We start from the raw sequence: 57171 nt of genomic DNA, 5'->3' as shown, positions 1-57171 counted from the left end.
CATCGTGTTCTCCGGGCGAGAGCGATACGTCACCGGGATCGGCCACCACCAGGAAACTGAACTTGCGGACCCGTGGTTTGCTGCGCGTGGCATAGTCGATTTCGCCGAGAAATCTTTCGATGCGGCGCACGCGCAGACCGGTCTCCTCGAACAACTCGCGCACCACGCATTCGGTGAGTGTTTCCCCGGATTCCACCCCGCCGCCGGGTAATTCGTACATTCCTCCGAAATAATCGTCCGGCACCCGGCGGATTACCAGCAAACGGTCGTCGCGGAATACCGCGATACCGACGACGAAATCGGTGATCCCCGCCGCACGGGCCCGTTCGCACAACTGTTCCTCGACCTGCGCGAGTGCATCCGGTCGCATCTCGTCACCTCCGCCTCGCCCCTTGGTGGCCCAGGGTTTTTCCCCACCCCGGCGTCCGGCACTCACTCGCCTGACGTTCTTCGGCCCGCCGCTCGCGTAATATGCCCGATGCGGAACAATTTACTAGGAATACGAGTCATCGCACGCTCGAGCATGCCTCGATGCCGGAACCGAGCCGTGCGCGCTGGGAGAGGAGGGCCGGGTGTCCACACTCGCGACGCCGCACATCGATGTCCATCGAGGTGGCGACCGCATGAAAACCCGGGTGTCCTGGCTCGATTCCAAGCATTCGTTCTCCTTCGGCCAACATTATGATCCGGACAACACCCACCACGGGCTGCTGCTGGTCAACAACGACGACATCGTGTTGCCCGGCCAGGGGTTCGACACCCACCCGCATCGCGATATGGAAATCGTCACCTGGGTGCTCGAGGGCAGCCTGGTGCATCAGGACTCGCTCGGCCACAGCGGTGTCATCTATCCGGGTCTGGCCCAGCGTATGAGTGCGGGCACCGGGATCCTGCATTCGGAGAAGAACGATTCCTGGCGGCTGGACAACAGTTCCGCCCACGACCAGCCGGTGCACTTCGTACAGATGTGGGTGATGCCGGACGAGCCGGGCGTCGAGCCCGGGTATCAGCAACTCGAGATCGACGAGGAATTGGCGTCCGGTGGACTGGTGACGCTGGCCTCGGGCCTGCCGCGCTATCGCGATCGCACGGCCATCGCGATCAACAGCAGTCATGCCGCGCTGCACGTGGCCGGCCTGCCGGGCGCCGACGCCACCGGCACGCCCGCTCAGGTGCGGCTGCCCGAGGCGCCCTACCTGCATCTGTTCGTCACGCGGGGGCAGGTCGAGATGGAGGGCGTCGGTCCGCTCTACGCGGGCGACGCGGTTCGTACCGGGCACAGCGGCGGGCAACGGATAACGGCGCACGAGCCCGCGGAGATCCTGGTGTGGGAGATGCACGCCCGCATCGGCGGTCGGTGAGGGGCCGTTCGGACGGCCCCGGCCACCGGATTCGCCTGTCGGCGCGTGCACCCTCGCGCTGCTCATCGGGTCGTCGGAGCACCCGGTTCGTACGATTGGTCCGACTACCATCGGATATCGGACAGCGCGATCGAGGCGGGTGAGCTCGTGCGAACGCGCCCGACCGACTGAGAGGTAGGCCCATGTCGCAATATCCTCCCCCGGGTCGATACCCCCCGCCGGGTCAGTATCCCCCGCCGCCGGGTCAGTATCCCCCGCCCGGGCAGGAACCGGGCGCGAGCGGCGGCTACTGGCAGGAATCGCCCAAGCGCACCGGGCTGGCGCTCACCACCCTCGTGCTCGGCATTCTGGCGCTGGTCAGTTTCTGGACCGTGGTCGGCGGCTACCTGCTCGGCGTGCTCGGCATCGTCTTCGGCATCGTCGCCGCGGTCAAGGCCCGCAACGGTTCCGCCGGCGGCATGGGGATGACGATCACCGGCCTGGTACTCAGCGTGCTCGCGCTGATCGGCGCGACCCTGTTCGTGATCGTCGGCTGGAGCTTGTTCGTCGACGTGGGCGGCAAGGACCTGGTGGACTGCCTGAACAAGGCGGGCAACGACCAGGCCGCGATCGACGAATGTGAACGTCGGTGGACCGAGAACATCGAGGACCGGTTCAGCATCACGCTCACCCCGGCCCCGGTTCCGACGCCCTGACGTGCGCTTTCAGTTCGCGCCACAGCGTGGCGCGGCCGCGGCCGTCCGCGTCACGGCGGTGACCTCGGCCAGGTTCGGCCGGTAGTCCTCGTCCGGCGCGCTGACCCACGAACGGTAGCCGGTGCGTTCGTCGGCCGGCGAGGGCAGCACGATCCGGCTGCCGGGCAGCGCAATCGAGGCGCATACCCGGAAGAGGTCGGCGAACAGGCCCATGTCCAGGTAGGAGTTGTCTGTCGGGCCGGTGAGGAACGTCCACCGGTCCGACCGCGGGTGGGCGATGATCGGGCAACGGCGCGGCCCGGACAGCGCTTCGGCGACTTTCGCACCGAGCGCGGCGGGCATGACCACCGCGCCGACCGCGCCGACTTCGAGCATGATCCGCCCGAGAGCCGGATCGACGTCGGCGAACAGACGATGGTCGGTGCGATAGCGGCGGCAGCGGTGGAAAGCGTCCTCTTTGGCCGCCGAGCGGCGCCCGCCGCGGCGGACGGGCAACACCTGAGTGGTGCCGAGTGTGCGGTGATCGCCATATCCAGAGCCGGACGTGCTCATGAAGAACCTCGTCTCGATGCGGAGGTGGATGTTTCGGGTAAACCAGCCGCTAACGAGTGACAGTAGCCCTGGGCAACTGCTGTGACAATAGTCACCGACGGCTGGTCGATCACGAAGTAGCATCGACTCGTATGGCACCCGTCTCGCCGACCGTCGCCCGCTGGGAATTGGTGCTTCGCCTGCGTGAGCTGCGTGAACAGCACGGATTCGACTCGGCGAGCTTCGCCAGACAGGTCGGTTTCACCCCGGCCAACTGGTCGCACGTGGAGAACGGCAGGCGCGTGCTCACCGGCCGGACCATCGTCCCGGTCCTGGATCTGCTCGAGGTCGAGGGCGAGGAACGCGCGGAATTGCTCGACCTGCTACAAGCTGGCAAACAGCGTGGGTGGTGGAGCAAGTCCTCCGCGCTGATCGGCCCGGAGCTACAGCGGCTCTACGGCATGGAGCACGGCGCGCAGAGCATCCGCAGCTACGACAGCTTGATCGTGCCTGGTCTGCTGCAGACCGAGGCGTACGCGCGAGCGCTCATCAGCGCCGACGTGATGATCCGGCCGGTGCAGGTCGACCAGCTGGTCGCCATCCGGATGCGCAGGCAGCAGCGGTTGCGAGGCCCGGATCGGGTGGAGCTGACCGCCGTGATCGGGGAGGCGACCCTGCTCCAGCAGACCGGTGGTCGGCAGACCCTGCGGGGTCAGCTCGAGCACCTGGTCGCGCTGATCGACGAGCTCGACACCCTCGACGTACGGGTCATCCCGTTCAGCGCGCCCGACGGGGCGATCCTCGGCGGATCCAGCTTCCACCTGATCGACTTCGCAAGTGAACAGCTACCGACGTTCGGCTGGGCGGAGAGTGCGGTGTTCGGCGGCCCGGTGGAAGATCCGGAGCTGGTGCGCGATCTGGGCTTCGCGTACCTGCGGGCTCTCGAGCAGGCCCTGTCACGAACCGATTCCGAAGCCCTGATCAGGGATTACGCACGGGGGTAGACTCTGCGGCATGGCCACCAACGCCGGGGGCCGGCCGATTCGCACAGGCTGGTTCACCTCGTCCCGGTCCAACAACGGCAACCAGTGCGTCGAAGTGAAGTTCGGCGCGGACGCCGTGTGGATACGGGACAGCAAATATCGCTGCGGGGCCGCCGGCGAGCACGCGGCTCAGCCCGTCCTCTCGGTGACCGCGTCCGAATGGGACGACCTGGTGGCGCGGCTGCGGTCCGGTGGCCCGGCCCCCGAGTTGATCACCGAGAACGCCGGGGGCGGTGTGGAGTTGCGCCGTGACGGCACGGTGCTGACCTTCACCCGCGCCGAATGGGACGCCTTCCTCGGCGGGGTCGCCGACGGCGAATTCGACCGGGTTCCGCAGCCGGGCTGAGCCCGCTCCCGCGGGCGCTCGCGCCCGGCGACCCGGGCCGTACGGACACGGCGATCGGCATACTGGACTGCGTGACCTCCGAGCTGATCAGTCCTTCCGGTATCGATCTATCCCACCTGGACCAGGCCGTCCGGGTCCAGGACGACCTGTTCGCGCACGTCAACGGCAAGTGGCTGGCCGAGCACGAGATTCCCGCCGACCGCGCCGTCGACGGCGCTTTCCGCGACCTGTACGACCAGGCCGAACTCGACGTGCAGGCCATCATCGCGCGGTGTGCCGACGGTGCGTACACCACGTCCGGCAGCACCGCCGGTGGGAACGGCGGTGCGGCGAACGGTACCGCCGACGCCCGTCGGATCGGCGACCTCTACCGATCCTTCATGGACACCGAGACGGTGGCGGCCGCGGGCTTGTCGCCGATCGCCGGGGAACTGGCCGCCCTACGCGAGCTGGCCGACCGCTCGGCCTTCGCGGCGCTGTTGGGGCGATGGCATCGCACCGGCGTGTCCGGCGCGGTCGGCTTCTACATCGATTCCGACGCCAAGAACTCCAGCCGGTACCTGATCCAGATGTACCAGTCCGGCCTCGGCCTGCCCGACGAGTCCTATTACCGCCAGGACGAATACGCCGAGATCAGAACGGCGTACATCGCCCACATCGAGCGCATGTTCGCCCTCGCGGCCGCCGACCCGCGCGTGGGCGCCCTGCTGCCGCCGGACCTCGGCACCGTCGGGCAGCGGATCTTCGGCATCGAACGCGCACTCGCCGCGGGCCACTGGGACGTGGTGCGCCGCCGCGATGCCGAGCTGAGTTACAACCTCACCACTTTCGAGGCACTGCGTACCGAGCATCCCGAATTCGACTGGGCCGCGTGGACATCGGCGCTGGCCGAAGGAGTCGACCGAACCGGCCCGGAATTGTTCGCCGAAGTGGTTGTGCGCCAGCCCGATTACCTGGGCGTCTTCGCCCGTCTGTGGGCCGAGACCGATCTCGCCGACTGGCAGGCGTGGGCCGCCTGGCGACTGCTGCACGCCCGCGCGCCGTATCTCACCGACGACATCGTGGCCGAGAACTTCGACTTCTACGGGCGCACCCTCACCGGCGCCACCGAGAACCGCGAACGCTGGAAGCGCGGGGTCTCGCTGGTGCAGGAGCTGCTGGGTGAAGCGGTCGGCAAACTGTATGTGGCCGAGCACTTCCCGCCCGAGGCCAAGGCGAAGATGCAGGAGATGGTCGCCAACCTCACCGAGGCCTACCGGCGCAACATCACCGAGCTCGCCTGGATGAGCCCGCAGACCAGGCAGGCCGCGCTGGCCAAACTGGAGAAGTTCACCCCCAAGATCGGTTACCCGGACCGCTGGCGCGACTATTCCGGGCTGCGCATCGACCCGATGGACCTGCTCGGCAACTACCGCAACGGCTGCGCCTTCGAGCACGACCGGGAACTGCGCAAACTCGGTGGGCCGGTCGACCGGGACGAGTGGTTCATGACACCGCAGACGGTCAACGCCTACTACAACCCGGGCATGAACGAGATCGTCTTCCCGGCCGCGATCCTGCAACCGCCGTTCTTCGACATGAACGCCGACGACGCCGCCAACTACGGCGGCATCGGCGCGGTGATCGGCCATGAGATCGGCCACGGCTTCGACGACCAGGGCGCCAAGTACGACGGCGACGGCAACATGATCGACTGGTGGACCGACGCCGACCGGGCCGAGTTCGGCAAGCGCACCAGGGCCCTGATCGAGCAGTACGACGTGCTCTCGCCCAAGGACCTGGGCGAGGAACATACGGTCAACGGTGAGTTCACCATCGGCGAGAACATCGGCGATCTGGGCGGGCTGTCCATCGCCCTGCAGGCTTACGAGATCGCCCTCGCCGCCGAGCAGGCCCCGGTGATCGACGGTCTCACCGGCTTGCAGCGGGTCTTCTTCGGCTGGGCGCAGGTGTGGCGCACCAAGGCGCGCGAGGAGGAGGCGATCCGCCGGCTGGCCGTCGACCCGCATTCGCCGCCGGAGTTCCGGTGCAACGCGGTGGTGCGCAATATCGACGTCTTCCACGAGGCCTTCGGCGTCGAACCGGGTGACGCGCTCTACCTCGACCCGGCCGAGCGCGTCCGCATCTGGTGAACGAAGAGCAGACGCCGGTCGCGCGGATGGCGCGGCCGGCGTCTGGTTCGAAGGGGTCGGTCGATCAGTTCCAGTCGCCCAGACCGTCGCGGGCGTTCAGGGTGCCGCCCGCGGTGTTCTGCACGATGACCGGGTCGCCCTTCTGGGCGTTCTCGAAGAACCAGCGGGCGTCCTCGGTACTGACGTTCAGGCAGCCGTGGCTGACGTTGGATACGCCCTGCTGAGCCACCGACCACGGCGCGGCGTGCACGAAGATGCCGCTGTTGGAGATGCGGGTCGCGTACTCCACGTCGAGCTTGTAACCCTCGGGCGCGTCGACCGGCACACCGTAGGTGGAGGAGTCCATGACCATCTCGCGATGGCGTTCGCCGACGATGTAGGTGCCGTTGGGGGTCTCGTGGCCGGGCTTGCCCATCGAGGTCGGCATGGTCTTGATCACCTCGCCGTTGCGGGTGATGGTGATGGTCTTGGTGGTGTCGTCGGCGGTGGCGATCAGGGCGTCGCCGATACGGAACGCGCTGGTCGTGCCGCCTGCCTTGACGAAGACATCGGTGTTGGCCGGCCAGAACTCGTTCGGCTTCCAGCGGACCTGCCTGTCGCTCCACCAGTAGAAGTGGCCGGGCGCCTCGTTCGAGGAGGTGATCTCGATGGCCTTCTCCGCGACGGCGCGATCGGCGATCGGCTCCTTGAAGGTGATGATGATCGGCTGCGCCACGCCCACCGTCTCGCCGTCGGCGATGTTGATGTTCGGCGGCGCGAAGTTGGGCTGCGGCTCGGGTTCGCTCACCAGCGGTGCGGTCGACCCGAGGTCGACACCGGGGATCAGCGGCTCGGCGTGGGCCGGAGCGATGATCAGCGCGCCCGCGGCGGCGATCGACGCGGACAAGAGGACGCCCTGGCGAAGCCGGTAGGACAGCCGGTCTCGCGTCGGCAGCGACCTGTTGTTCGAAGCGGCATGCATTGGTAAATCGTCCATTCCATCCGCCCGCGCGGAGGCGCGGGAGATTTCCTCGGTGTGGCGCCTCGACGATCCCCTGAGGCGGAGAGCTCCCGAGTGGATCTCCCCAGGGGGTCGATCACGTGCGGGTTTCGCGAAGCAGGTCCACGGGTATTGATGCGGGACCGGGATCTGTCACCGGGCCCGCGGGTATGACGGCCCGACCGCGTCCATTCCTACCCTCCGCGCCCGCCCCGGGGCCACTCGTCGCCGATGGTCATGCGTCACAGTGGCGATGAGTGATCGCTGTCACAGAAGTTGTTGTCCGGCAGGGATTTCGGTGAAAATCGCCGGTCACACCCTCGCCCGGTGGTCGCGCGGACCGTATGCCGTACGTTCGGTTTGCGGGCAGACGGGACGGCGTTGTGAGGCATATCACCACCCCTTGTCCGGTCGCCCCCGGCGCATCGAGTCGAGCGCGAGGGCATCAGGAGGCGGGTGGGGTGGGCGTCCAGTTCCCGAAGGGCGTCGCCAGGCAGCTCGCGCCGCTGGTGGTGTTCCAGGCGAAGGCGCCCGCGCCGAGGCAGACCACCGTGCCGTCGGCGGTTCCACCGACCTCCGCGCGGGAACCTTCGAAGGCGATCGCCACCGCCACCTGCTGACCGTCGTACGGCACGGGATCGGCGACCGAACTCAGCGCCATCGCGTCGGGGCCGAAGCCCAGGGCGATCGGGATGCCGCCGAATCCCTCGCTGGCGCCGACGCCGCCCGCCGCGCCGAGACCGAACGCCGTCGCGCCCATCGCGGCGTAGGCGTATCCCACCCCGTCCGAGCCCGTCGCCAGCGCGAGCCCTCGCTCGTCCGTGGCAGCCCGGCACCCGGTGCCGCCCTCGATGCGGGTGAGGTCCGCGCCGCGCTCCGCGGTGCAATGCAGAGGGGTTGCTGAGGCTGTCGCCGGTGCCGTGACCGCGGTGCCCAATGCGGCGGCCGAGCAGATGACCGCCCTGATCAGGTTCATGAATGGCCCCTTTCGCGCCGTGGTCACCACCATACCCAGACAGATTGCTGGAGGTGTGTCGGCGCGGGTGAGGGGGTCCGGGCCTACCGGTGACTCGACGGTGACGGCGCGGGTGGTGTATGCATGGCGTGGTATTTCCGCTCAGCTCGTCATCTGCGGGTCAACAGGCCGGGTGTGAGTTCGGAGCGTTACAGCTCGGGAGGACTGTACGTGTCTCGTCAATTGTTATCCGGTCTCGCGCTCGCGGTGGGCATCACCGTCGCGGCGTTCACACTGTCGGCCTGTGGGTCGACCATCGACGGCCGCGCCCAGCCCGCCGTCGGCGGCACCATAGATGCCGTCACCACCAGCCCGCCGCCCAAGTCCGGCCCGCCGAAGTCGAGCCCGCCGCGTACGACGACGGAGGAGGCCGGGGACACCGACTTCCAGGCCGAGATCGGTGACTGCGTGACCCTGGGCGGCACGACCACCGATGCCACCATCGCCAGGGCGTCCTGTGGCAGCCGCGCCTCCAACTACAAGGTCATCGACAAGACCACCCTCAGCGCGCTGTGCCCGGCCGATCGCGACAACTACTACGCCGAGACCCTCAACGGCCTGGAACAGGGCGCGTTCTGCCTGGACATCGACTGGGTGATCGGCGGCTGCATGGACATCGGCGGCGAGGACCCGCAGCGCATCGACTGCAGCGAGTCCGGTCTGCAGCCGGTGCGGGTCGACGAGATCGTCCAGGGTGTCGGCGATGTGAGCGCCTGCGACACCGGCTTCGGGTTCGAATACACCGAGCGCCGGTTCGTGGTCTGCGTCGAGGAGTTGTAGGGCCCGGTCCGGGGGGAAGCGGGTCGACGACAAAGGAGCGGACCGAAAGGTCCGCTCCTTTGTCGTATCAGCTGGTGACCGGCCGGATCAGATGGGCCGGAAGCCCGCGCCGATGTCGCCGCGGCGGTTGAGATCGTCCATGATCGTGGTCATGTTGGTGCCGACCTCGGGGCCGAAGCACGCGATGGCCAGGTAGGCGTTCACCATGCCGACCAGCGTCGATCCGACGACCACCGGCGCGCCGGAATCGCCTTCCACCACGCACATCTGTGCCCAGGTCTCCATATTGCTGCCGAAGATATCGCCGTAGGCCAGACCGCAGGTGTTACCGGTGGTGCGGCCTTCCTTGCAGACGATCATCGGGAACTGGGCGGGCGCGCCGATCCCGGTGATGGTCACATTGCCGATCCGGTTGACGGGGGTGATCGAGCCGGGCTGGAACTGGATCACCGCGTAGTCGAGGGTGGGGTCGGAGTAGACGAAACGGCCGACCACGCCGGCGCCCGGATCGGTCTCCGAGTACACCTGCGCGCCCGCCTCGCCGCAGTGGCCCGCCGTCAGGCCGACCAGCCTGCCCGCGTTGTCGTAGCCGACCGTGGTGACGGTGCACTCGTACATGTTGTCGACGATGATTCCCGAACCGCCACCGATCACCGGCGCGCCCGGGTCCGCCACCGCGGTCCCTGCGCCCGTCCCGAGCAGCGCCGCGCCCAAGGCCACGGCGAGGACGGCGTTGGCCGCCTTGGCGAGTTTGCTGAACATGTCCCTCCAGATGTCGGAAGCCCGCACGATATCAATCTGTCGCATTCATCGTGTCAGTATTCGGTCTCGGTCGCGTCTCGCCGGAGGTCACGGCTTGTACCCCGCTCACCCGGCGTGTCATAGCGTATCCGTATCAAAACGGTGGATCCGGCGCGTGTCATCGATATTCCACGCCGGTTGTGCGGTATGTCCACAGCATTCGGATACGGCAATAGATTTTAGATGACTATTTTCCATGCAATTCCGCCGACTCAATTGCTCGAGCCCATATCGCCGGGCTGGAGCTGCCATGTGTGCCCAAAAATTCTCGGTTTTCGGTTGCTTCGCCGTGGGCGCCACTGTGGCGTCTCCCAGTCTTTTAGGGCGAGTGATCGCAATCTATGACTGCGATCACATGTCAGTGGTGTGTTGAGAACTACTCCGTAGTAAGGTGCCTCAAGCAAACAAGTCGTCGGGGTTGTCCAACCGGCGTCGAGAGGGGTTAGCCAGTGCAGTCGACCAAGAGTCCTCCCGGAGGAGGATCCCGCATAAGTGAAGCGGTCGATTGGACGAGGGCCTATTGGGAAGACCACCCGAAACGGTCGCTGGAGACCTTCGGTCGCCAGATCACCATGGGTATCTCGGCGGTCGCCGAGTTGTTCGTCGCTATCTTCCGTGGGCGGTTCCCCTTCGGAGAGTTCGTCCGCCAGTGCGCGTTCATGGCGAATGTGGCCGCCGCTCCCACCCTGCTGGTCGCCATCCCGATCGGCGTCATCGTCTCCATCCAGGTCGGCGCGGTCGCCGGCCAGGTCGGCGCCACCTCGTTCATCGGCGCGGCCAACGGCCTGGGCATCGTCCAGCAAGGCGCGCCGCTGGTCACCTCGATCATGATCGCGGGCGCGGTCGGCTCGGCCATCTGCGCCGACCTGGGCTCGCGCACCATCCGGGAAGAGATCGACGCCATGAAGGTGATGGGCGTCGATCCCATGCGCAGGCTGGTCGCCCCCCGGCTCGGCGCGGCGATGCTGGTCAGCGTGCTGCTGTGCGGCTTCGTCGTCTTCGTGGGATTCCTGACCGGCTATGTGTTCAACATCTTCGCCCAGGGTGGCACCCCCGGCTCCTACATCGGCACCTTCTCCTCGTTCGCCGTCACCAGGGACCTCTTCGTCGCACTGGTCAAGTCGATGATCTTCGGTCTGCTGGCCGCGATCATCGCCTGCGACACCGGTCTGAACACCCGCGGCGGCCCCGGCGGCGTCGCGAACTCCGTCAACTCCGCTGTGGTGAGCTCGGCCATCATGCTCTTCGGCGTGAACCTCGGGATCACGCAGATCTACAGCGCCCTCTTCCCCCCACAGGTGGTCTGAGCCGGTGTCGTCGACTTATGTGCCGCCGCTGCTGCGGCCGCTATATCAACTCAAGAAGACCGCGCAGGCTCCGGTCGACCTGCTCGCCCGCATCGGCCACCAGGTGTTCTTCTTCCTGCGGTCGGTGGGCTCGATCCCCCTGGCGCTCAAGCACTACCCCAAGGAAGTGTGGCGCCTGCTCACCGATGTCACCTGGGGCAACGGCAACCTGGTCGTCGGCGGCGGCACCATCGGGGTCGTCATCATCCTCAGCGCCTTCGGCGGAATGACCGTCGGCATCCAGGGACACACCTCGCTGAACCTGCTCGGCCTGAGCCCCATCACCGGCGCGATCTCGGCCTTCGCGACGACCCGCGAACTCGGCCCGCTGCTGGCCTCGCTGGCCTTCGCCGCCCAGGCGGGCTGCCGATTCACCGCCCAGCTGGGCGCCATGCGCATCTCCGAGGAGATCGACGCGCTCGAGTCGGTGGCGATCCGGCCGCTGCCCTACCTGGTCAGCACGCGCATGTTCGCCGCCATCGTGGCCATCGTGCCGCTGTACTGCCTGGGCCTGGCGGTCGCCTACATCTCCTGCTCGCTGACCGTGCAGATGATCGGCGGCACCGCCCCGGGCACCTACTCGCACTACTTCTACCAATTCCTGATCCCGACCGACGTGCTCTACTCGCTGCTCAAAGCGATCGTGTTCGTCGCGATCACGACATTCATCCAGTGCTACTACGGGTTCTTCGCCTCCGGCGGCCCGGAGGGCGTCGGCGTGGCGGCCGGCCGGGCGATCAAGATGTGCATCATCCTGGTCGTGTTCGCCGATCTGTTCATGACCTTGGCTATCTGGGGCGTCGACCCCGGAATCCGGATCTCGGGGTAAGGGCGAGATGATCATCGATCCCAGTGGGCGCGGGCCCACCATGCGGCAATTGCTGATCGCCGGCGCGTGCGGACTAGTGGTCTTCGCGGTGGTGCTCGGCCTGCTGATGGCCCGCTACCAGGGCTATTTCGTGCCCAAGGTCAATGTGACGGCCAATCTGACCACCACCGGTGACGGTCTGCCCTCCGAGGCGGACGTGAAGTTCCGCGGTGTGCTCGTCGGCGCCGTCGACGAGGTCGAGGTGGCGGCCAAGGGCGAACTGCAGAAGGTGCAGATCGAGCTGAAGCCGGAGTACGCCGACAGCATCCCGGCCAATGTGACCGCTCGTGTGGTGCCCAGCAACCTGTTCGCGGTCACCTCCGTCGAGTTGGTCTTCAACGGGCCCTCCGACACCTACCTCGAGGAAGGGTCGGTCATCGAGGAGGACCGCAGCAAGGGCACGATCGCGCTGCAGGACACGCTCACCACGGTGCGCGACATCCTGGAGAAGATCGACCCGGTGCAGTTCGGCCGTGTGCTCGGCACGCTGTCCCAGGCGCTCGACGGCAGCGGACGGATGCCCGGCTCGACCGTCGAGCGGCTCGACCGCTGGGTCACCGCGGTCGACGAGTCCATTCCGGACCTCGGCGTGCTGCTCACCGACTTCTCCAATTCTTTCGCCGCGCTCAACGAGTCGGCTCCGGAACTGGTCGACGTGTTCGGCGATTCGGTGCTCACCGCGCGCACCATCGCCGACCGGCGCACCGAGCTGATGGCGCTGATCACCGGCACCAGCGGCACCATCGACTCGGTGAACACCCTGTTCGCGCGCAACCCCGACGCGGGCAAGCAGATCACTGCCGGCACCGCCGACCTGTTCGGCTCGCTGGCCGCGGATCCGTCCGCGATCACCCGCTCGCTGCTGAACCTCAGCGAGTCGCTACGCAAGCTGGACGCCGTCTTCCACTGGGGTCCGGCGAATCAGATGGTGTGGGACGCCGGCATCACCCTGACGCCGTACAAGCCCTACACGGTCGAGGACTGCCCGCGCTACGACGAGATGGCGGGCCCGAGTTGCGCCACCGCCCCCGCGGTCGCCGAGCTGCCGCCGTTGCCGGAGAAGCTGCGCCCGCGCGCGTTGGATTCGGCCCGGGGGCTACCGCCCGCGGTCCCGGTGCCCGGCCTGCCGCTGATCCCCGGCATGACGGGGTTGGAGTCCCAGGTCGTCGCGCCGAACGGTCAGGGAGCTCCCGTCCCGTTCGCGGGCACGCCGCTGGAAGGCATCATTCCCGGCCTGCCCGCACTGCCCGGCCTGCCCGCCCTGCCCGGGCTGACCGCGCCGCAGCCTCCGGCCGAACCCGCGGGTGATCCGGCGACCGAACCGGCCACCGACCCCGAGGCGGTGACGCCGCAGCAGGCGGGCGCGATCTCCTTCCGCGGTGACGACGCCATCGCGGTGCTGCTCGGCCGCCAGCCGACCGCCGCGGAGTACCTGCTGCTCAGCCCGATCCTGAAGGGCGGAACCATGACCGTGTCCGAGAGCGGGGAGCGCTGATGAGCATCCGTAAACCGCTGATCGGCTTCAGCATCTTCGCGCTGGTCTCGATTCTGGTGACCGTGGTCGTCTGGAACACCCTGGCCCGCACCGTCGCGGGTGGCACGAACACCTACACGGCGATCTTCACCGATGTGCTCGGCCTGCGCGAGGGCGACGACGTCCGGATGGCGGGCGTGCGCGTCGGCAAGGTCGAAGGCATCGAACTCGTCCGTGACGACGACAACGCCTCGGTCGCCGAGGTGACCTTCGTCGTGCAGCGTGACCAGACGATCTACGAGGACACCAAGGCGCTGGTCCGCTACCAGAACCTGATCGGCCAGCGCTACGTCGCGTTGGAGCCCGGCGAGGAGACCTCGCCCGCGCCGCTGGCGAACAAGGGCACCATCCCGGTGGACCGCACCGAGCCCTCCTTCGACATCTCCGGTCTGCTCAACGGGTTCCAGCCGCTGTTCCAGGTGCTACAGCCCGAGCAGGTCAACCGCCTGTCGGAGACGTTCATCCTCGCGCTGCAGGGCGACGGCGTCTCGCTGAGCTCGTTCATCGTCCAGGCGGCCCAGCTGGCGACCGATTTCCAGCGCCGCGACGCGATCCTGTCCGATGTCATCGCGAACCTGTCCGGGGTGATGTCGGGCCTGGCCAACCGGGGCGAAGAGCTCGAGACGCTGGTGACCCAGACCAGGGCCCTCATCGGCGGACTCTACGACCAGGGGCAGTCCCTGCTCGCCTCCACCGAGACCGTCGCGGCCGCGACCACCGACCTGGTCGCCATGGTCGATCGCATCCAGCCCGGCCTGGAGCTGGCGCAGAACTCGACCACCGCGGCGCTGAACATGCTGCTCTACAACGGCGCCAAGCTCGACCAGGCGGCGGTCGACGTGCCCAACCTGCTCGCGGCGGCCGGTCGGCACACCTCCGAAGGCGCCTACGCCAACGCCTACCTGTGCGGCCTGGACGTCTCCCTCTACGGCGTGCTCTTCCCCCGCGGTCTGTTCTCACAGATCGGCGGCAACTCCCATTCGGCGGTGTGTGGACCATGATCGCGAAGATGAAGCGCCGCTTCGACGGCAACCGGCATTTCTGGCTCGGCATCATCGGTGCCGTGGTGGTGGTGGCCCTGCTCGCGGTGGCCAGCGTGTTCCGCCTGCTCGGCGTCGGCCAGCAGGAGATCGAGGCCGAGTTCGTCCAGGCCGCGGGCATCAAGGTCGGCGACCGGGTGAACGCGGCGGGCGTCGCGGTGGGCACCGTGGCCGGCGCGGAGATCGAAGGCGATCACGTGCTGCTCACGTTGAACATCGACAAGAGCGTGGAACTCGGCCCCGACGCCGGCGCCTCGATCAAGATGGCGACACTGCTCGGCGCCCGCTACGTCGATCTCGAGCCCGGCGACGGCTCGGGTCTGCCCGGCGGGCGGATCCCGGTCTCCAACACCAGCGTTCCCTACGATCTGGCCGACGTGGTGCAGATCGGCACGCCGAAGTTCGAGGCACTCGACACCGAGCAGCTGGCCGAGTCGCTGAACGTGATCAACCAGGAACTCGGGGACACCCCGGCGCTGACCGCCCAGGCGCTCGACAGCGTCGGCGCGCTGGCCAAGACCATCGACACCCGGCGCGAGCAGGTCGACCAGCTGCTGAAGGACTTGGACCGGGTCACCGAGATCCTAGCCGACAACCGCAACAGCCTGCTGCTGGTGATCACCCAGGGCGAGGCCATCGCCAACCGGGTGATGGAACGCCAGGATCTGCTGCGGCAGCTGCTCGACAACGTCGCCGCGCTGACGCGCCAGCTCGAGGAGATCGGCGCGGCCAACGACGACCAGCTCGGCCCGACCCTCGCCCAGCTCAACACCATGGCCGAGGGCCTGCAGAAGAACAAGGACAACCTGGACCGGATGCTGTCGATCATGCCGCCGTCGGTGCGCTACCTGGCCAACTCGTGGGGTGGCAGCGGCCCGTACGGCGTGGTCGCGGTGCCGTGGCTGTTCCCGGACAACTGGTTGTGCTTCGCCCAAGTCATCGAGGGGTGCCAGTGATGAAGACCGCCACGACGGCGAAACTCCGGCACGCGGCCAAGGTCGCGGTGATCGGCGTCGCCGCGCTCGCCCTGGGCAGCTGCTCGCTGCTACCGGACGCGGTGAATCCGTCGGCCGACACCCGCATCACCGCCGACTTCCAGAACATCGCGGGCATCTTCGTGGGCAATCCGGTGACGGTGCTCGGCCTGCAGGTGGGCACGGTCGAGAAGATCGTGCCCAAGGGCACTCTCGTCGAGGTGCATCTGTCGATCGACTCCGATGTGAAGATCCCCGAAGACGCCGAGGCCGCGATCATCTCGCCCTCGATCGTCACCGACCGCCACATCGAACTCACCCCGGTCTACACCGGCGGCGAGGAACTGGCCGACGGCTCACATCTGCCGCTGGCGCGGACTCGTACCCCCGTCGAGCTGGACACCCTGATCAAGACCATCGACGAGTTCGCCGCCGCGCTCGCCCCGCAGCCGGGTTCGGAAGGGATCGGTCCGCTCTCGGGCCGGGTGCTCTACCCGATGCTCGACGGCAACGGCGCGAAGATCCGCGACACCCTCAACGCGCTCTCCGGCGCGCTGAAGGTCGGCATCGACAACAAGGACGCCATCTCCAACATCATCGTGCGGCTCAACGAGCTGACCACGATGCTGGCCGAGAACGACCAATCGGTGCGCGATTTCAGCAACCGGGTCACCCAGATGACCGGCCTGCTCGCCGACCAGGCCCCCGGCCTGCAGGCGACGCTGGATCAGCTCAACGCCTTCCTGGCCAACACCTCCACCACCCTGGGCGACTACCAGGGCGAACTGCAGGGCACCTTGACCGGCCTGACCAACGTGACCCAGCAACTGCGCGACAACGCCTACGAAGTCACCGAGGTCGTGGACGTGGCGCCGCTGGCGTTGCAGAACATCGACCGGATCGTGAGCCGCGAGCACCAGTGGGTGCGCCTGAACGCGGCCATCGGCACCTTCCTCAGCGGTGAGATCGTCAGCCTGTTCTGCGAGCGGCTGCAAATGCGCGAAGACGGTTGCCGCACAGGCAATGTGCAGGACATGGGCCCGGACTACGGTCTCACCGCCGCACTGCTCGGACTGACGAAATGACGAACCGAATGAGCAACAAGGCACGCCGGGCGCTGATCGCCCTGGCCGCGGTCGCCGGAGTCGGCATCACCTCCGGGTGCAGTCTCACGGTGGAGGATCTGCCGCTGCCCAAGCCAGGGCAGTCCGGGGACACCTACACCCTGCACGCGGTGTTCGAGAACGCGCTGAACCTGCCTGATCAGGCGAAGGTGAAGATCGGCGGTTCCGATGTCGGTGTGGTCTCCAACATCAGGACCAAGAACTTCCAGGCCGTCGTCGATCTGACCATCGACAGCGATATCGAACTGCCCGAGGGCAGTACCGCCGAACTGCGCCAGGCGACCCCGCTCGGCGACGTATTCGTCGCGGTCTCGAAACCGGTCGCCGAACCGGGCACGCCGATGCTCTCCGACGGCGACACCCTGACTTTGGAACAGACCTCCGCGGGCGCCACCGTGGAGCAGTTGCTGATCTCGGTGTCGCTGTTGTTCAACGGCGGCGGCGTGGCGGCGCTGTCCAAGATCGGCGCGGAACTCGATTCGATCGTCGGCGGTCGCGGTGAGCAGCTCGGCCATCTGATCTCCGAGCTGACCGGTGTGATCGGCAGCCTGAACGAGAACTCCGCCCGGGTGGACGCCACCCTCGATCAGTTCCACACACTGGCGGGCACGCTGGAGAGCAGGCGGGCCGAGCTCGGCGAGGTCGCCGACACGCTGCCGCAGATGATCGGCGCCATCGCCGAGAACAACCAGGCGATCGGCGAACTGCTGACCAAGTTGTCGACGGCGAGTGCGGCGATCGGCGACTACTCGGTCACCTCCGGCGAGCAGCTGGCGAGCCTGCTGGAGAACACTCACCAACTGATGAACGCGCTGGCGGCGACCGGCAGTGAGTTCGAGGTCATGCTCGATCGCATGCACGAGATCCGCCCGAAGGTGGACGCCACCTTCCGCGGACGCAGCTTCTCGGTCTTCGCCACCGCGACGAATCTGGACGTGAGCGCGCTGACCGACCCGGCCAACGCCGGTCTGTGGGACCTCAACGATGTCGCCGACTTCACCGGAAGCATGCTCCAGGTGCTGCAGCTGGTGCAGAACCGGGTCGAAGGGGGACAGCGATGAAGCTGTCGCGCACGCAATGGCTCTCGGCCCTTGGTCTGCTGCTGATACTGGTGGTCGGCGCCAGCTACCTCGCGGTGGCGGTCATGCGGTTCAACCCGCTGCGCTCGGAGTACTCGGTCACGGTGAAGCTGGACCGCTCCGGTGGCCTGCAGCCGGGCAACGACGTGACGCTGCGCGGTTTCCGCGTCGGCAAGGTCGATTCGATCGAATTGATCGACCGCGGTCAGGCCATCGCGGCCGTCGCCAGGATCGACAGTGACTACGAGATCCCGGTCGACACCATGGTGTCGGTGCAGGCGCTCTCCGGCGCCGGTGAGCAGTACATCGATTTCCGGCCCGACACCGAGGACGGTCCCTACCTCGGCGACGGTGATGTCATCGAGTTCGACGCCGAGCGGGTCAAGACCCCCACGCCGATCTGGTCGGTGCTGGACAACTCGAGTGCGCTGATCTCCCAGATCGACCCGGACAAGTTCAGCGTGATCCTCGACGAGCTCGACATCGCGCTCAGCGGCGGCCCCGATCAGCTGCGCGGCCTGGTCAACGGGATCTCGCTGGCCACCGCGGGCCTGGACTCGCTGCTGCCGCAGACGACCAACCTGATCACCAATCTGCGCACGATCGCCGCCACCACCTCGCAGGCGCAGCCGGACCTGGCGACGCTCACCGCCAACTCCGGCATGTTGTTCGAACAGTTCAACAACGCCAACGCCGAGGTGCAGCGGGTGCTCGACCAGGCGCCCGACCAGCTCGCCCGGCTCGGGGCGGTGCTCGACACGACCACCGATCCGATGACCGGCCTGGTCACCAACTTCGTCGCCATCACCAGGGCGGCGCAGTTGCGGCTACCCGCGCTGCGCGCGCTGTTCCCCTCGCTCGCGGCGGGCGTCGAGGCGCTCGGCGTGCCCGCGGTCAACGGTGAGTTCCGCGCCATGATCGACATCTGGCCGCGTCCCTTCTGCACCTACGACACCGAGGTGTACCGCAACGAAGTGGTGCAGGACGGCGCGATCCCGAAGTGGAACTACTGCGTGAATCCGCCGCCCGGACAGCAGATCCGCGGCGCGGCCAACGCGCCTCGCCCTGATGTGCCGAACAACGGCGCGCAGATGCCGCCGGGGGTGGATCCGCACGAACGGACCCTCCCGCCGGTGCGGTGAGCCGACCCGGACCGTGGGTGTTCACCTCGGCCCGGCATACTCGCCGCCAGAACGGGCACGGTCGCACTCCGAGCGCGGCCGGCCACCCGATCGGCGCTTTCACGCGCCGGGAAAGTGCAGGTATCTATCGATGGCCACCGACAACGCCGACAACACCGACAACGACGCCAACGGCACCACGGGAAGCGATGACCAGACCGTCGTGTCGAAGAAGGAAACGTCCGCCGATCCGAATGCGGAGACGGTCGTGGTGAAGAAGGCCGCGTCGGCCGAGGCCGCCGAGAAGACCGAGAAGGTCTCGATCGCGAAGGCCGCTCCTGCCGAGACCACGAGCGAGAAGGCGGGCGAGGACACCGCGTCGGCCTCCAGCGGCGACGCCAAGGGCGGCATGACGCCGATCATCGCCGCCTTCGTGGCGGGCATTCTGCTGGTCGCCGCGATCACCGCCGTGGTGGTGTTCTATCTACAGGCCGATCGCCGTGGCGCGGAACTGGCCGCCGTCGACGATGCCACCCGCGCGGCCTGCGACTTCGGCCGCACCGTCTCGGAGTACGACTACGCCAACGACCTCGAGGGCTACTTCGCCAAGGTGAAGGACAACGCCACCGGCGATTTCCGCGAGGAATTCGAACAGGCGGGCAAGGCGCTGTCGGACGCGATGGTGCAGGCGCAGGTGAAGTCCTGGGTCGACGACGTGCAGTGCGGCTTCCAGCAGGGCGACACCGAGCAGGCCACCGTGCTGGTCACCATGACCCAATTCCGCACCAACTTCACCCAGCCGACCCCGGATCGCCAGTTCATCGTGGTGATCGCCGACCTGCGCAACGAGGACGGCAAGTGGAAGGTCGCCAAGCTGGACTCCCCGATGCTGAAGGACCCAGGCTCAGGCGCCGGTCTGCCCGGCGGCACACCCGCTCCCGCCGAAGGCGGCGTCCCCGCCGAAGGCGAGCCCACCGAGGGAGCACCCGCACCGGCACCGGGCAACTGACCGGCTCACACAACCGAACACCGAAGACGCCTCCGGCGGTGGGACCTGGGTCTCCACCGCCGGAGGTCTTTCTCCGTGGACTTCGCGCGCCGCGTGCGGGTCAGAACAGGGTGAGCGCCTGTGAACCCGCCGTCGTGGCCTTTCCCGTGACGACCTTCCCCGTGACCGGCGGTGGCGCCGGTGTCGACACGATGGGCGCGACCTCGTCGCGCGTAGCCTCCCCCGGAGCCGCCGCCGCTCGCCTGGCCGCCTCACCGGCCAGCGCGTCGGCGCGTTCGTTGAAGTAGTTGCCGACATGGCCCCGCACCCAGCGGAAGCGCACCGGCCCCGGCCGTCCGGCGATGGCCCGGTCGATCGCGGCGATCAGCTCGGCGTTCTTGACCGTGTTCCCGTTGGAGGTGCGCCAGCCGTTGTTGCGCCAGCCGTGGATCCACTCCGAGGCGCACTTGATGGCGTAGAGCGAATCGCTCTCGATCAGCAGGTGTTCCTCGCCGGGGTGGGCGAGGATCGCCTCGAGGACGGCGCGCAGCTCGGCGACCTGATTGGTGCCGGTGGGTGCTCCGCCGCTGGCGCTGGCGCCGCCCTGATGATCGACCCACGCCCAGCCGATGGCGCCACCGGGGTTGCGCAGGCACGAGCCGTCGGTGCTCACGATGATCATGGCGGGCACTCTATGCGATCCGCCCGACAAGATCGGTCCCGTGGAACTCTTCGATCTCTCTTCGTAACTGGGCTTCGGTTCGCCGCAGCGCGCGGCGCACCGCGGCCTCGACCAGGCCGGAGCACATCCGGCCGACCGGTCCGCTCGGTTTCTCGTAGCGGGCTTCGGAGGTCAGCACCGAGCGGCCGTAGCCGAGCGGGTCGAAACGCAACGTCAGGGTTCCGCGCAGCCGCCGTCCACGTAGCGTGTAGGAGAGCACGGCATTGCGTCGGTGCTCGGTGATCTCGCAGCCGATCGGCCGCGGCCACAGGCGCGAGGTGATCGCGAAAACCGCTCCGACACCCTGGTCGATGTCTCCGGCCGGCTCGAAGGCACGCACACCGAACATCCAGTCCGGTACGGACAGGTGGTTATCGGTGTAGGTGAAGGCGACCTCGGCGGGTGCGCCGACGTCGCTGGCGTATTTGATGTGGCCCATAGGCCCTCCCTGATCCACAGCTGCGACAAAAGTACTACAGCAGTCCTCTTTATTCGAGAGGTGACACGGAATCACTCGGTGGCCGCGAGCGATCCGAAACCTCTGGAGGCGGTTCAGAGTTGGTCGACGATGTGGCCCGCGATCGGTACGGCCGAGGTCGCCGCGGGCGACGGCGCGTTGAGCACGTGGATCGAGCGCGGGGTGCGTTCGATCAGGAAGTCGTGTGCCAGCGTGCCATCCGGCAAGACCGCTTGCGCCCGGATACCGGCGGTACGTGGCCGCAGATCGTGCAGGGTCAGCTCCGGGCAGTACTTGCGACACTCCGCGAGATAGCCACGTTTGAACAACGAGTTGCGCAATTCTCTTGCGCCGGTGCGCAGATGGGTCCTGGCCACCCGCCGCATGCCGGGGAAAGTGAGGATGTCGAGCAGGTCGCGTCCGTTCACGCTGCCCTTGCGGTACCCCTCCCGCGACAGACCGAGCACCGCGTTCGGGCCGACGGTCAGCGCGCCGTCGACCGTAGGACTCAGGTGCACGCCGAGGAACGGCAGGCTCGGGTCGGGGATCGGGTAGATCAGCGTGTTCACCAGATCGGCTCGCTCCGGCGGCAATTGGTAGTACTCGCCGCGGAACGGAACGATGCGGAGGCCGATGTCCAGCCCCGCGAGCCGGGCCATCCGGTCGGCCTGTAGGCCCGCGCACACCACCAGCGTGCGCGCCGTCCACCGGCGTGCCCGATCCGCCGTGCTCGCGGTGCCGGCTGTGCTCGCTGTGTCCGCCGTACTCGCCGTGTTCGCCCAGTCGGCGGTGCCTGCCGTGCTTGCTGTGCTTGCTGTGCTCTCTACAGTGACGTGCTCGTCGGTCTCGGTGATCGCGGTGACCGTCGCGCCGAGCACCACCGTGCCGCCCATCGCCCGCACCTGCCCGGCCAGTGCCTCGGTGATCGCGCGATAGTCGACGATGCCGGTGCCGGGCACGAACAACGCGCCGACACCGGCGACATGCGGCTCGCGCCTGCGCAATTCGGTCGCGTCGAGCAGTTCGACCGGTACGCCGTTGGTGATCGACCGCTCGTGCAGCGCCAGCATCCGCTCGTACTCGGCGGCATCGGTGGCCACCAGCAGCTTGCCGCAGATCCGGTGGTCGATCCCGTGCTCGCGGGCGAACTCGGTGGTCCACCGTGCGCCCGCACGGCACAGTCGCGCCTTGAGGCTGTCCGGCTCGTAATAGATGCCGGAATGGATCACGCCGCTGTTGTGCCCGGTCTGGTGGGCGCCGAGCCGCTCGGCCTTCTCCACCAGCACCACGCTCGCGCCGGGATTCCTGCTCAGCAGCTCGTGAGCCGTCGCGACGCCGACGATGCCGCCGCCGATCACACAGAAGTCGTACACGTCGGCACACAGTACTTCGCCCGCTCGGGGCGGCCTCGGCGCGTCGCTCCGCGGGCACGCGAGGTCGGCCGGACGCGCGGCGCGGCGCGGCCGGTGAGGTTCGCTAGACGGGCGTGGGCCCGGCGGGGCGCGCGGCCGGCCTGGTGCCAGGCACCTCCACGCTCCGCTCGCCGAGCAACGGGTCGGAGAAGCCGAGGGCCACCCCACCGCGCCCGCGGTCGATGTCGGTGCTGAGCGTGGTGGGACCGCTGGGATCCGTGGGGGATTCGGTGAGCAAGCCGTGCAGCGCCGCGGTGACCTCGGGGTCGACCGTCAGGGTGACCGTCGTGTGCTGTTCGTCGCGGTGGGTGTTCAGCTCGGCCACGCCGAGATCGAGCGAGCTTCCCGACTCGGTGCGCCGTGCGGGTGCGGGCTGGGGCACGGTCTGCGCGGCGGGAAGATCGACGGCCGGGGGATCGGTGACGGGCGCGAACACCCGGCCTCCCGTTCCGCCGACACCGAACGAGGCCGGGGCCGGGGCCGAGCCGCCGGGCGCGGCGGCGGTGAAAGCCCGCGCGATCCGCGGCTGTACCTCGATGACGGAGCGGTCCGGCCGGTCAAGGGTCGTTGCCGGCGTGGTGGTCGACGCGCTCGGCGATATCTGGCTCATCACGTAGGCACCGGCTGCCACGGTCAGGGTGAGGCTGGCCGCGCTCGCGGACACGATCGCCGTGTACCGAGCGGCTTGATTCGTGCGTTGTGCGGTCACGATGCGTTCCTCTCCTCGGTGTCGCGAAACTCCTGAGGTGTCCGGAAGTCCGGCCCGCATCGTCGAAAGCCGGACGCCAGGCCAGCGTACGACAGCGGCCGGACGGTGCGCTCCGGTGCGTCCAGGATCACATCCGCGCGTTTCGGCGGAGTTTCCGTCGAGCGGTAATGGGTATCCCTGGGGTGAGCGAGCGAGCGCCATACTCGACTGCCAGCGATACTTCCGGCCAACGGCGTCCGGCCCGTCGACACGAACGGCGCACCCAAGTGCGGCGCTCGCTTGCTCCCCCGGGGCCGTGCACACGCCGGCTCGCGCGGGTTCCCGGATACCGATTCGTGGGCCTGACCGGGGGTCAGTCGAACTGGCCCGCCGTCCGCCCCGACCCACTGGGACCCGCGAAGGCTTGGGCGATGTCCAGCCATTCGGCGGCCTCGGTCCCCTGCGCGCGCAAGGCCAGATCGCCCGGATGCCGTCGCTGAGTCACCAGCAGGCAGAAATCGAGTGCGGGTCCGCTCACTCGTTGGGCCGCCGCCTCCGGTCCCCAGGTCCACAGGCTGCCGTCCGGTGCGGTGAGTTCGATCCGGAACTCCTCGGCGGGCGGCGTCTTGCCGCGCACCGCATACGCGAAGTCGCGGGTACGCACGCCGATGTGCGCCACCGCGCGCAGCCGCGCCGTGGGTTGCCTGCGCACGCCGAGCGCGTCGGCCACGTCCTGCCCGTGCGCCCAGGTCTCCATCAGCCGGGCGGTGGTCATCGAGGCGGCGCTCATGGGCGGGCCGAACCACGGCAGTTTCGTCCCCGCGGGCACCGCGCGCAGCGCGTCGATCAGGCCGTCGCGTCCGGCTCGCCAGCGGCGCAGCAGATCGGCGGGCGCCATCTCGGCGGCCTCGGCGGCGACATCGTCGACCATGGTGAGCACACCCGCCCCGGCCTCGGTGACCCGCCGGGTGAACTCGGCGGGATCGGTGGCGGCGACGGTGGCGATCTCGTCGGTCCAGGCCAGATGCCCGATCTGGTGGGCGATGCTCCAGCCGGGCGCGGGCGTCTCGGTACGCCACTGCGCATCGCTCAGCGGTGCCACCAACTCTTCGAGATCCGCGCATTCCGCGGCGAAATCGCCGAGCAGAGCTTCCAGGTCAGCCATCACTACCCCTTGCCGGTCGGGGCACACGATCGTTGTGTGCCGACTGCCGACCAGCATCGCAGCGCCTACCGGGCAAACACAAGCATGCGTGCTGGTTTTTTTTCGGAGATAGGTCGCTCCCCGGCGGTCCTACCAGCCGAACAGCAGCAGGTGCACCGCGCCGACGCCGAGGCCGAGCACGGCGCCGTGCAGGTAGAGCAGCCAGGCGTCCTGTTCGACCGAGGCGTAGAACATCTCCATGAATTCGCCGGGCGAGAGCATTCGCAGTTTCCGGGTGGCGAACTCGTCGATCTTCGAGGCTTGTTCGCGGGCGAACTCCTCGTCCTCGGCCAGGCTCGGCGCCAGCCCGACCGCCGCGCCCGCGGCGCCGACGGTCAGGTTGTCGAACTGGCGTGCGCCGAACGCCGCGCGCACCACCGAATGGGTCGGCCCGAGCTGGCGGTGGATCTCGTCGGAAATCAGCCGTTCGATGAGCTGACGGGTTTTGTCGCCGTTGGGCCCCTCGAGCAGTTCTTCCGACAGATTCGGCAGGGTGAGCACCTGGTAGGCGAGGATATGCGCGAGATCGGTCGCCGCCTGCGGCTGTCGCTTGGCCAGCAGCGCCTGGCGCCACAAGTATTTGTAGCGCGGTTGCGGATCGCCGGGTTCGAACACCATCTTCACCGCGATCACATTGACGATCACGCCGATGGCCGCCGAGGCGAGCAGCACGATCAGCCAGGCGGGCAGCCAGCCGATCACCGGAATGCTCTCGTGCACGTGCAGATACAGGGCCAGCAGCAAACCGAACGGCGCGCCGAGCAGGCCGATCCGGATCATGAATTTCAGTTCCGGCTCGGCGATCGTCGTGGTCAGATCCTTCAGGATCTCCGGATTCTGACGCAGGTAGCGGATGACGAAGGTCTTGATATCGATGAGCTGGTCGATATTGTCGCCGAGGGATTCGAACGACCGCCTGCACAATTTCGGCAACTGTGCTTCGACGCGCTGATAGATCACCTGCCTGACCTGGCGCGGCACCGCTTTCCACAGATCGGGGTTCTCCCGGTACATCACCTCGTCGACGATCTCGGGAGTCCGCGACCCGGCGATCTCGGCGATATAGTCCGCGACCCCGTCCAGATCGAGTTCGTGGATGAAATCCTTCGGACTGCCGATCCGCATGAGCGCCTTGTCGACGCAGATGCTGGCCATCTTCTCCGCACGCGCCGGAATGAAACCCTGGAAACCCAGCCGTCTGCCGTCACCGGAGAATGTCGGCAGCACCTGCACCCGCCTCGGCAGGTACGGATAGAGCACGTGCAGTCCGGGAATGCGCACGCCGCGGAATTCCACCGGCCAGAACAGCATGAGCACGCCGGTCCAGTTGGTGAGCAGGCCCGCGATCGCGGCGAAGATCGGAAAACTGATCAGTTCGACGACGAACGTGGATTGCCCGGTCAGATCCTCCCAGTCGATGAACACCCCTGTCGCGAGTGTCGACATCCTGGAGGTCCCCCTTCAACCGATCTTGTGAACTAGCTCGAAGCCTCACATTCTCATTGCCCTGATCGGGTGTCAACGCGCGCCGTCCCGGTGCCGCCGATCGTCCGGGTGCCGGGTGGCGGTCGGTGAACTGGACCAGGCGCCCCGGTGGTGAGCGCCTGGTCCACGGTGTCGGGCACTGCTCGGCTTTCCGAGGTCAGCCTCGTACCGTCCGAGCGGTGCTCGGTCAGCGGGTCACGGAGACACTGACACCGGGAGGGCTTGCGACCGGTTGATCGATCACCACCACCAGCGCGGAGCCGGGCGTTCGGGCTGCCTGGGCGGCGAGCCGGGAGATGTTGTCGCCGAGTAGCTGTTTGGCGTACGGAGTGAAGTTGGGCGGCAGGGCACCCAGGACCGGGCCCAGGTTCAGTGCGGTGATGGCTGCGGCTTCGGCCTGAGTCAGCTGCACGGTGACCGTGCTGTCGGAGGGGGTTACCGATACTGCCGCCGCAGGCGCGCTCGTCATCAGGAGCGCGCTGAGCGGGGCGGTGAGGACGGTCAGTGAGGCGAACAGTTTCACAGTATTCCTTTGCTGTTGTGATCGAACACGATGGATTCGGGGTTGAGCCGACCGGGACGTGCAGAGGCGGCTCATTCGAGAGACGAAGTCGGCGTCGGCGGATCAGCCGGTGCGATGGCGGGGTCTGCGGCGCAGAGATCTCGGCGCGCCGACCACCGAGCCGATCGGTCAGACCCGAGCGTGCTCCGGCTGGGGGTGTTGCGCGGGCCGGGACCGGTCGAGGCGATGCAGTGCCAGTGCGGAGACGACGCCGAGTGCGGTGAGGCCGAGCCAGACGAGGATTTCGGCACCTGCTTCCCGCGCGGCGCCGAGGACGGCTCCAGTGGCGAGGTTCCCGAGCAGGATGCCGACACCGACGATGGTGTTGTAGAAGCCGTAGTGGGTTGCTACGAGCCGGTTTCCGGCCAGCGAGACCACGCTGTCCATTTCGAACGGGAACACCGTGGCCGTGCCGATGGCCAGCAACGCCGCCGAGATCAGCAGCGCGGCGTAGGCGGCGACGGTGCCGAAGGTGCCGACGCCCGGGACGATCGCCAGTGGGAGGAACGCGAAGGCGAGGACACACATGCCGATCACCAAGGAGCGCCCGTTACCGAAGCGGTCGGCGAAGAACGCGGTGATGCGCAACTGTCCGGCGATCGCCACGATCGCGGACACGACGAACATGGCGGAGACCAGAGCCTGTGCGTGGTCGCCGGCCATGACCTCGGCCTGCAGCGGCAGCGCCAGGTAGGTCTGGAACGACAACACATAGGACCCGATCATGGCGATGGAGAACCAGACGAATCGGCGATTGCCAGCGACGGTCCGCCAGTCGTGGAGTACCGAGTTCTTCTGCGGAGCCTCGAGGGTGTGCCGGTTGGGTAGTGCATACAGTTGCGCCACCGTCAGCGTGGCGAAGACCACCGCCGCGGCCCCGGCGGTGGCGCGGAAGTCCAGGGCCATCAGCGCCAGGCCCACCAGCGGTCCGGCCAGGATTCCGGCCTGGTAGAACACGTTGAACACGGCGAAAGCCTCGACGCGGCGTTCCCCGGTATCGGCGGCCAGGTAGGCCCGGACCGCCGGATTGAACAGTGCGCCCGCGAAACCGGTCGCGGCCGAGGCAAGCAGTAGTGCCGGTAGTGATTCCGCGAAGACGAGCAGCGCGAAGCCGCCGGTGCGCAGCAGGCATCCGGCGACGATGAGCGGTTTGTAGCCGAGCCGGTCGGCGAGGGTCCCGCCGATGAGGAACATGCCCTGTTGGGAGAAGTTGCGTACTCCCAATACCAAGCCCACGGCCCAGGCTGCGAGGCCGAGGGGTCCGGCGAGGTACCCGGCAAGATAGGGCATGAGCATGTAGAAGCCGAGGTTGATGCCGAACTGGTTGATCATCAGCAGGCGTGCGGGCAGGTCGAAGCTGCGGAATTTTCCGAGCAGGGTCATGGCGCCACCTCGGAGGAGGCAGGGCGGGGGCGCGGGTCGACCACGGTTGTGCACCGGGTCCAGTTCTGCACTACCCGCTGCCCGGGGTGGTCGATGATCTCGGGGCCGAGCGGGGGTTCGGCGTAGAGAAGTCCGTGCTCGGCGCAGTAGGCGTCGTTGTAGACGGTGTCGAAATAGCGGTGCGGCCCGTCGGGGAACACTGCGGCGATCCGGGTGTCGGCGTCGTGGGTTCGTGCCACCCATCCGGCCACCAGTGCCGCTGCGCCCACGCTCCAGCCGCCGCTGGCGTAGTGGGTCGACGCCAGCGCGCGGCAGGCCCATACCGCGTCGGCGGGGCCGACCCAGTGCACTTCGTCGAAGGCGCCGTAGTCGACGTTGGCCGGGTAGATGCTCGAACCCAGACCACGCATCAGGCGAGGTTGTGCCGGTTGGCCGAAGATGGTGGAGCCGACGGTGTCCACACCGATGAGCTTCATCTCCGGCTGGAACCGTCGTAGCACCCGGGCCACTCCGGCGGAGTGGCCGCCCGTGCCGACTGCGCAGACCAGCACGTCGACGCCACCGACCTGGTTCATCAACTCCAGTGCCAGCGATTCGTAACCGGCGACATTGTCGGGGTTGGTGTACTGGTCCGGGCACCACGACCCGGGTTCGGCCGCCAGCAATTCCTCGACCCGTTCCCGGCGCGCCTGCTGCCAGCCGCCGACCCGGTGGGGTTCGGTCACCAGCTCGACCTCGGCCCCATAGGCGGCCAGCATTCTGGAGACGATCGGTTCCAATCCGGGATCGGTCACTACTGTGGTCGGATGCCCGGTGACAATCCCCGCGAGGGCCAGGCCGAGGCCCAGGGTTCCGCTGGTGGATTCGATGATCCGCGCTCCGGGCGCCAGATCGCCGCGTATCTCGGCTTGCCGGACCATATGGAGGGCAGGTCGGTCCTTCATTCCGCCCGGGTTCGCGCCCTCGAGCTTCGCCCAGAAGCCCCGGTTCGGAGGTGCCAATGGGGCCCCTATCCACTGCACCGGGGTGTTACCGATCAATTCGTGGGGAGAACGGGCACGAAGTAGCGCCTCGCCCCAGGGTTCGGTGAGGTCCGTGAGGGTCCCGGACATGACGACATCGTCCATGGGTGTCGCTTTCTGTATGTGCGCGCGATGCGGCGCAGACGATTTCGAGCAGCAGACACCGGCCGCGCGGCCCTGTGGGCCGTCGGCCTGGCGCTGGCCTGTCAGCGTCTGGAGATACAGAAATGGGTCAAGATGTCGCGGCCACCGAGAGAGGTCAGTGGGACGGTGGAGAGGGAAAAGGTGGCCGGGGTAGGTGCGCCCTCGACAGCCACGTGTCCGCCCTGATCGGAAGCGACGCGAGCTTTCGCGGTATCGGATCCGGCGACAGCGAAGTCGTTGGAGGCCAGGTGGCGGGCGTGTGGTTGTTCGTCGGGCCCGCCGGGCGCGGAGCAGAACTCTGCTTCGGCAGCGCTGAAAGCCGCGGCGCCGGAGGAGGAGGTGGTCGTCTGGTGAAGATAGTCGCGTTCGCCATCGCAGCCGGCCAGCGAGAACACCAGCATCAGGATCGCGGTCACCCAGGTCACGACGATGCGGCGGTGCAACCGAGGCCGACCATCCGCCGGAGTTTTCGACTGACGCCGCATCGCTACCGGGTGCAGAGCTGTTCTCTCCGCAGCTGTATTGCCGCGGCCGACCTGCCCGTTCGACGTGTCGCCATTCGTGCGGGAAAAGAATTGCGCTCGGGTCACCGCGCTGGGTCCCATTCCGCGAGGTGCTGCCGCAGGCAGTCCTCGAGTACCTCGTTCACCGCGCGGCAGGTCGTGAAGGAACGGCCGAAGCGGGCCTTCGATATCGCCGGGGTCGGGAGCACACACAGTGTGCCGGGTGAACCGGAGCGGGTGGCGGACACGGGAGAACCATAGATGCCCACGCGCCCGCCTTGTGTGTCCGTGATCACCTTCCCTGATCATTCTCAGTAACTTCTCAGTCACCCTCCCATAACACGATTCGTGTAACGGCGAGGTGATCGTGACAAAGCCGAATCGAATTGCGCGAGGGGTATTTCGGCGTTGCGATCAGACGCTGGCCCGTCCATTCGGAAGCCCGGCGGGTGGCCGGTTCGGAAGCGTCGCTCGGCATCGGGGCGGCGCACGAACGCCGACAACCCGGCCGCCCCAGTCCGAATGAGGGATCGATATGGCGGATGAGAATCTCCGGATTCGCTGTCGGTGAACACCGCCACCAGAAGGAACAATGCGAAATCCCGGTGGGTTGAGTAGGTATCGCTCAACTCTTTGGAGGGATCGAAGACGTGACTACACCCCGTGATCTGCCGGTGCTGTTCCTGACCGATCCGATCGTGCTGCCCGGCATGGTCGTGCCCATCGAACTCGACGAATCCGCGCAGGCCGCGATCGACGCCGCGCGCGCCGCGCAGACCGACGCCGTGCTGCTCGCACCCCGCCTGCCCGAGGGCTACGCCGCCTACGGCGTGATCGCGACCATCGAACAGGTCGGCCGGATGCGCGGTGGCACGCCCGCTGCCGTGCTCAAGGCCGAACGCCGCGCCAGGATCGGCCACGGCGTCACCGGGCCCGGCGCGGCGCTGTGGGTCGAGGCCGAGCCGGTCGAAACTCCGCCCGCCGACGGCCGGACGAAGGAACTGGCCGCCGAATACAAGAAGCTGGTGATCTCGGTGCTTCAGCGCCGGGAGGCCTGGCAGCTCATCGACGCGGTCGACCAGTTGACCGACCCCTCCGCGATCGCCGATACCGCGGGCTACGCCTCCTACCTGTCCGCCGAGCAGAAGCGCGAATTGCTCGAAACCCCGGAGCCCGCGCAGCGGCTGACCTCGCTGATCGAATGGACCAAGGCGCACATCGCCGAGTCCGAACTCACCGAGAAGATCGGTGAGGAGGTCCGCGAGAACATGGAGAAGACCCAGCGCGAATTCCTGCTGCGCCAGCAGCTCAACGCCATTCGCAAGGAACTCGGCGAGGACGAACCCGACGGCGCCGAGGACTACCGCACCCGCGTGGAGCAGGCCGACCTGCCCGGCGCCGTGCGCGAGGCCGCCGTGCGCGAGGTCGGCAGGCTGGAGCGGACCAGCGACCAGAGTCCCGAATCCGGCTGGATCAGGACCTGGCTCGACACCGTGCTCGAACTGCCGTGGCAGGACAAGACCACCGACAGCACCGATGTCGCCGCCGCTCGGGCGGTGCTCGACGCCGACCACCACGGGCTCGACGAGGTCAAGGACCGGATGGTCGAGTACCTGGCGGTGCGGGCCCGGCGAGCGCGCCGGGGGCTGGAGGTCGTCGGCGGCCGCGGCTCCGGCGCGGTGCTGGTACTCGTCGGCCCTCCCGGTGTCGGCAAGACCTCGCTGGGTGAATCGGTGGCGCGGGCGCTGGGCCGGAAGTTCGTGCGCGTCGCCCTGGGCGGTGTGCGCGACGAGGCCGAGATCCGCGGTCACCGGCGCACCTACGTCGGCGCGATGCCGGGCCGGATCGTGCGCGCGATGAAAGAGGCCGGGTCGATGAACCCGGTGGTCCTGCTCGACGAGATCGACAAGGTGGGCTCGGATTTCCGCGGCGACCCCGCGGCGGCACTGCTGGAGGTGCTCGATCCGGCGCAGAACCACACCTTCCGCGACCACTACCTCGATCTGGATCTGGATCTGTCCGACGTGCTGTTCATCGCGACCGCCAACGTCATGGACACCATTCCCGGTCCGCTGCTGGACCGCATGGAGCTGATCACGGTCGACGGCTACACCGAGGACGACAAGGTGGCCATCGCCCGAGACTTCCTGGTGCCCAGGCAGCTGGAGCGCAACGCGCTGACCGCCGAGGAGGTCGGCGTCACCGAGGCGGCGCTGCGCGAGATCGCCGCGAACTACACCCGGGAAGCCGGGGTGCGGCAGATGGAACGGCTGATCGCGAAGGCGCTGCGCAAGGCGGCCACTCGCCTCTCCGAGTCGGAGTCCGGCGTGGCGGCAGGCAGTTCCGAGTCCACCGATCCGGATGCCGTCGCCCCCGCGATCGAGGCCGGATACCGCCCCGAACTCGGCGACGACGACGTGATCGTGGGTGAGAACGCCGGTCCGGCAACAGTTCCCGGCTCACTGACCATCGATGTCGGCGACCTGGTGGACTACCTGGGCAGGCCGCGGTTCACCCCGGATTCGGTGGAACGCACCGCTGTGCCCGGCGTGGCGACGGGTCTCGCGGTCACCGGTGCGGGCGGCGACGTCCTCTACATCGAGGCCAACGCCGCCGAGGGCGAGCGCTCGCTCACCCTGACCGGGCAGTTGGGCGAGGTCATGAAGGAGTCGGCGCAGATCGCGCTGACCTACGTGCGCTCGCACCTGGAAGAGATCGGCATCGAGCCCTCGGTGCTGGACCGCAATATCCACATCCACTTCCCGGCGGGCGCGGTGCCCAAGGACGGCCCGTCCGCGGGCGTCACCATGGTGACCGCGCTGGTGTCGCTGGCCCTGGGCCGTCAGGTCCGCGCCGACGTCGGCATGACCGGCGAGGTCACGCTGAACGGCCGGGTGCTGCCCATCGGCGGGGTGAAGCAGAAGTTGCTCGCCGCCCAGCGAGCGGGTCTGACGACCGTCTTCATTCCCGCCCGCAACGAGCCGGACCTGGACGAGGTGCCCGCCGAGGTGCTCGACGCGCTGGACGTGCGCCCGGTCGCCGACGTGGCCGACATCCTCGCCTACGCGATCGAGCCGGTCGCCGAACCGGCGGTCGAGGGTGCGACGCTGGCGGCAACAGCCTGATCGATCGCCACCCTGTGGCAGACCGGATATGTCGTCAGATGGCCGCGGACCCGGTGTGTTCCGCGGCCATCTCCGCCAACACGTCGTCGACGGGGGTGGGGGCGACATCCAGCGCCTTCATGGTGAACGACGCGTCGAGGATGTTCGGCCGGTCGTACAGGTACAGCATCTCCGGGATCTCCGCCATGACCGAGTCGGACCGTCCGATCTCCTCGAGCTCGGCCCTCGTCATCGCATTCAGCCGCGGGTCGGGGACACCGGCCGCGGCGGCCAGTCGTGCTGCGAGTTCGCGCACCGGCGCCTCGGATGTCGAGGGCACATGCCAGGCACGTCCCCAGGACTGCTCGTGGCGTGCCGCGGCCACGAGAGTGCGCGCCGCATCGCCTGTGTAGGTCCAGCTGTGTCGCGCATCGAGGTCACCGGGATAAGCGGCAGGCGATCCGGCCAGCACATGCGCGCCGACCATGAGTGTGAACGGCGAGTAGGCGCCTGCGCCGAGGAAGTCGCTCGCTCGGACCTCGGTGACGCGCAACCGCCCCGCGTCGTAGGCGGCGCGGGCGTCGTTCCACATCTGCGCCCGCACACGGCCTTTGACACTGGTCGCCGCCATCGGAAGGTTCTCTGTCAGCGGTGTGTCGGTATGACCGTAGCCGTAGGTGTTGCCGAGCATGATGTAGTCGGCGCCGGTGCGTTCGGCCGCTGCCAGCGCAGCGGCGGCCAGCGGGGGAAAATCGGTCGGCCAGCGGTCGTAGGCCGGCATGGCGCAGTTGAACACAGCGACCGCGCCGCGCGTCAGCTCGGTGAGCCGCGCGATGTCGGTGGCGTCGGCGGCGACTCGCTCGATGCGCTCGTGCACCGGCCCACTGCCGCGTCGGGTGACGAGTCGGACCTGCTCCCCGGTGTCTGCCAGCAGGCGGGCAGTGGCCGATCCGGTGGCTCCGGCTCCGATGACGACATGCATGGACATCCGCGTTCTCCCTGGTCACACAGTTGTGGGTGGCGCCGGACGCGATAGCGCCACGACGTGTTCCCAAGCCTCGGCCCTGAGCGACCCATACGATAGTGGCCCAGATGCCAACAATGCGGAGGTTCAGGCCAGTGCGGGTACAGGGGACGCATCGGGTGGCGGTTGTCGCCGTCCCCCCGGTCACCACCTTCGATCTGTCCATCCCCGAGTTGGTGCTCGGCGAAGCGATGGTCGACGGCGCCCCCGGCTACCGTGTGCGTGTCTGTACCGCGCGGCCCGGGCCTGTCGCCACCAACAGCAGCCTCGAGATCACCGTCCGCCACGGCCTGCAAGCCGCTGCTGACGCCGACACGGTCATCGTCACCGGAACCGGCGCGCGTGACGACATCGACCCGCGCGTTCTCGCGATGTTGCGCCGTTGCGCGATCGCGGGTAAACGAATCGCCTCGATCTGCACCGGAGCCTTCGTGCTCGCCCAGGCGGGATTGCTCGACGGCCGTCGAGCCACCACGTACTGGGCCAAGTCCGACGAGTTCGCGGGCCGCTACCCCGAAGTGGAGCTTCGCCCCGATGTGCTGTACGTCGAGGACGGCAACATCGTGACCTCCGCCGGTCTGTCCGCCGGCATCGACCTGTGCCTGCATCTGGTGCGTACCGACTACGGGGCCGCGACGGCCAACGCGGTTGCCCGTCTCATGGTGGCTTCGCCGGTGCGACCGGGTGGACAAGCCCAGTTCATCAGGACACCGCTACCGCCGGAGACCGGCACCTCCCTGACGGAAACCCGCAGCTGGGCACTTGACCGACTGCATGAGCCACTCACCCGCGCCGCTCTGGCGAATCATGCCCGTACCAGCATCCGCACCCTGACCCGCAGGTTTCATGCCGAGACCGGCCTCAGTCCGCTCCAGTGGCTGCTCCATCAGCGCATCATTCGGGCCCAGGAGTTGCTGGAAACCACCGACTTGCCGATGGACCGAGTTGCCCACCTCAGTGGTCTGGCGACTACCGATTCCTTGCGTAAGCATCTGTCGCGCAGGACCGGGCTGACCCCCAGCGCATACCGTGCCGCGTTCACCCAGCACCCGGATCGGTCGCGCGGCGGCCTGTCCGGAGCGTGAACGAACAGTCCGCCGGAGAGATCGTGGATCCGCTACCTCCCCGTCGGCATCGGCCACGTGTCCTTTTCGGAGGCGATCAACTGAGGGCGCGCTCCACGGCGCGTGTGGTGCCTTGCGCGAGTGCGCACAGCATCGGCTCGGTGCCCTCGGTCTCGGCGAAGATCTCGCAGTTCACCACGGCCTGTCGTCGGGTCGCGCCGGTGACCTTCGCCTCGGCGCGCAGCGTCTCCCCGGAGGCGGGCCGCAGATAGGTGATGCTGAATCCGCCGGTGAGCACATTGCCGCCCAGCACCGTGCCCGCGGCGAAGGTGAGCGCGTTGTCGGCGAGGTAGGAGAGCACGCCGCCGTGGACGTAGCCGAACTGCTGGCGCAATTGCGGCCGGATCGGCACCAGCAGGGTGGCGGCGCCGTCGCCGAAGGCGGCCAGTCGGGTGCCGACCAGATCGGCGAACGGCTGAGCCGACAGCACTTGCGTGGCGAGGTCGAAATCAAGGGCGGTGGAGTCGGTCATGGAAGCCTCCTGAGTGGCTGTGGGCTGTGGCGCGGTCGGGTGGTGGCTGTCTGCGGGGTCACGGTGGCCTGGAGTCGGTTGTGGCGGAAAGAGATCGGCTATGTGGACCGAGGCGCCTCGGGTCCGGCCGCCAGCACCAGCCAGGCCGCGCGGGCCAGTTCGCCCGCGACCTCCGTCGGCGGCGCCGTGACCGCGCCGCCGAGCCATTGGCGCGAATACTCCTGTGCCGGGCCGAGCCAGAGCGCGTAGAGCACGTCGAAGTCCAGCGCGCGGACCGCGCCGTAGCCCGCGTGCGTCCGCCACCACCTGGCGACATCGGTCAGGAAGGATCGGTTGTTCTCGCTGTCGTGGACGCCGGGGGGGCGCGCGGACATGAGGATCGTCGCCCGGTGCCGGTTCTCGGTGACCCAGCGCAGATGTTCGTGGACACCGCCGATCACTCCAGAGCGCGCGTCGGCGCTGTCACCGACGACGGCCCAGAAGTGCTGCTGGTAGTCGCGCAGCGCGTACGCCCACACCTGCCGGTACAGCTCCGCCTTGTCCGGGAAGTGGTGGTAAAGCGCTCCGACGCTCGCTCCCGCGCTCGCCCTGATGCTCGCCAGGGTGGCGTCCACGGTCCCCTGTTCGGCGAACTCGTGCTCGGCTGCCAGCAGCAACCGATCTCGAATCTTCACAGACAGAATTTAGTTCTGTTTTTCCGGCGTGGCAAGCCGTGACCAGAGCTGTACCGGGATGGGGTATGACGGAGAGGTGGCCAGATGGCTGTTGCACGTCGATCTCGACCAGTTCCAGGCGGCGGTGGAATTCCGGCGCCATCCGGAACTGCGCGGCAGGCCGGTCATCGTCGGCGGCAACGGTGATCCCGAGGAGCCGCGCAAGGTCGTGACCTGCGCTTCCTATCCGGCCCGTGCCTACGGAGTGCGGGCGGGGATGCCGTTGCGGTCGGCGGCGCGCCGCTGCCCGGAGGGTGTCTTCCTGCCGCTGGACATGGCCGCCTACGAGGAGGCCTCCGACGAGGTCATGGCGTTGCTGCGCACCTTCCCCGGCCGGGTGGAGGTGTGGGGCTGGGACGAGGCGTTCCTGGCCGCCGACACCGAAGACCCCGAGTCGCTGGCCCGCGAGATCCGCTCAGCAGTAGCGGAATTGGACCTCGGCTGCGCGATCGGCATCGGCGACAACAAACTCACCGCGAAGCTGGCGACCGGGTTCGCGAAATCGGCGGGCAAGTCCTCGGCGGCCCCCGCGGACGACCCGGGCGCGGCGACCGGCACTTTCCGGCTCACCGCCGCCAACTGGACCGAGGTCATGGGCCATCGCCCGACGAACGCGCTGTGGGGCATCGGCAACCGGATCGCCGCCCGCCTGGCCGACCTCGGCATCGCGACCGTGGCCGACCTGATGGCGGCCGACCGGCACCGCCTCGCCGCCGAATTCGGTCCGAGCACCGGCCCCTATCTGTGGGTGCTCGGCCACGGCAAGGGCGACACCGAGGTGAGCACCGAGCCCCGGATTCCGGTGGGCCGCAGCAGATCCGAGACCTTTCCCGCCGATATCACCGACCCGGCCGAGATACGCGCTCAGGTGGCGCGGTTGGCGACCGAGGTGGCCGAGGAGATGGCCGAGGCCGGCCGGATCACCGTGCGGGTCTCGATCACCGTACGCACCAACACCTTCTTCACCCGCAGCAAGCAGGCCAAGCTGTCGGAACCGACCGCCGACGTGGCCACAATCGTCGAAGCGGCGCTGCGCGTCGTCGACCGGTTCGAGCTGGACCGCCCGGTCCGGCTGCTCGGCGTGCGCCTGGAATTCGCGCCCGCGTCGTAGGCCGCTTCGACTTGGGGGCCGACTTCGCGGCGGCTGTCGAATCGCCGGAAACAGGCCCTGTCGAACGGGGCGGGCGCGCGTCAGCGGCGCTGCAGCCAGACCCCCGCCAGCGGGTACGGCAGGATCACCGGCGTGGCAGCGACATTCACCGTTCCGCTCCACATCCCCTGGCGCGGATCGATGTCGTGCAGGTCGAGGCCGAGCGGAAGGCCGTCGAGGACGACGTAGGTCTGGTCCGGTCCCACGGGGATCTGCCGCCCGTCGCGGCCGAATGCCGGACAGGTGAGTCGCACGCTGACCGTATCACCGGAGACGTGCAGGTCACAGCCCGCGAGCGGCGTCCCGACGACATTGCCCGGCCCGGTGCCGATCTGGTAGACGCCCACCGGGATGATGCCGTTGCGCGGGAATTCCGGGTCGTCGGCATGGGCCGCGGCGGGAACGAAGGCGAGCGCGCCGCCGACGAGCGCGAGGCTCGCGGCGAGGGAGCGAAGTTTCATAGGTCGTAACCCTCTCGGACGTTGCTGATTTCTCGACCGTAAGCGGTGTGGCTCGCCGAAGTCGGGACCCCGCGTGGGCGTGGCCGCCGGGGACTGGGTTATCCGAACTCGCCGGCTCGTGCGCCGGCGAGGAAGGCGGTCCACTCGGCCGAGGTGAACACCAGGGCCGGACCGGTACGGTTCTTCGAGTCGCGCACCGCGACCGATCCGCCGTCGAGAAAGGCGACCTCGACGCATTCCTGCGCCGCCTGGCTATAGCTGCTTTTGAACCACCTTACGGGGGATAGCTGCTCGTTCACGGTTGGTGCTCCTTCGCGATCTTTCGTATCAATGCTCTGCTGCCGACATCATCGAGCGCTGCCTTGCGCAGACCGGCCGAAATCTCCCGGTAGCGGTCGACGTCGACGGTCCTCTCCAGGTAGATGTTGGCCGTCAGAACGCTTTCGATGAACACGACGGTCGGCTCGATCGGCCTGCCCTTGCCGTCACGTTCGAATTCGAGAATGACGAAGCCGCCCGGCAGCACGCCCATGGGAACCCCGGCGGTGAACGGCAGAATCCGCACGTTCACATTTGGCTGGGTACTCGTGTCGGCCAGATGTCGGAGTTGATCGGCCATGACGCGCGGCCCGCCGACCAGGCGGCGTAGTGCCGACTCGTGTATCACGACATCGAGCGATACGGGAAAAGTTCTGCGACGGATAACGATCTGCCGCTTCACCCGACGCTCGACCATCCGCTCGACGTCGGCCTGGCTCTGTTCCGCGAGGAATCCACGGATGATCGCCCGGGCGTAGCCGCTCGTCTGTAACAGCCCCGGAATCAGTTCCTGATACGAAATCAGGCGACGTGCGACCGATTCCAGTGCGACGTAGTTGTCGAATCCGCTGTTGGCGAACTCGCCGTAGTCAGCGAACCAGCTCTTCGCCGGGTCTTGTTGTGCGAGGTGCCGCATAGCCGCGGTCTCCTCCGGTGAGCGTTCGTAGATCTCGCACAGTTGTTGGACAACCGGCACCCGGACCTTGTTCGACTGCCCCCGCTCGAGCCGGTGCAGGCTGGTCGTGCCGATGTCCGCCAGTTGCGCGACCTGGGCCAGCGTCAAGCCGACCTCGTCGCGATACCGGCGCATCAATCGCCCCAACTGACGCCGGGGCAGGGTGCTGTCTTCGTCGGCCATCTCTCGAATCCCCTCGGTGGGCGGAACGGTGGACAGCAGGGAGCGGAAGACAGTGTGGCACAACGCCGAAACTCTGCCTGGGGAAATGGTCGATCTCGCGCGGAAACTCCGTGTCGCCGGGTGGCGGGCCGAGCCGAGTGGTGTCGTAGTGGCGGCCGGTGTCCGGTGTGCAGGGAGCGCGCTCGCCGTTCGCGTCGATGTGATGCGGGACGCGGCGGCGAGTGGATCGCCGGATACCGAGCCCTCGAACTCACTCCGACCTGATCGGCGCCGCCGCAGCGTGAGCGCTCTCCGGCGAGTGGTGAGTCGGCCTGGCGCCGGTCCGGCCCACCACTCGGATGTCGTGTTGTCGACGACGGGCGATTACGGGGTGGCGGGTGCGCCGCCGCCATTGCTCGATCCGAGCGCCAACCCCTCGTACAGCGCTATCCACAGCTCCATCAACGGACCGCACTGGAGATTGCAGCCGACTTCGGACGACCCCGCCACCTGACTCGCCTGCGCGGGCACGGTGGTCGACGGCCCGGCGACGGCCGAACCCGCGGCCACGAGCTGGCCCGGGAAAAGTAGCGCGCCTGCCAAGGCCAGTCCGGTGATCGAACGCTTCATGTGATCCTCTTCATGTCGTTTGTCCCCCGACGTGCGCCTTTCGCACCAATCGAAAATTACCGGCTGGAAATTGCATTGCGTAGCCCCGGATTCCAGGGTGTAACAGCGGAGCACGCACGCCCGATCGCTTGCCGCTGTCGGGCGTGCGAACCACACCTGCGAGTCGCGTTCGACCGTGTTGCAGCGCTTTGCTTCCACTTCGACCGCTGACCCGCTCAGGCTGTGTGTGTTTCGCCTGAGCGGGGCGGTCTGCGTGGTGACGCTGCGCTTCCACCCCGCCCGCTGACCCGCTCAGGCTGTGTGTGTTCCGCCTGAGCGGGGCGGTCTGCGTGGTGACGCTGCGCTTCCACTCCGCCCGCTAACCCGCTCAGGCGGCGACCTCGGCGGGTTCGGCGAACTGCGTGCGGTACAGCTCGCTGTATCGGCCTTCGGCCGCGAGGAGTTCGGTGTGGGTGCCCTGCTCGATGATCCGGCCGTGCTCCAGCACGACAATCAGGTCGGCGGCGCGGATGGTGGACAGCCGGTGGGCGATCACCAGCGCGGTCCGGCCTTCCAGTGCCTCGGTGAGGGCTTCTTGCACCGCGGCCTCGGAGGTCGAGTCCAGGGAGGCGGTGGCCTCGTCCAGGATCACCAGGCGCGGTTGCTTGAGCAGCAGGCGCGCGATGGTGAGGCGCTGGCGTTCGCCGCCGGAGAGGCGATAGCCGCGTTCGCCGACCACGGTGTCCAGACCGTCGGGCAGCGATTCGACGAGGTCGCCGAGGCGGGCGCGGCGCAGTGCGTCCCACAGTTGCGCCTCGTCGGCTTCGGGGCGGGCCAGCAGCAGGTTGGCGCGGATGGTCTCGTGGAAGAGGTGCCCGTCCTGGGTGACCAGGCCGACGGCGGCGCGCAGCGAGCGGGCGCTGATACCGCGCACGTCGACCCCGTTCAACCGCACCGCACCGGAATCCACGTCGTAGAGTCGCGAAACCAGCTGCGCGATGGTGGATTTGCCCGCACCGGAGGACCCGACCAGCGCCACCAGCTGTCCCGGCTCGGCCCGCAGCGTGATGTCGTGCAGCACGTCCACGCCGCCGCGTGTGTCCAGCGTCGCGACCTCCTCCAACGAGGCGAGCGACACCTTGTCCGCCGAGGGGTAGCCGAAGTGCACGCCGTCGAGCTCCAGCCGCACCGGGCCGTCCGGCACCGGCACGGCGTCCGGCGCGTCCTCGATGAGCGGCTTCAGATCGAGCACCTCGAAGACCCGCTCGAAACTGACCAGCGCCGCCATGATCTCCATGCGCGCGCTGGCCAACGCCGTCAGCGGCGCGTAGAGCCTGGTCAGCAGCAGCGAGAGCGCGACGACCGCGCCCGCGTCCAGTCTGCCGGTCAGGGCGTACCACCCGCCGAGGCCGTAGACCAGGGCGACGGCCAGCGCCGACACCAGGGTCAGCGAGGTGACGAACACCGTCTGCAGCATCGCGGTGCGCACACCGATGTCACGCACCCGCCCGGCCCGTGCGGCGAACTCGGCGGATTCCTGCTCGGGCCTGCCGAACAGCTTGACCAGGGTGGCGCCGGGAGCCGAGAAGCGCTCGGTCATCTGGGTGCCCATGGCCGCGTTCAGGCGCGCCGCCTCCCGCTGCATCTCGGCGAGCCGATGGCCCATCCGCCGCGCGGGCACCACGAACACCGGGAGCAGCAGCAACGCCAGCAGGGTGATCTGCCAGGAGATGGTGAGCATCACCCCGAGCGTCAGCGCCAGCGTGACGAGATTGGTCACCACGCCGGAGAGGGTGTCGCTGAACGCGCGCTGGGCGCCGATCACGTCGTTGTTGAGCCGGCTCACCAGGGCACCGGTGCGGGTGCGGGTGAAGAATGCGACCGGCATCCGCTGCACGTGGTCGAACACCGCGCGCCGCAGATCCAGGATCAGGCCCTCGCCGATCCGCGCGGACAGCCAGCGGATCACCAGCCCCAGCCCGGCGTCGGCGACGGCGAGCGCGCCGATGGCGGCGGCCAGGATCACCACCACGCGCGGTTCGTCCGCGCCGACGATGCTGTTCACCACTCGGCCCGCCAGCACCGGAGTAGCCACCGCGAGCAGCGCCGAGACCACGCTGAACAGCAGGAACACCCCGATCCGCCGCTGGTGCGGTCTCGCGAAACGCAGGATCCGCGCGGCGGTGGCGGCACGGAACGGCCGACGCTCGTCAGGTGCGTTGGCCTGCTGATACATCTGATGCCAGGCCACGGATTCGATGCTCACGTCTACTCCCTCTCGACCACGCTCATTCCACCCCAGGCCACCGACACTAGAACCTCAACCATTCTCGAGATCAAGCCCAATTATCGGCTGTTTCCGATGGAACAGTGCGGTGTTCGGCCGAACAGCGCCGCCACCTGCCGAACACCGAAGCGTCCGGCCCGGAGAGCGGCGGTGGCTCACTAGGCTGAGGGGGGTGAGCGAGGAACAGCTGTTCGCGGCGTTGCGCGCCGGGCTCGACGGCGAGGTCGACACCTCGCCGCGCCGGCGCGCCGAGTACTCCTCCGATGCATCCAACTACCGGGTGCCGCCCGCCGCCGTGGTCTTCCCGCGCGGTGACGAGGACATCGCCGCCACCCTGGCCTTCGCGCGGGAGAACGGCCTGTCGGTCACCGCCCGTGGCGCGGGCACATCGGTGGCGGGCAATGCCGTCGGTCCCGGCGTGGTCCTGGACTTCAGCAGACACATGAACCGCGTCCTCGATCTCGACGCCGAGCGTCGCGTGGCCCGGGTCCAACCCGGCGTCGTGCTCTCGTCCCTGCAACGTCTGGCCCGCCCGCACGGTCTGCGCTTCGGTCCTGACCCGTCGACCCAGGACCGCTGCACCCTCGGCGGCATGATCGGCAACAACGCCTGCGGACCGCACGCGGTGTCGTGGGGCCGCACCAGCGACAACATCGTCGCACTGCGCGTCCTCGACGGTCGCGGCTCGGAACGGGCCCTGGCAGCCGACCTGTCGGTCGTGCCAGATCTGCCCGAATTCACCGGCACGCACCTGGCGTTGCTGCGCACCGAATTGGGTCGCTTCGGCCGTCAGGCCTCCGGCTACGGACTCGAACACCTGCTGCCCGAACGCGGCCGCGCGGTCGCCAAGGCCTTCGCGGGGACCGAGGGCACCTGCGGCCTGCTGCTCGACGCCGAGCTCCGCCTGGTCCCCCTCCCCGGCGCGACCACGCTGACCGTGCTCGGCTACCCGGATATCGCCACCGCCGCCGACGACGTGGCCGCGGTGATGTCCTGCGACCCGATCGCCGTCGAAGGCATCGATTCCCGCCTGGTCGACGTGGTGCGCGCGCACCGCGGCGCGGTGCCCGACCTGCCGCGCGGCGGTGCCTGGCTGTTCGTGGAGACCGGCGGAGCGACCGCCGACGAGTCGCGTGCGGCCGCGCGCCTGCTGTGCGGCGCCGCGCACGCGCTCGAGTCCAGGATCGTCACCGATGCCGCCGTCGCCGCGACTCTGTGGCGGATCAGAGCCGACGGCGCGGGACTGGCCGGCCGCACCGCGCAGGGCACCCCCGCCTGGCCGGGCTGGGAGGACGCGGCCGTCCCGCCCGAACGCCTCGGCGGCTACCTGCGCGAATTCGCCGCGCTCACCGCCGAGCACGGCATCGACGGCCTGCTCTACGGTCACATCGGCGACGGCTGCATCCACGTCCGCCTCGACCTGCCGATCGCCGACGCGCCCACCCGATTCCGTGCCTTCCTCTTCGACGCCGCCGAACTCGTCGTGCGCCACGGCGGCTCGCTGTCCGGCGAGCACGGCGACGGGCGGGCCCGTTCGGAACTGCTCTCCGTCATGTACCCGCCGCCCGTCCTGGCCGCGTTCGCCGAATTCAAGGCACTGTTCGATCCGGAGGGCGTGCTCAATCCCGGTGTGCTGGTCGAGCCGAACGCCGTCGACGCCGACCTGCGGGTGGCGGGTGTGGCGCCGCTGCCCTCGGCGGGCGGTTTCGCCCTCCCGCACGACGGCGGCGACCTGGCCACGGCCGTGCACCGCTGTGTCGGTGTGGGCAGATGCCGGGCGGACAACCGGCAGGCGGGCGGCTTCATGTGCCCGTCCTATCTGGCCACCGGCGACGAGAAGGACAACACCAGGGGACGCGCCAGGGTGCTGCAGGAAGTGGTGCGCGGCGCGCTGCCGGTGACCTCGCCGGCCGTCGCGGAATCGCTGGACCTGTGCCTGTCGTGCAAGGCCTGCCGCACCGATTGCCCGGCGGGCGTCGACATGGCCGCCTACAAGTCCGAGATCCTGTACCGGCGGTATCGTCGCCGCCTGCGCCCCGTCGACCACTACACCCTCGGGATGCTGCCGCGCTGGCTGGCGTCCGCCACCAGGACGCCCCGTCTCGTCAACGCGCTGTCCAGCCGGAAGATGTTGCGCCGCTGGGGTCTACGCGCGGCAGGTCTGGATCCGCACCGCCCGGTGCCCCGCCTGGCAGACCGGTCCTTCCGGCGTGCCCGGCGGGTTCGGGGGAACGGGAACACCGGCGCACCGACGGTGATGCTCTGGCTCGACACCTTCACCGACGCCTTCGCCCCCGAGATCGCCGACGCGGCGGTGCGGTTGCTGGAATCGACCGGTCACACCGTGATCATCCCGGGCAAGCGCGTCTGCTGTGGCCTGACCTGGATCAGCACCGGCCAGCTCGACGGCGCCCGGGCCCGGCTGCGCGCCACCCTCGACGCCCTCGACGACCATGTCCGAGCGGGTGGTCTCGTCGTCGGATTGGAACCCTCCTGTACCGCCGCGCTACGCGCCGACCTGCCCGAACTGCTGCCGGAGGATCCTCGCGCCGCGCGGGCCGCGCGAGCGGTGCGGACTCTCGCCGAATTCCTCGCCGAACAACCGGGCTGGCGTCCGCCGGATCGGTCCGGGCGCTCGGTGGTGGTCCAGCCGCACTGTCACCAGCACGCCGTGCTCGGCTTCGCCTCCGATCGCCAGCTGATTGCCGACACCGGCGCCGACGTGGTCGAGATCAGCGGATGCTGCGGACTCGCCGGAAATTTCGGCATGCAGGCGGGCCATTACGACATCTCCGCGCGGATCGCGGGCGCCGGCCTGCTCCCCGCGCTGGCCCAGGCCGGAGAAGCCGCTGTCTTCCTCGCCGACGGCTTCTCCTGCCGAACCCAGGCCGCCCAGCTCGCCGGTCGTAGCGGCACACATCTGGCCCAGTTCCTGGCCGGACCCGATCCCCGCGTGGCTCAGAGCCCGAACGGCAGCGTGCCGGGCGGGATCTGGTAGCCGGAGCTGCCCGCGGAGACAGCGCCCCATGCGCCGAGCAGCCAGTTGAGTGCGTTGGTGATCATCAGAACCTCCGTTGTGCCAGCTGTTTGCCGATTGCCGGAAACATCGGCGCGCCGATGATGCCTGTTACGTGAGTTCCGCGATACGGGTATCGCCCGGACGTCCATCGATCCGCGGTCGGGGCCGCAGCGCACAATGGACCGGTGCGTACATCGACCACACCGGCGATCGAGGGCGGACGATCCCGGACGGTCGTCTCGTCCCGGCCCGTCGACCTCGCGCACACCCTCGCCCCGCTGCGGCGCGGCGCGGGTGACCCGTGCACTCACCGTGACGAGGCGGGCGGGCACTGGCAGGCCAGCCGCACGACCGCGGGCGCCGTCACCTACCGGCTCACCCAGGCCGGTCCGCGCACCGTGGCCGCGCGCGCCTGGGGCCCGGGCGCGCGGGCCTTCCTCGACGACCTGCCCGCCATGCTCTGCCTGGACGAGAATCTCGACGACTTCGCCCCCGAGCACCCGCTCATCGGCGACGCGCACCGCAGACACCCCGGCCTGCGCATGTTGCGCACCGGCCGGGTCTTCGAAGCGCTGGTCCCCTCGGTTCTCGAGCAGAAGGTGCATACCGTCTCGGCGCTGGCATCGTGGCGAAAACTGGTGCGGCAGTACGGAGAAGCCGCGCCGGGCCCGGCGCCGGCGGGCCTGCTGCTGCCGCCCACACCCGAGACCTGGCGGCGGATACCGTCCTGGGAGTTCCACCGTGCGGGTGTCGGTCCGCAGCGGGCCCGCACCATCGTGCGTGCCGCGGCGATCGCCGACTCCCTGGAACGCACCGCTGCACGCTCACCCGCCGAGGCCGCCCGAATGCTGTGCAGCGTCCCCGGTATCGGGGTATGGACCGCCGCCGAGATCGCCCAGCGTGCTTTCGGCGACGCCGATGCCCTCTCCGTGGGCGACTACCACCTGGCCGCGATCGTCGGCTGGACCCTGCTCGGCCGTCCGCTCGACGACGAGGGCATGGTCGAATACCTCGAACCCCTACGCCCGCATCGTTATCGGGTGGTCCGCTTGCTCGAGATCAGCGGTCATGCGCGCAAACCCAAGTTCGGACCGCGTACCCCGCTGACCGATCACGCCTGGCACTGATCTCGGCCGTCGCGCGAGCGAACCCGCGCGACGGCCGTGCCTGATCAGATGCGCAGTGCGCGTTCGTCCAGAACGCACTTGCCCGCTTCGACCAGCGTCGCCCTGGCGCGACGTCGCACCAGGCACCGGTCCACGGTGCAGTCCAGATGGAGCTGCATCGCCGAATGTGCCTGCGTGGTGGTCATGATTCCGGGATCGCGACCGCAACTGAGCAGCCCGGACGACCACATCCCCTGCATCGCCATCTGCATCACGCCACCGCCGCGTCGGTGATCATCGACGGTGGCGATGGGACATCTGACGCTGTGACATCTTCAGCCATGACTCCTCGTTCCCGCGTGCGATCGGTTGACGCGCCCGGAGAGTGCCACGCGCGCAAGGACTGTCGCACGCGAGTTCCGAGCACACTTCCAGCACACCACTTGTGCGGCGCGTCGGCGGGCGGCTCGCGGGAGATCCGTGAGATTTAGCGCGAATTCCCAGCACGTCATCCATTCTGGAGTGCAGGATTGTCCATATCGGATGAACGCGCCCGGAATCCACACGCCGTGGATCCACACGTCTCGAATCACACAGGTCGGTAGCACGAGCACTCGAGCGACATCGTGGGGAACCGAGCTCGCAGGTCCGCCCCGCGATCGCCCTCCGGCCGAGCCGGAGCAGGAGAACGGAGCGATGACGGTGACACCGAGTTCGACACGAGCACTCCTGGATTCAGCCCCCTCGACAGACGCGGCGTCGACGATCGCCCGTCGGCAACTGGGTCGCTACCTACGAGACTGGCGTACCCAGGCCGGCCTCACCATCGCCGACGCCGCGCGGTTGATGGAGTGGGGAGCGACCACCCTGCAACGGCTGGAGAAGGGCCAGGCCGATCGTCTGCGCACTGTCGACATCCAGGAGCTGTGCCGGATCTACGGCATCCCGGACGAGGCCAGGGAAGCGCTCGCCGGTCTGGCCAAACAGCGTCCGGGTAACGCTTGGTGGCACGCCTTCGGCGAACTGATCCCGGCGAGCTTCGACGTCTACGCCGGCATCGAGGCGACCGCGCGGGAGCTGTTCTCCTATCAGTCCGAACTCGTCCCCGCTCCGATGCAGACGCCGGATTACGCACGGGCGCTGCTGCGGCATATCTCCGCCGAGGTCGACGAGGAGGAGATCGAACGCCGGGTGCATACGCGGATGCAGCGGCAGGCGGCGCTGACCAGGAAGGTCGCACCGGTGCACGCCGACGTCGTGGTGCACGAGGCGGTGTTGCGCCGGATGGTCGGCGGCCCGAAAGTCATGGCCGGACAGCTGCGGCACCTGGCGGACCTGAGCACGCGCTCGACCATCGGAGTGCGGGTGCTGCCGTTCGCCGCCGGCATGCCGCTGGGCGAACCGACCGGCCCGTTCACCGTGTTGTGCTTCGACGGCGAGGGGCGCGGCAAACGGGCCGATCCGCCGATCGTGCACGTGCCCGGCTTCACCGGCGACCTCTACCTCGAGCGAGGAGTCGACGTGCAGCGCTTCCTCGCCGCCCACGAATGTCTGCGCCGCTGCGCACTGGACGTGCAGGCAGGCAGACGGTTGCTGCGCGAACTCGCCAAGGACTACACCTCCACACTGTGAGCGGTCGGCCGACACACGGTGCGGGAGATCACGAAACGACGCAGGTTCGGCAACAGAACGGGTTTACCCAGGCCGCCTGCGGGTAATCACACCACATGGACCGTGGAATCAAGAATTATCACACACGGTACCGTAAATTGCGGCCCGGCGACTGGGTGGAATGGCTCATTGTCGCGTTGCTTTTCTCGGTGTCGGCGGTGGGCGTCTTCATGTTGACCGGATCTTTTCTGCCCGCCCTGGTCGTGGGTGCGCTGGTGTGGATGGTGGCGCTGGGAGTCGTCGCCACCATCTAGTTCCGCCCACCCTCTCAGCGCCGAAAAAGCTTGTTGCCCAACCAGACCAGCGGATCGTACCGGCGATCGGCGACCCGCTCCTTGAGCGGGATCAGCGCATTGTCGGTGATCTTGATGTTTTCCGGGCACACCTCGGTGCAGCACTTGGTGATATTGCAGTAGCCGAGTCCGTGTTCCTCTTGGGCCTGCTGCCTGCGATCGGCGACGTCGAGCGGATGCATTTCGAGCTCCGCGATACGCATGAGGAATCGCGGCCCGGCGAAAGCCTCCTTGTTCTCCTCGTGATCACGAACCACATGGCAGACGTTCTGGCACAGGAAGCATTCGATGCATTTCCGGAATTCCTGCGACCGTTCCACATCGACCTGCTTCATCCGGTACTCGCCGGGCGCCAGCCCGGGGGGCGGCGTGAAGGACGGGATCTCGCGGGCCTTCTGGTAGTTGAACGACACGTCGGTGACCAGGTCGCGGATGACCGGGAAGGTGCGCATCGGCGTGACGGTCACCAGTTCGTCGGTGGTGAACGTCGACATCCTGGTCATGCACAGCAGCCGGGGCCTGCCGTTGACCTCCGCCGAGCACGACCCGCATTTGCCCGCCTTGCAGTTCCAGCGCACCGCCAGATCGGGAGCCTGGGTGGCCTGGAGTCGGTGGATGATGTCGAGCACCACCTCGCCCTCGTTCACCTCGACGGTGAAATCCTCCAGCGCACCGCCGGTGTCGTCACCGCGCCACACGCGGAACTTCGCCTCGTATCCCATGACTAGCTCTCACCTTCCGCATCGGATCCCGTCTCCGCACCGGCCGGATGGCCGACGAGTTCGCCCGAGTCGTAGTACTTCTCGAGTTCGCCGAGATCGAACAGCGCCAGCAGATCGGCGCGCATCGGAATCTGGTCCTCGGGCACGACCCGCACCGGCGGAGACACCGGGTCGGCGGCGGCCCCGGCATCGATCGAGCAGACCAGCAGCCTGTTCCGCCACGCCGGGTCCATGCCCGGATGGTCGTCGCGGGTGTGCCCGCCGCGGCTCTCGGTGCGCAACAGTGCCGCCCGCGCGACGCATTCGCTGACCAGCAGCATGTTGCGCAGGTCGAGGGCCAGGTGCCAGCCGGGGTTGAACTGCCGGTGTCCCTCGACGGTGACGCTGCCGAAGCGCGCCCGCAATTCGGCGAGCCGCTCCAGCGCCTGCTCCAGTTCGTGCTTCTTGCGAATGATGCCGACCAGGTCGTTCATCACCTGCTGCAGATCGGTGTGCAGGGTGTACGGATTCTCGCCGCGGCCGTCGGCGGGCGGATCGAACGGCGCCACCGCGATGCGGGCCGCGTCGGCGACCGCGTCCTCGCGGACGTGCGGTCGTCGGTCGAGCCCCTCGACGTAGGCCGCGGCCCCCAGACCGGCGCGCCTGCCGAACACGAGCAGATCCGACAGCGAATTGCCGCCGAGCCGGTTGGAGCCGTGCATACCGCCGGAACACTCACCCGCGGCGAACAGGCCGGGCACCGTCGCGGCACCGGTGTCCGGATCGACCTCGATGCCGCCCATGACGTAATGGCAGGTCGGCCCGACCTCCATCGGCTCCTTGGTGATGTCCACATCGGCCAGTTCCTTGAACTGGTGATACATCGAGGGCAGCCTGCGCCGGATCTCCTCGGCGGGCAGCCGGGAGGCGATATCGAGGTAGACCCCGCCGTGCACGGTGCCGCGCCCGGCCTTGACCTCCTCGTTGATCGCGCGGGCGACCTCGTCGCGCGGCAGCAGGTCGGGGGTGCGGCGCGCGGAATCGTTGTCCTTCAGCCACTGGTCGGCCTCGGCCTCGGATTCGGCGTACTGGCCCTTGAACACCGGGGGGATGTAGTCGAACATGAACCGCTTGTCGTCGGAGTTCTTGAGGACCCCGCCGTCGCCGCGCACGCCTTCGGTCACCAGGATGCCCTTGACGCTCGGCGGCCAGACCATGCCGGTCGGGTGGAACTGCAGGAACTCCATGTTGATCAGCGTCGCCCCCGCGCGCAGCGCCAAGGCGTGCCCGTCTCCGGTGTACTCCCAGGAGTTCGAGGTGACCTTGTAGGACTTGCCGATGCCGCCGGTGGCCAGCACCACCGCGGGGGCTTCGAACAGTACGAACTTGCCGGATTCGCGCCAGTAGCCGAAGGCGCCGCAGATGCGCCCTTCGTCGGTGAGTAGTTCGGTGACCGTGCACTCGGCGAAGACCTTGATCCGGGCCTCGTAGTCGCCGGTGGCCGCGAAATCCTCCTGCTGCAGCGCGACGATCTTCTGCTGCATCGTGCGGATGATCTCGAGACCGGTGCGGTCGCCGACGTGGGCCAGGCGCGGATAGGTGTGCCCGCCGAAGTTGCGCTGGCTGATCCGGCCGTCGGGCGTCCGATCGAACAGCGCCCCATAGGATTCCAGCTCCCACACCCGCGCGGGCGCCTCCTGGGCGTGGAGTTCGGCCATGCGCCAGTTGTTGAGGAACTTGCCCCCGCGCATGGTGTCCTTGAAGTGGGTCTGCCAGGTGTCCTTCTCGTTGGCGTTGCCCATCGAGGCCGCGCAGCCGCCTTCGGCCATCACGGTGTGCGCCTTGCCGAACAGCGATTTGCACACCACCGCCACCGAGAGGCCGTGCTCGCGCGCTTCGATCACCGCCCGCAGTCCGGCGCCGCCCGCTCCGATGACGACCACGTCGTAGTTGTGCCTTTCGACGGCGGTGTGCCGTTCGCCGGCGGTGTGCCGTTCCTCTTCTGGCATAGCTGGGGATACTCCTGAAGCCGGGGCGGGTCAGTTGACGAACCGCAGGTCCGAGATCGTGTCGCTGGCGACCAGCAGCACGTAGAGGTCGGTGAGCACGAGAGTGCCCAGAGTGATCCAGGCCAGTTCCATGTGCCTGGTGTTGAGCCTGGAGACGAAAGTCCAGAATCGGTAGCGCACCGGATGCGCGGAGAAGTGTTTGAGTCGGCCGCCGGTGATGTGCCTGCAGGAATGGCACGACAGCGTGTAGGCCCACAGCAGGGTCACATTGCCGAGCAGCACGAGATTGCCCAGGCCGAAACCGAATCCGCCGCCGGAGCCGTGGAAGGCCGAGAGCGCGTCGTAGGTGTTGATCAGCGAGATGACCAGCGCCACATAGAAGAAGTAGCGGTGCGCGTTCTGCACGATCAGCGGCAGCCTGGTCTCGCCGGTGTAGCGCTGGTGCGGTTCGGCCACGGCGCAGGCGGGCGGGGCGAACCACACCGAGCGGTAGTAGGCCTTGCGGTAGTAGTAGCAGGTCAGGCGGAAGCCGAGCAGGAACGGCAGCACCAGGAAACCCAGCGGAATCCACATGGGCAGTTCCGGGAACGGTGTGCCGAAATGACTCGAACCCGGCACACACGAATCGCTCAGACAGGGCGAGTAGAACGGCGTCAGGTAGTGGTACTCCGGCACCCAATAGGCCGTTCGGACAAAAGATCTGATCGTCGCGTAGACCACGAAGGCGCCGAGTCCGAGCACCGTGAGTAGTGGCGGCACCCACCAGCGGTCGGTGCGCAGGGTGCGCGCGGCGATTCGGGCCCTGGTCTTGCTGAAAACGCCCGTCCCCGTGGGGACAGCGGTCGGTGCGGCACTCACGGGAGGACGCCTCGCTGATTCGCTCGGCGGGCGGAGATCGATGTCGTCGCGGGAATCCGTGCCGTCTGGAGTATCGATGCCGACCGCGCTCTGGATGTGATGCACAGCACCTTACGTCAGTGGGACTATGGCTCGAGGGTGGTCTCGGCCATATCGGGTGGGTGCGCCGCCTATGATTTGCGCCACACAATCGCGGCCCGGCTCACGTGCGAAATGGGTTCCGCAGATGTCACGTCTTCGCAACATCGGCGTGGTCCCCTTTCTCCAGCGACACCTGCTGACATGCGTGGACATATGTCAGCGCACTCCGGAATCCACCCGGGTAAGGAGAGACCGACCATGAGAAGAGCCGCGATCGTGGCGCCGGTTCGCACCCCCAGCGGGGTCGACGGCGGTGCGCTGTCGAGGATGCCCGCCCCGTGGCTGGCGTCGACGGTGCTGTCGGCGGTCATCGAGCGTTCGGGTATCGAGCCGTGGCGTATCGAGGACGTCGCGATGGCGTGTTCGCGCGTGGGTTCGGCGTCCGGCCCCGACCTGGGCAAACTGGCCGCCCGGGATACGGGGCTGCCGTTCGCCGTGCCGGGTTTCGTCACCGACCGGCACAACGGCAGCGGACTGCAGGCGGTGATCACCGCGGCGATGATGGTGCAGACCGGCGCGGCCGATGTGGTGGTGGCGGGCGGCGTCGAGGCGGGCGGCGACGGGACGGGCGGATTCGGGCAGGCCGGTTACCCGCAGCGGGGCCGGGGACCGGTCGGCCAGGGACCGCGCGGTGTGGGGCAGGCCCGTCAGTGGCAGGGCGGCTCAGCGCAGGCGGGCCCAGGACCAGCCGGTGACGGCCGAAGCGGCGAGGGGCCGGGCGGTTACGGACCGGGCGGCGGTTACGGACCGGGCGGCGGTTACGGACCGGGCGGCGTCGCCCACGGCGGTTACGGACCGGGCGTTCACCGGCACGCCGGTGAACGCCGAAGTGGTTACGGGCCGAGCGGTTTCGGACAGCGGGCATACCCGCAGGGCGGCTACGGCCCGGTCGGAGCGCGACACGGCGGCGGAGTCGTGGGGGGCGCCCGGGCGTGGTCGTCGTCCTCGATCGATCTGGTCAATGCCGAGGAGGTGGCCCGCTACTACGGCATCACCCGGGCCGAGGCCGACGAGTTCGCGGTCGCCAGCCATCGCAAGGCCGCCAGGGCGTGGCGGCAGGGATGCTTCGGCGCCGAGGTGGTCAGCGTGCGCGCGGATCGGCCCGAGTACGGCATCGCTTCCGACGACACCGGCGGGCACCGGATACTGCGCGACGAGGGCGTCGACGGCGAGATGTCCACGCACACCCTGGCCGCGCTGCGGCCGCTGTTGTCCGACGGAGTGGTCACGGCGGGCAATATGAGCGCGCACCGGCACGGCGCCTCGGCCTGCCTGGTCGTCGCCGAGGACCGGCTCGAGGAGTTCGGGCTCGAGCCGATGGCTTACCTGGTGGGCTGGGCGGCGGCGGGCAGCGATGTCGACACCGCCTCGCTCGGCGCCGCGCCCGCGGTCGCGAAGTTGCTCGGGCGCACCGGATTCGGCATGGACGACCTGGATCTCATCGAGGTCAACGAAGGATTCGCGGTGGAGGTGCTGGCGCTCGCGCGGGAGTGGGATCTGGATCCGAACGACCGGCTCAACGTCAACGGTTCCTCGATCGCGCTCGGTCATCCGGTCGGCGCGACCGGCCTGCGGATCATGACGACGATGCTGCACGAACTCTCGCGGTCCGGCGGTCGGTACGCGCTGGAGGCCATCGCGCTCGGCCACGACCACGGAATCGCGGCACTGTTCGAATCCGCTGTCGCGCCGCCGCAGGTGCAGGCGCCCGCGGGCGCGCGATTCCACGGAGCCGCTCCGAACAAGCGCGCCGGCAAGCACCGGGTGGCCGGCGCGCGCAACAAGTGGCAGCAACGTTCCTGAGCGCCGGATCCGGGACTTCAGACTGTGACGTCGCCGGCCTGGCGCGGTGGATCCGGCCCGCATCGCGCGACGCCGAGCGATGCGGGCCGGGCCGGCGCGGTCAGGTGGTGCGCGGTCGGGAGTGGAAGCCCAGTCCCTCGTCCTGTGCGCCCATCCAGGCCGCTTCGTCGGACTTGCTGTCCGGGACATAGATGGTGTTCTGCGCCCTGCGCGTGATCTCCGGCGGCGGGGCCTGCTCGAACTCGTCGGCGTCGATGGTGAGCCGCTCGAGATCGTTCTCCAGCCGGCGCACGGTATTGGCGTCGCCGTAGTGGGTGCGCAGTGCGCCGATGGATTGCCGGAGCTGGTTGACCGCAAAGCGCAGTTCCGCGATATCGCTGCGTGTCATCGATTCCTCCTGTGTTCCTGGCGGACGTGCGGACCCGGATCGGGGGCGTTGCCCCGCGGGGTACCCGCAGGCCATGCATCACCGGGTCGTGTGACCCACCACACAACGTGATCTACAACACAGTACCCGAGAAGCGCTGTCCAGTCCCGGGAAATCTTCGACCGTGCCAATTGCCTGAAATTCGCCATAACCGTCTCGCGGGCCGTAGCGAACGGGTCCGCCGCCCCGAGGGCGCCGGAAACCGATTGCTGTCCGGTCGCCTCGGCTATCCCGCGATGGCGAAATCAGTGGTGCCGCCGGTATCGCGCGTGACCGCGATCCGAGTGCGCGCGACCAGCCGGGCGATGGCCCCGGCCACCTCGTCCGTGCGCTCCCCGATCACGCTGTGGCTGCCGCCCTCCACGCGCACCAGCTCGCAGTCGCCGAGCTGGGAGGCCAGCACCACCGAGTGCGCGAACGGCACCACGATGTCGGCCGAGCCCGCCAGCACCAGCGTCGGCACCGCGCCCAGCCGGTGCAGTCCCTCGATCTCGTCGAAACGGATGAGCGAGGTGAGGAAACCCGCCATGGTCAGCAGCGGAGTCTCGTTGAGCATCGTGGTCGCCACGGCGAGCAGATGCGGGCTGATCGTCCTGGTGCCCGCACTCGCCTCCCGCATCAACGGCTCGAACAGGTGCCGGGAGAACCGTTTGGAGGCCTGCATCGCCCGCGGCGCGTGCCGGACCGCGGTCTGTAGCGACATCACCGTATAGCGGTGCAGGAACCGGCCGAGGCCGACATCGGTGAGCCCGGTCGCCGCACCGGCGATCAGGCCGACCCCGACCACTCGGGTGCCGATGGCCTCGGCGAACAGTCGCGAGTACGCCAGCAGCACCATCGCGCCCATCGAATGCCCGACCAGCACGATCGGCCCGGTGGGCGCCACCGCGCGCAGTACGGCGTCGAGATCGCGGGCGAGCTGGTCGATGGTGTAGGTGGCGGGGTGACCTTCGTCGGACTCGCCGTGACCGCGATGGTCGTAACAGATCATCCGGGCGTCATCGCCCCATCGCGCTCGTAGTCGCGCGCACAGCAGCGACCACGACTGCGTGTGCAGGCAGTGGCCGTGGGCGAAGACCAGCGTCAGCGGCGCGCTATCGGGGCCGAACACCCGCGCCGCGAGCGCGACCCCGTCGTCGGCGCGGACCGTGACGAGCCTGCTGTCCGGGTCAAGGGCGGCGCGGGCGGGGGCGGTCTCCACGGCGCGGGTGGGGGCGGTCTCCACGGCGCGGGCGGGGGCGGTCTCGGCGGCGCGGGAGAGATCGGGCGCGGCGGCGGTGCCGAAGGATGCGGCGCCGAGGGCGGCGTCGGAGGAGGCGGTCCGTGATGCGCCGGTGCGGAATACGAACATGCGATCTCCCAGTGGCGTGAGCCCCCGGGGTGGGGCGGTGTGCCGGGATGTCGATATCCATTGCCGTCCCGTTAGCCGCTCTAACCGGCTGTTACGCACATGATGCGCAACCGATCCCGACCCGCTGTCTGCGGGTGGGGCTCTCCGGTTCGATCGCGTTCTCTACGGATATCTGGAGTAGAACCTAGACATCATTAGAAAGTCCTCGCCTAGGGCTCGGATGGCATTGTCTGCCGATATCTAGCGATTTCGCTAGCAAGCCGAATATTCCACTGGTGGATCAGTATCGTCGCGACCGGCCGAGTGGTTCGGCCCGTAATCCTGTTCGAGACCGCCTGTTCGACTCGGATTCACACGCCGCGCAGGTAGCGGCCGAAATGCGGGACGGTGAAGCCGATGGTGCCGCGCTCGGCGGAGTAGATCAGCCCCTTCTTGATCAGCCCGTCGCGGGCCGGGGACAGCGAGGCGGGCTTGCGACCCAGTTCGGCGGCCACCGCCGCGGTCGCCACCGGACCGTCGTCACCGGACAGGTCGGCCATCGCGCGCATGTACTCGCGTTCGGCCGGGGTGGCGCGTTCGTAGCGGGAGCCGAAGAACCCGACCGCCAGCTCTTCCTCGGCCGCGGGGGCGGCGACCTCGACGTCCTCGGCGGTGATCGGGCTCTCCGGCGCCTGATCCCAGGTCGCCTTGCCGTAGGCCTGCACGAAATACGGATAGCCGTCGGCCTTGCGGTACAACGCTTCCAGCGCCTCCTCGGTGAACTTCACCTCTTCGCGCTCGGCGGGCGCGAGCAGGGCCTGGTCGGCGGATTCGCGGTCCAGCCGATCGATGCGGTGATAGCTGAACAGCCGCTCGGAGTAACTCTTGGAGGCCGAGAGCACGGCGGGCAGGTGCGGCAGGCCCGCGCCGACCACGATCAGCGGCGCGGCATCCTGGCTGAGTGCGTGGCAGGCGCCGCAGATGGCGGAGATGTCGGCGGGCCCCAGATCCTGCATCTCATCGATGAAGATCGCCATCCCCACGCCGATGTCACCGGCCAGTGCCGCGGCCTCCTCGAGCAGCTCTACCAGATCGATTTCGATGTCGCCGGAATCGGCCCGGCCCGCCACCGCGGGCACGTCGATGCCCGGCTGCCAGCGATCGCGCATCCCCTTGTCGGCGGTGGCGCGCAAGGCGAAAGCCTTGAGAATGCCGAGGAAGTCGTCCACCCGCTCGGGATTGCGGTGCGACATGGCCACCGCCCTGGTCGCCATGTGCAGCGCCGAGGACAGCGGTCTGCGCAACTCCTGATCGGGCCTGGCCTCGATCTTGCCGGTGCCCCACCCGCGCGAGATCGCCGCCGAGCGAAGCTGATTGAGCAACACCGTCTTGCCGACGCCGCGCAGTCCGGTGAGCACGACACTGCGTTCCGGCCTGCCGCGCGCGACCCGTTCCAGCACGATGTCGAAGGCCTGCAACTGCTTGTCGCGCCCGGCGAGCTCGGGCGGGCGTTGGCCGGCTCCTGGTGCATACGGGTTGCGCACGGGGTCCATGCCCCGACACCGTAGCGCGTGCGAACAGCGAAATCTTCCGAAGTATTCGGCAAGTCGTAGATTTCGCTATCTTGTCCTTGTCGTCCCCGACACCAGGTACCGCCGCGCCGATCGGAGGCACATGTTCGAGGAATCCGTGTACGAGGACGAGGAATTCGTCCACGCAGAATCCGTCGACGACGAGATGGCGCGGCATGACGCCGCCGAGATGATCGAGGAATGGCGGGTGCCCGTGGGTGCGCGCCGGGCGCGGGTGATCAAGGCCGCCCTGCTCGGGGCGCTCCGACACCGAGGCGTAGGCCCGGAGCTGATCGCCGATATGGCCATCGGCCCGCTGGTCGAGGCGCTCGCCCAGGTCGAACTGGAGCTGGCCGACGCCCGGCGGCGCATCGACGAGCTCGAGCGCGCTTCGGCGGGCGCACCCGGGGCGGGGCATCAGATGCCGTAGCCGAGCGGCCCGGGATTGTCGAAAGCGCGGAAACACTACCCCGCTCCGCTGGACAAGCGCCGTCGGGCATCGTAATCTTCTCGTGACTTAGTGGAGGGTGTCACTTCGTAAGAGGAGGGCGCCACTGGGTCACCCGCCTTATCGGCTGTCGGGGCCACCGTGTACCGGCTGTCGTGCCGGGCCCACCGCGATCGAGGTGCGGGGCTTCAGTATTCGCCCCGAGCCCGACGGTGATCCGGTCGGCGGGGAATGCAGGAAACGATCGGAGACTCAGGTCGGTGGGTAAACACAGCTTGCAGCGGGAATCGCGCGTGCCGAATTCCGTGAAGGGTGCTCTTGTCATGGGTGCGGTCGCCGCCACCGGCGCGATGCCC

At 68.3% G+C, this 57171-nt stretch carries 55 protein-coding genes (2 of these 55 only partly in view); 25 read left to right on the top strand and 30 right to left on the bottom strand.

The window, feature by feature from the left end:
- On the bottom strand, window positions 1-370 hold the 5' portion of the coding sequence (locus tag IU449_RS19705; protein WP_195003574.1) for an NUDIX hydrolase. The gene continues 92 nt to the left of window position 1, outside the view; only the first 370 of its 462 coding nucleotides appear in the window; it begins with the start codon at window positions 368-370; the stop codon falls past the left edge of the window.
- Window positions 371-623: 253 nt separating this feature from the next.
- Between IU449_RS19705 and IU449_RS19700 the strand changes: the two genes are divergently transcribed.
- Both IU449_RS19700 and IU449_RS19695 read left to right on the top strand, forming a co-directional pair.
- The gene (locus IU449_RS19700; RefSeq protein WP_228805356.1) at window positions 624-1361 is read left to right on the top strand and encodes a pirin family protein; all 738 of its coding nucleotides are present in this window, start codon (window positions 624-626) and stop codon (window positions 1359-1361) included.
- 182 nt (window positions 1362-1543) lie between these two features.
- Window positions 1544-2056, top strand: a complete 513-nt coding sequence (locus IU449_RS19695; RefSeq protein WP_195003572.1) for a DUF4190 domain-containing protein — start codon at window positions 1544-1546, stop codon at window positions 2054-2056.
- A 9-nt stretch (window positions 2057-2065) separates the two neighbouring features.
- Here the strand turns inward: IU449_RS19695 and IU449_RS19690 are convergent, their stop codons facing one another.
- A complete protein-coding gene (locus IU449_RS19690; protein ID WP_195003571.1) occupies window positions 2066-2608 on the bottom strand; it encodes a hypothetical protein in 543 nt (180 codons plus the stop codon).
- A 131-nt stretch (window positions 2609-2739) separates the two neighbouring features.
- Here IU449_RS19690 and IU449_RS19685 point away from each other — a divergent pair, with 131 nt between their 5' ends.
- From IU449_RS19685 to IU449_RS19675, 3 genes are all read left to right on the top strand, one after another.
- Window positions 2740-3591, top strand: coding sequence for a helix-turn-helix domain-containing protein (locus IU449_RS19685; protein ID WP_195003570.1), 852 nt, complete (start codon window positions 2740-2742; stop codon window positions 3589-3591).
- Window positions 3592-3601: 10 nt separating this feature from the next.
- Window positions 3602-3976 (top strand): DUF397 domain-containing protein, encoded by a 375-nt coding sequence (locus IU449_RS19680; protein WP_195003569.1) that lies wholly within the window; start codon window positions 3602-3604, stop codon window positions 3974-3976.
- Between the two features lie 71 nt (window positions 3977-4047).
- On the top strand, window positions 4048-6108 hold the full coding sequence (locus tag IU449_RS19675; protein WP_324188334.1) for a M13 family metallopeptidase: 2061 nt from the start codon (window positions 4048-4050) through the stop codon (window positions 6106-6108).
- A 64-nt stretch (window positions 6109-6172) separates the two neighbouring features.
- On the opposite strand, the gene IU449_RS19670 is transcribed toward IU449_RS19675, so the two are convergent.
- A complete protein-coding gene (locus IU449_RS19670; RefSeq protein WP_195003567.1) occupies window positions 6173-7069 on the bottom strand; it encodes a L,D-transpeptidase in 897 nt (298 codons plus the stop codon).
- Window positions 7070-7532: 463 nt separating this feature from the next.
- A complete protein-coding gene (locus IU449_RS19665) occupies window positions 7533-8063 on the bottom strand; it encodes a DUF6764 family protein (RefSeq protein ID WP_195003566.1) in 531 nt (176 codons plus the stop codon).
- Between the two features lie 210 nt (window positions 8064-8273).
- Here IU449_RS19665 and lppU point away from each other — a divergent pair, with 210 nt between their 5' ends.
- The gene (gene lppU, locus IU449_RS19660; RefSeq protein ID WP_195003565.1) at window positions 8274-8882 is read left to right on the top strand and encodes an LppU family putative lipoprotein; all 609 of its coding nucleotides are present in this window, start codon (window positions 8274-8276) and stop codon (window positions 8880-8882) included.
- 87 nt (window positions 8883-8969) lie between these two features.
- Here lppU and IU449_RS19655 read toward each other — a convergent pair whose 3' ends face one another.
- Window positions 8970-9644: a S1 family peptidase gene (locus IU449_RS19655; RefSeq protein ID WP_195003564.1), complete on the bottom strand. Its 675-nt coding sequence runs from the start codon at window positions 9642-9644 to the stop codon at window positions 8970-8972.
- Between the two features lie 527 nt (window positions 9645-10171).
- Here IU449_RS19655 and IU449_RS19650 point away from each other — a divergent pair.
- The 9 genes from IU449_RS19650 to IU449_RS19610 all read left to right on the top strand — a co-directional run bounded on the left by IU449_RS19650 (window position 10172) and on the right by IU449_RS19610 (window position 19778).
- A complete protein-coding gene (locus tag IU449_RS19650; protein ID WP_195003762.1) occupies window positions 10172-10990 on the top strand; it encodes an MlaE family ABC transporter permease in 819 nt (272 codons plus the stop codon).
- Between the two features lie 4 nt (window positions 10991-10994).
- Window positions 10995-11858 carry an ABC transporter permease gene (locus IU449_RS19645; RefSeq protein WP_195003563.1) on the top strand — a complete coding sequence of 288 codons (864 nt, stop codon included), beginning with the start codon at window positions 10995-10997 and terminating at the stop codon, window positions 11856-11858.
- Between the two features lie 7 nt (window positions 11859-11865).
- Window positions 11866-13392, top strand: a complete 1527-nt coding sequence (locus IU449_RS19640; protein ID WP_195003562.1) for an MlaD family protein — start codon at window positions 11866-11868, stop codon at window positions 13390-13392.
- Window positions 13392-14432 (top strand): MCE family protein, encoded by a 1041-nt coding sequence (locus IU449_RS19635; protein ID WP_195003561.1) that lies wholly within the window; start codon window positions 13392-13394, stop codon window positions 14430-14432. Before IU449_RS19640 ends, IU449_RS19635 begins: the two co-directional genes overlap by 1 nt.
- A complete protein-coding gene (locus tag IU449_RS19630; RefSeq protein WP_195003560.1) occupies window positions 14429-15427 on the top strand; it encodes an MCE family protein in 999 nt (332 codons plus the stop codon). The genes IU449_RS19635 and IU449_RS19630 overlap by 4 nt, the downstream gene beginning before the upstream one ends.
- On the top strand, window positions 15427-16530 hold the full coding sequence (locus IU449_RS19625) for an MCE family protein (RefSeq protein WP_195003559.1): 1104 nt from the start codon (window positions 15427-15429) through the stop codon (window positions 16528-16530). Before IU449_RS19630 ends, IU449_RS19625 begins: the two co-directional genes overlap by 1 nt.
- Before the next feature lie 8 nt (window positions 16531-16538).
- Window positions 16539-17630: an MCE family protein gene (locus tag IU449_RS19620; protein ID WP_195003558.1), complete on the top strand. Its 1092-nt coding sequence runs from the start codon at window positions 16539-16541 to the stop codon at window positions 17628-17630.
- Window positions 17627-18790, top strand: coding sequence for an MlaD family protein (locus IU449_RS19615; protein WP_195003557.1), 1164 nt, complete (start codon window positions 17627-17629; stop codon window positions 18788-18790). Before IU449_RS19620 ends, IU449_RS19615 begins: the two co-directional genes overlap by 4 nt.
- A 130-nt stretch (window positions 18791-18920) precedes the next feature.
- Window positions 18921-19778, top strand: a complete 858-nt coding sequence (locus IU449_RS19610; protein WP_195003556.1) for a hypothetical protein — start codon at window positions 18921-18923, stop codon at window positions 19776-19778.
- 100 nt (window positions 19779-19878) lie between these two features.
- Here the strand turns inward: IU449_RS19610 and IU449_RS19605 are convergent, their stop codons facing one another.
- The 10 genes from IU449_RS19605 to IU449_RS19560 form a co-directional block, all read right to left on the bottom strand.
- Window positions 19879-20439 carry a ribonuclease H family protein gene (locus IU449_RS19605; protein ID WP_195003555.1) on the bottom strand — a complete coding sequence of 187 codons (561 nt, stop codon included), beginning with the start codon at window positions 20437-20439 and terminating at the stop codon, window positions 19879-19881.
- Between the two features lie 10 nt (window positions 20440-20449).
- Window positions 20450-20917: an SRPBCC family protein gene (locus IU449_RS19600; protein WP_195003554.1), complete on the bottom strand. Its 468-nt coding sequence runs from the start codon at window positions 20915-20917 to the stop codon at window positions 20450-20452.
- 113 nt (window positions 20918-21030) lie between these two features.
- Entirely contained in the window at window positions 21031-22308 is a 1278-nt protein-coding gene (lhgO, locus tag IU449_RS19595) for an L-2-hydroxyglutarate oxidase (protein WP_195003553.1), read from the bottom strand.
- A gap of 103 nt (window positions 22309-22411) precedes the next feature.
- Window positions 22412-23056, bottom strand: coding sequence for a hypothetical protein (locus IU449_RS19590; protein WP_195003552.1), 645 nt, complete (start codon window positions 23054-23056; stop codon window positions 22412-22414).
- 352 nt (window positions 23057-23408) lie between these two features.
- On the bottom strand, window positions 23409-24200 hold the full coding sequence (locus tag IU449_RS19585) for a TIGR03084 family metal-binding protein (protein ID WP_195003551.1): 792 nt from the start codon (window positions 24198-24200) through the stop codon (window positions 23409-23411).
- 129 nt (window positions 24201-24329) lie between these two features.
- Entirely contained in the window at window positions 24330-25685 is a 1356-nt protein-coding gene (locus IU449_RS19580; protein ID WP_195003550.1) for a hypothetical protein, read from the bottom strand.
- Between the two features lie 226 nt (window positions 25686-25911).
- A complete protein-coding gene (locus IU449_RS19575) occupies window positions 25912-26247 on the bottom strand; it encodes a hypothetical protein (RefSeq protein ID WP_195003549.1) in 336 nt (111 codons plus the stop codon).
- 168 nt (window positions 26248-26415) lie between these two features.
- Entirely contained in the window at window positions 26416-27669 is a 1254-nt protein-coding gene (locus tag IU449_RS19570) for an MFS transporter (protein WP_195003548.1), read from the bottom strand.
- Window positions 27666-28781: a PLP-dependent cysteine synthase family protein gene (locus tag IU449_RS19565; protein ID WP_416382192.1), complete on the bottom strand. Its 1116-nt coding sequence runs from the start codon at window positions 28779-28781 to the stop codon at window positions 27666-27668. The genes IU449_RS19570 and IU449_RS19565 overlap by 4 nt, the downstream gene beginning before the upstream one ends.
- A gap of 116 nt (window positions 28782-28897) precedes the next feature.
- Window positions 28898-29425 (bottom strand): hypothetical protein, encoded by a 528-nt coding sequence (locus IU449_RS19560; RefSeq protein ID WP_195003546.1) that lies wholly within the window; start codon window positions 29423-29425, stop codon window positions 28898-28900.
- Window positions 29426-30048: 623 nt separating this feature from the next.
- Here IU449_RS19560 and lon point away from each other — a divergent pair.
- Window positions 30049-32463, top strand: coding sequence for an endopeptidase La (gene lon, locus IU449_RS19555; protein ID WP_228805342.1), 2415 nt, complete (start codon window positions 30049-30051; stop codon window positions 32461-32463).
- A 34-nt stretch (window positions 32464-32497) separates the two neighbouring features.
- On the opposite strand, the gene IU449_RS19550 is transcribed toward lon, so the two are convergent.
- Window positions 32498-33430 carry an NAD-dependent epimerase/dehydratase family protein gene (locus tag IU449_RS19550; protein WP_195003545.1) on the bottom strand — a complete coding sequence of 311 codons (933 nt, stop codon included), beginning with the start codon at window positions 33428-33430 and terminating at the stop codon, window positions 32498-32500.
- A 131-nt stretch (window positions 33431-33561) separates the two neighbouring features.
- On the opposite strand from IU449_RS19550, the gene IU449_RS19545 reads away from it, so the two are divergent.
- Window positions 33562-34551, top strand: coding sequence for a GlxA family transcriptional regulator (locus IU449_RS19545; protein ID WP_324188332.1), 990 nt, complete (start codon window positions 33562-33564; stop codon window positions 34549-34551).
- A 76-nt stretch (window positions 34552-34627) separates the two neighbouring features.
- On the opposite strand, the gene IU449_RS19540 is transcribed toward IU449_RS19545, so the two are convergent.
- Both IU449_RS19540 and IU449_RS19535 read right to left on the bottom strand, forming a co-directional pair.
- Window positions 34628-35062, bottom strand: a complete 435-nt coding sequence (locus IU449_RS19540) for a PaaI family thioesterase (protein ID WP_195003543.1) — start codon at window positions 35060-35062, stop codon at window positions 34628-34630.
- Window positions 35063-35160: 98 nt separating this feature from the next.
- Window positions 35161-35736, bottom strand: a complete 576-nt coding sequence (locus tag IU449_RS19535; protein WP_195003542.1) for a TetR/AcrR family transcriptional regulator — start codon at window positions 35734-35736, stop codon at window positions 35161-35163.
- A gap of 76 nt (window positions 35737-35812) precedes the next feature.
- Between IU449_RS19535 and IU449_RS19530 the strand changes: the two genes are divergently transcribed.
- Window positions 35813-36886, top strand: a complete 1074-nt coding sequence (locus IU449_RS19530; protein WP_195003541.1) for a DNA polymerase IV — start codon at window positions 35813-35815, stop codon at window positions 36884-36886.
- Window positions 36887-36966: 80 nt separating this feature from the next.
- Here IU449_RS19530 and IU449_RS19525 read toward each other — a convergent pair whose 3' ends face one another.
- The 5 genes from IU449_RS19525 to IU449_RS19505 all read right to left on the bottom strand — a co-directional run bounded on the left by IU449_RS19525 (window position 36967) and on the right by IU449_RS19505 (window position 41417).
- Window positions 36967-37386 (bottom strand): hypothetical protein, encoded by a 420-nt coding sequence (locus IU449_RS19525; protein WP_195003540.1) that lies wholly within the window; start codon window positions 37384-37386, stop codon window positions 36967-36969.
- A gap of 98 nt (window positions 37387-37484) precedes the next feature.
- Entirely contained in the window at window positions 37485-37685 is a 201-nt protein-coding gene (locus tag IU449_RS19520; protein WP_195003539.1) for a DUF397 domain-containing protein, read from the bottom strand.
- The gene (locus tag IU449_RS19515; protein ID WP_195003538.1) at window positions 37682-38563 is read right to left on the bottom strand and encodes a helix-turn-helix domain-containing protein; all 882 of its coding nucleotides are present in this window, start codon (window positions 38561-38563) and stop codon (window positions 37682-37684) included. The genes IU449_RS19520 and IU449_RS19515 overlap by 4 nt, the downstream gene beginning before the upstream one ends.
- A gap of 363 nt (window positions 38564-38926) precedes the next feature.
- Window positions 38927-39172, bottom strand: coding sequence for a hypothetical protein (locus tag IU449_RS19510; RefSeq protein ID WP_195003537.1), 246 nt, complete (start codon window positions 39170-39172; stop codon window positions 38927-38929).
- Window positions 39173-39539: 367 nt separating this feature from the next.
- Window positions 39540-41417 (bottom strand): ABC transporter ATP-binding protein, encoded by a 1878-nt coding sequence (locus tag IU449_RS19505; RefSeq protein WP_195003536.1) that lies wholly within the window; start codon window positions 41415-41417, stop codon window positions 39540-39542.
- A 193-nt stretch (window positions 41418-41610) separates the two neighbouring features.
- Here IU449_RS19505 and IU449_RS19500 point away from each other — a divergent pair, with 193 nt between their 5' ends.
- Both IU449_RS19500 and IU449_RS19495 read left to right on the top strand, forming a co-directional pair.
- Window positions 41611-44436, top strand: a complete 2826-nt coding sequence (locus tag IU449_RS19500; RefSeq protein ID WP_324188331.1) for an FAD-binding and (Fe-S)-binding domain-containing protein — start codon at window positions 41611-41613, stop codon at window positions 44434-44436.
- 206 nt (window positions 44437-44642) lie between these two features.
- On the top strand, window positions 44643-45584 hold the full coding sequence (locus tag IU449_RS19495) for a DNA-3-methyladenine glycosylase family protein (RefSeq protein ID WP_195003535.1): 942 nt from the start codon (window positions 44643-44645) through the stop codon (window positions 45582-45584).
- A 44-nt stretch (window positions 45585-45628) separates the two neighbouring features.
- On the opposite strand, the gene IU449_RS19490 is transcribed toward IU449_RS19495, so the two are convergent.
- Window positions 45629-45769: a hypothetical protein gene (locus IU449_RS19490; RefSeq protein ID WP_169333781.1), complete on the bottom strand. Its 141-nt coding sequence runs from the start codon at window positions 45767-45769 to the stop codon at window positions 45629-45631.
- A gap of 490 nt (window positions 45770-46259) precedes the next feature.
- Between IU449_RS19490 and IU449_RS19485 the strand changes: the two genes are divergently transcribed.
- Both IU449_RS19485 and IU449_RS19480 read left to right on the top strand, forming a co-directional pair.
- Window positions 46260-47195 (top strand): helix-turn-helix domain-containing protein, encoded by a 936-nt coding sequence (locus IU449_RS19485; RefSeq protein ID WP_195003534.1) that lies wholly within the window; start codon window positions 46260-46262, stop codon window positions 47193-47195.
- 155 nt (window positions 47196-47350) lie between these two features.
- Window positions 47351-47488, top strand: a complete 138-nt coding sequence (locus IU449_RS19480) for a hypothetical protein (protein ID WP_228805446.1) — start codon at window positions 47351-47353, stop codon at window positions 47486-47488.
- A gap of 14 nt (window positions 47489-47502) precedes the next feature.
- Here IU449_RS19480 and IU449_RS19475 read toward each other — a convergent pair whose 3' ends face one another.
- Genes IU449_RS19475 through IU449_RS19465 form a run of 3 tightly spaced genes read right to left on the bottom strand, consistent with a single transcriptional unit; the run spans window position 47503 to window position 51095 of the window.
- The gene (locus IU449_RS19475; protein WP_195003532.1) at window positions 47503-48249 is read right to left on the bottom strand and encodes a succinate dehydrogenase/fumarate reductase iron-sulfur subunit; all 747 of its coding nucleotides are present in this window, start codon (window positions 48247-48249) and stop codon (window positions 47503-47505) included.
- 2 nt (window positions 48250-48251) lie between these two features.
- Window positions 48252-50237: a fumarate reductase/succinate dehydrogenase flavoprotein subunit gene (locus tag IU449_RS19470; RefSeq protein ID WP_195003531.1), complete on the bottom strand. Its 1986-nt coding sequence runs from the start codon at window positions 50235-50237 to the stop codon at window positions 48252-48254.
- Between the two features lie 30 nt (window positions 50238-50267).
- A complete protein-coding gene (locus IU449_RS19465) occupies window positions 50268-51095 on the bottom strand; it encodes a hypothetical protein (RefSeq protein ID WP_195003530.1) in 828 nt (275 codons plus the stop codon).
- 339 nt (window positions 51096-51434) lie between these two features.
- Between IU449_RS19465 and IU449_RS19460 the strand changes: the two genes are divergently transcribed.
- Complete coding sequence (locus IU449_RS19460; protein ID WP_228805199.1) at window positions 51435-53039, top strand: hypothetical protein; 1605 nt, start codon at window positions 51435-51437, stop codon at window positions 53037-53039.
- Window positions 53040-53139: 100 nt separating this feature from the next.
- On the opposite strand, the gene IU449_RS19455 is transcribed toward IU449_RS19460, so the two are convergent.
- From IU449_RS19455 to IU449_RS19445, 3 genes are all read right to left on the bottom strand, one after another.
- Window positions 53140-53427, bottom strand: a complete 288-nt coding sequence (locus IU449_RS19455) for a hypothetical protein (RefSeq protein WP_195003529.1) — start codon at window positions 53425-53427, stop codon at window positions 53140-53142.
- A 265-nt stretch (window positions 53428-53692) separates the two neighbouring features.
- On the bottom strand, window positions 53693-54817 hold the full coding sequence (locus IU449_RS19450) for an alpha/beta fold hydrolase (protein WP_195003528.1): 1125 nt from the start codon (window positions 54815-54817) through the stop codon (window positions 53693-53695).
- 350 nt (window positions 54818-55167) lie between these two features.
- The gene (locus IU449_RS19445) at window positions 55168-56349 is read right to left on the bottom strand and encodes an ATP-binding protein (protein ID WP_195003527.1); all 1182 of its coding nucleotides are present in this window, start codon (window positions 56347-56349) and stop codon (window positions 55168-55170) included.
- 121 nt (window positions 56350-56470) lie between these two features.
- Here IU449_RS19445 and IU449_RS19440 point away from each other — a divergent pair, with 121 nt between their 5' ends.
- Window positions 56471-56797 (top strand): hypothetical protein, encoded by a 327-nt coding sequence (locus tag IU449_RS19440; protein ID WP_228805197.1) that lies wholly within the window; start codon window positions 56471-56473, stop codon window positions 56795-56797.
- Between the two features lie 341 nt (window positions 56798-57138).
- On the top strand, window positions 57139-57171 hold the beginning of the coding sequence (locus IU449_RS19435; RefSeq protein WP_067863513.1) for a C40 family peptidase. 546 nt of this gene lie beyond the right edge of the window; 33 of the gene's 579 nt are visible here — the first part of the coding sequence; the start codon lies at window positions 57139-57141; its stop codon lies off the right edge, out of view.

The organism is Nocardia higoensis (assembly GCF_015477835.1).
GTDB lineage: Bacteria > Actinomycetota > Actinomycetes > Mycobacteriales > Mycobacteriaceae > Nocardia > Nocardia higoensis_A.
This window is presented reverse-complemented; position numbering and strand designations above follow the sequence as displayed.

Bases quoted from the DNA above. Each gene is read 5' to 3' on its own strand.
- IU449_RS19455 (WP_195003529.1), bottom strand. From the start codon at position 53,427: ATGACACGCAGCGATATCGCGGAACTGCGCTTTGCGGTCAACCAGCTC.
- IU449_RS19570 (WP_195003548.1), bottom strand. From the start codon at position 27,669: ATGACCCTGCTCGGAAAATTCCGCAGCTTCGACCTGCCCGCACGCCTG.
- IU449_RS19565 (WP_416382192.1), bottom strand. From the start codon at position 28,781: ATGTCCGGGACCCTCACGGACCTCACCGAACCCTGGGGCGAGGCGCTA.
- IU449_RS19440 (WP_228805197.1), top strand. From the start codon at position 56,471: ATGTTCGAGGAATCCGTGTACGAGGACGAGGAATTCGTCCACGCAGAA.
- IU449_RS19460 (WP_228805199.1), top strand. From the start codon at position 51,435: ATGAGAAGAGCCGCGATCGTGGCGCCGGTTCGCACCCCCAGCGGGGTC.
- lon (WP_228805342.1), top strand. From the start codon at position 30,049: ATGGTCGTGCCCATCGAACTCGACGAATCCGCGCAGGCCGCGATCGAC.
- IU449_RS19640 (WP_195003562.1), top strand. From the start codon at position 11,866: ATGATCATCGATCCCAGTGGGCGCGGGCCCACCATGCGGCAATTGCTG.
- IU449_RS19585 (WP_195003551.1), bottom strand. From the start codon at position 24,200: ATGGCTGACCTGGAAGCTCTGCTCGGCGATTTCGCCGCGGAATGCGCG.
- IU449_RS19620 (WP_195003558.1), top strand. From the start codon at position 16,539: ATGAGCAACAAGGCACGCCGGGCGCTGATCGCCCTGGCCGCGGTCGCC.
- IU449_RS19655 (WP_195003564.1), bottom strand. From the start codon at position 9,644: ATGTTCAGCAAACTCGCCAAGGCGGCCAACGCCGTCCTCGCCGTGGCC.
- IU449_RS19610 (WP_195003556.1), top strand. From the start codon at position 18,921: ATGGCCACCGACAACGCCGACAACACCGACAACGACGCCAACGGCACC.
- IU449_RS19615 (WP_195003557.1), top strand. From the start codon at position 17,627: ATGAAGCTGTCGCGCACGCAATGGCTCTCGGCCCTTGGTCTGCTGCTG.
- IU449_RS19605 (WP_195003555.1), bottom strand. From the start codon at position 20,439: ATGATCATCGTGAGCACCGACGGCTCGTGCCTGCGCAACCCCGGTGGC.
- IU449_RS19445 (WP_195003527.1), bottom strand. From the start codon at position 56,349: ATGGACCCCGTGCGCAACCCGTATGCACCAGGAGCCGGCCAACGCCCG.
- IU449_RS19665 (WP_195003566.1), bottom strand. From the start codon at position 8,063: ATGAACCTGATCAGGGCGGTCATCTGCTCGGCCGCCGCATTGGGCACC.
- IU449_RS19685 (WP_195003570.1), top strand. From the start codon at position 2,740: ATGGCACCCGTCTCGCCGACCGTCGCCCGCTGGGAATTGGTGCTTCGC.
- IU449_RS19540 (WP_195003543.1), bottom strand. From the start codon at position 35,062: ATGACCGACTCCACCGCCCTTGATTTCGACCTCGCCACGCAAGTGCTG.
- IU449_RS19580 (WP_195003550.1), bottom strand. From the start codon at position 25,685: ATGTCGACACTCGCGACAGGGGTGTTCATCGACTGGGAGGATCTGACC.
- IU449_RS19550 (WP_195003545.1), bottom strand. From the start codon at position 33,430: ATGTCCATGCATGTCGTCATCGGAGCCGGAGCCACCGGATCGGCCACT.
- IU449_RS19470 (WP_195003531.1), bottom strand. From the start codon at position 50,237: ATGCCAGAAGAGGAACGGCACACCGCCGGCGAACGGCACACCGCCGTC.
- IU449_RS19670 (WP_195003567.1), bottom strand. From the start codon at position 7,069: ATGCATGCCGCTTCGAACAACAGGTCGCTGCCGACGCGAGACCGGCTG.
- IU449_RS19485 (WP_195003534.1), top strand. From the start codon at position 46,260: ATGACGGTGACACCGAGTTCGACACGAGCACTCCTGGATTCAGCCCCC.
- IU449_RS19630 (WP_195003560.1), top strand. From the start codon at position 14,429: ATGATCGCGAAGATGAAGCGCCGCTTCGACGGCAACCGGCATTTCTGG.
- IU449_RS19490 (WP_169333781.1), bottom strand. From the start codon at position 45,769: ATGACCACCACGCAGGCACATTCGGCGATGCAGCTCCATCTGGACTGC.
- IU449_RS19690 (WP_195003571.1), bottom strand. From the start codon at position 2,608: ATGAGCACGTCCGGCTCTGGATATGGCGATCACCGCACACTCGGCACC.
- IU449_RS19695 (WP_195003572.1), top strand. From the start codon at position 1,544: ATGTCGCAATATCCTCCCCCGGGTCGATACCCCCCGCCGGGTCAGTAT.
- IU449_RS19515 (WP_195003538.1), bottom strand. From the start codon at position 38,563: ATGGCCGACGAAGACAGCACCCTGCCCCGGCGTCAGTTGGGGCGATTG.
- IU449_RS19510 (WP_195003537.1), bottom strand. From the start codon at position 39,172: ATGAAGCGTTCGATCACCGGACTGGCCTTGGCAGGCGCGCTACTTTTC.
- IU449_RS19680 (WP_195003569.1), top strand. From the start codon at position 3,602: ATGGCCACCAACGCCGGGGGCCGGCCGATTCGCACAGGCTGGTTCACC.
- IU449_RS19475 (WP_195003532.1), bottom strand. From the start codon at position 48,249: ATGGGATACGAGGCGAAGTTCCGCGTGTGGCGCGGTGACGACACCGGC.
- IU449_RS19625 (WP_195003559.1), top strand. From the start codon at position 15,427: ATGAAGACCGCCACGACGGCGAAACTCCGGCACGCGGCCAAGGTCGCG.
- IU449_RS19600 (WP_195003554.1), bottom strand. From the start codon at position 20,917: ATGGGCCACATCAAATACGCCAGCGACGTCGGCGCACCCGCCGAGGTC.
- IU449_RS19700 (WP_228805356.1), top strand. From the start codon at position 624: ATGAAAACCCGGGTGTCCTGGCTCGATTCCAAGCATTCGTTCTCCTTC.
- IU449_RS19450 (WP_195003528.1), bottom strand. From the start codon at position 54,817: ATGTTCGTATTCCGCACCGGCGCATCACGGACCGCCTCCTCCGACGCC.
- IU449_RS19635 (WP_195003561.1), top strand. From the start codon at position 13,392: ATGAGCATCCGTAAACCGCTGATCGGCTTCAGCATCTTCGCGCTGGTC.
- IU449_RS19525 (WP_195003540.1), bottom strand. From the start codon at position 37,386: ATGAAACTTCGCTCCCTCGCCGCGAGCCTCGCGCTCGTCGGCGGCGCG.